The following is a 56279-nucleotide window of genomic DNA, read 5'->3' on the forward strand; positions in this document are numbered from 1 at the left end:
TTCTGGCCTTCAGGACCGGTCTGGTGCGTCTTGAGCTGCATGCCGAGGATTTCGCCGGCGAGCTTCTTGACGTCTTCGATCGACTTGGCGACCTTGACGCCACCGCCCTTGCCGCGGCCACCCGCGTGGATCTGGGCCTTGACAACCCAGACCGGGCCGCCGAGCTTCTGAGCGGCTTCGACCGCCTCCTGCACTGTGTACGCCGGAATGCCGCGCGGCACAGGCACGCCGAACTTGGCAAGAATTTCCTTGCCTTGGTACTCGTGAATCTTCATGACTAAACCCTTGAGAACTTGCGAAAACCAGTCGTGGCAGCTCGAGACTTGGCTCAAGGGCCCATCGATTGAACATTCCGGACGGCCAAAATCGCTCCGGCAGGCGTATTATGCACAATGCATTGTTGCAAGGAACGATACTATGATGTGTCGAAACGTAAGGCTGAGGGCGCACTCTGTAGAGTGTTGCTCCGCGCCGATTCAAAGAGGATGCAGGGTATGCTATGCACGATAGTCGCCCACGAGCCAACCATGGAATATCGAACGAAGGAAGAACAGGTTGCCGACTTCTTGAGAGAGGGCATCATCTCGGGTCAATTCCCACGGGGATCTCGTCTGAAACAGGCCGAGATCGCTGAGCAATTGCGTCTCAGCATCACGCCTGTGCGAGAGGCACTCAAGCTGTTGGCCGCTGAGGGCTATGTGGATGGGGATTCATACAAAGGCTCTCGGGTCGCCGAGTTCGATCCCGCAGCGTCTTCCGAGACACTGAGCCTTCGAATGAACCTCGAGTCCCAACTCGTCCGCGCGGCGGTCGACAAAATGACCGCAGACGACTTGGTGGCGGTCCGCGCACTCGCCGACGAGTTCGAGGCGGCCATCATGGCGGGAGATCGAAAGACAGCGCGCGGGGTCAATTACCGCTTTCACCGCCGGCTGTATGCCATTGCGAAGCTGCCCCAGACGCTGCACTTCGTCCAGATCCTCTGGGCCAAATACCCCTTTGATTTGATCAATGCCGAAGACGGTCGCGGCGAACTCGCGGCCGACGAGCACAAAGAGATCATGACGGCATTGGTCAACGGCGATGCGACAAGCGCCATGCTGGCAATGCGCCGTCACATCGAATCGGGTTGGGCGGTCCTGAAAAGCGAATAGCTCACCATGCTCGACAAGCGTGCAGATGGGTGCTAACTCGATTCCGACCCTGCAGACGGTCCGGTGATCGAGCCCTTTGACGTTGACCGGTCTCGCCTTTCAATGGATGAAGCCGGCAGCAGCACACCGGCTTCGATTTTTGCTCCTGAACCCGACATGAGGCGATCGATGCGCCTGGCGAGCAGGATCACCTTTCCGGTAAGAGCGTCGAGTAAGGCTCGCATTTGAGTTCAGGCGCGCTGGAGAAACGGCCTCTTCCCACAACCACCGGCTTCAGACCGCGTCAACAACGATGCGGCGGGCACGTTCGACCACAGGTCGATCGACCATCTTTCCCGCCAGCGCAAAGACCGCCCCTCCACTGGCTTCGAATCCAGCAAGAACTTCCCGAGCCCACTGCACCTGGTCAGCTGTGGGTCGGAACGCCTCGTTGACTCCCGCCACCTGCTTGGGATGAATGCAAAGCTTCCCGCCGAAGCCCAAGCTTCGCGAACGCCTGGCATCCTCGATAGTCGATTGAACGTCATCGATCGCAACGCTGACCCCATCGATGGGGGCCTCGAGCCCAGCAAAACCGGATGCCAGAACAAGTTGGGATCGCACCGACGTCATGACGTCACCGACATCCTCCATGCCAGAGTCCACGGCAAAGTCGACATTGCCAAACGCAAGCCGCGACACGCCTCGGGTAGCCGCCACGGCTTGGGCCTCCATGACCCCTGCGACCGACTCAATCAGTGCGACCACTTCCCGGCGAGAAGCTCCGTCGCCAGCGGGATGGCTTTGGTCAAGGGACTCCCGAATCGAGCGCGCGTCGGATTTCGGAACCATCAGACCGGCGTTCGGGAATGAAGCCATCACTCGGAGGTCCTCCACAAACCAAGTCGTATCGACGCTGTTGATTCTCACGATCGCCATCCCGCCGGCTTGCAGCCAGTCATGCACTGCATGCCGTGCCGCTTCCTTGCGCTCCGGCGCTACGGCATCCTCAAGGTCGATGATGATGCGGTGAGCACCGCTACTCGCGGCCTTGTCAAAACGCTCCGGCCGATCGCCCGGTACAAACAGCAGGCTGCGGGCGATCCGCGGCACGCCAAGGCCCTCTTCAGCTAACCCCCTAGGAGACGTACGTTCAACCGTCTTGGCGCCTGTCGCAATGTTTGACATCGTTATCTTTCTTCAAGAGCCCGTAGCGAACTCAAACGCCGTCCTGCAAATGCGTCGGCTCTCCGCTGTGAGGGCAGTTGCGGGGACGAGATCAATCAAAGGCTAGTTCATTCGCCGTAGTCACCTTGCAGAATCGCTGTATGGTTGACATCGCCGCGGAATGTTCCGCGGCCGTCAGAGCACAACAGCAGTCTTCCAGCACGACCATCTCGAAATCACGGTCGTGACCATCTCGAACGGCGGCCTGAACCACAGCATTGGTGGAAATGCCTGAACAGTAGATTCGACGGATATCCCCTGCACGCAAGATCGCCTCAAGCTGCGTGCTGTAGAACGGACTGACACGGTGCTTCACGATGTCCAGGTCTCCGGGCAATGGGGCGATGTCGGGGTGCACCTCAGTACCCCACGTGCCCAGCTTGAAGATACCTTTGGCCCTCGCGCCGCTGAAGATCGGCGACTCGGGAGGGCACTCCGCGTAGTCGGCCGAAAAGCCGACACGCACATAGGCCACACGAACACTCGCCGCCCTCGCCTTTCGCAAGGCGATCTGGGTATTGGCAAGGATCCGGCGCTGAGTGACTTGCTCCCCATAGGGCCCCTTACCGTTGGGCCCATCGGCGTGGACAAGGTCGTTCTCCATATCCATCACTAGGTAGATCGAAGCAGGTTTAGCCATTGGTTTACCTTAAGAAGCGTTGACTAGGTTCGCAGAAACGTCGGAGTGTTGGGCCAGCAAATGCGTGTCACTCCAAGGTGATCCCCGCCTTGCTCGTCACATTCTTCCATCTGACGACGTCGTCCTTGAGCATCTCGTTGAAGTGCGTGGGTTCATCCACCACCAGCTCGATTCCGCGGCTCGCCATGGCCTGCTTCGCTTCGGCGCCTGCAAACGACGTACGAAGTGCCTGGTAGAGACTGTTTGAGATTTCCGCAGGCATCTTGGCGGGCCCGAACACACCAAACCACGCCGTCGCCTCGTATCCCGAGACGCCTGACTCCCTAATAGTCGGGATCTGCGGAACTGCGGAAGACCTCTCGGCGCTCGTGATCCCCAAAGCGCGCAGCTGTCCACTGGTGATGAAAGGCATCGAAGACGGAAGCGTGTCGAAGTAGGCTGAAACCTGTCCACCCAGCAAGTCGGTGATCGCTTGGCTGCTGCCCTTGTACGGAATGTGCTGGAGCTTCTGAGCGCCCGTCGATTGGATGAACAATTCACCAGCCATATGGGTGATGTTCCCGTTGCCGGCCGACGCGTAGGTCACAGGACCATCGTGCTGCTTGACGAAACTGACGAACTCAGAGATCGTTTTGACCGGCAGCTTCGGATTGACCACCAGTACCAATGGCGTGAAGCCTACCTCGGTGACTGGCGTGAAGTCGCGCACCGGGTCATAGGGGAGCTTGGGATACAAGGCCGGGTTGATCGACTGAGTCGCCGTAACGCCTAACAGCAGTGTGTAGCCGTCGGCAGCGGCTCGACCGACTTCGGTCGCGGCGATGATCCCGTTGGCACCAGGCTTGTTCTCAACTATCACGCCTTGGGCAAGCTGATCGCTGAGATTCTTGGCCACCTGCCGAGCCACGAAGTCCGCCCCTCCGCCTGCCGGGAAACCGACCACCAACCGGATCGGCTTTTCCGGATAGCCCGCCGCAGCGGCTGGCGCAACCCCGCATATGCACGCCAAGACGGTCCACAACGATCGCAGAATGTAAATCTTCATAGTGTCTCCAAATGGCGGTAGGTGGTTTAAGCAGCACTCGCCGTCGCACGATCCGCCTGCTCGGCCTTTACCGGGGCCCACAGCGGCCCATCGCTCTTGTGCTCAAGGACGGCACCGGAGACCTGCATCTTTCGGTACTGTTCCTGGTCGATGCCCGCCGAAAGCAATACGTCCCGGGTGTGCTCGCCGAGCTGGGGCGGCGGGATCGTCTCAGGCTCGGCCTGCAACGCCTGCGGAAACACAGGCACGTCGAACTGAAGACCTTCAAGTGAAAAGTGATTCAACTTTCCTGGTACGTGGGCTTGGGGGTTTGAAAGGACGGTCTCGATCGGGAGCACCTCGGTGAACCCGAACCCGGCAGCCGCGAACTTGGCTTGCAGGGCGTCGAACGGTTCGGCCACGACGGCAGCCTTGACGATTGCTTCCGATTCGGCAAACCGCTTTTTTCGTTGACGAAGAGTCTTGAGCGACTCGTCTTGGGCCTGCGGCAACCCGAGGACCTGGCAGAACTTGGCCCAGTGGCCGTCGTTGAGCATCAACAGATAGATCCACCGGTCGTCCGAGGTTCGATAGGCACCGTAACCGGGCATGCTGAATTCGCCATTCGGCTCACGTTCGGGGTGACCGAAGAGTTGAGTCTTCAACTGAACGCCGGCGAGGTCTCGCGCAGCCACGTGAAGCCCGGTCTCGTACAGCCCGATTTCCACATACTCGCTAGCGGAAGCTTGGTCGCCTCTCTTCTTTAGAAGCGACGACAGGATTCCGATCACCGCATAGGCTCCGGCGAACTGGTCATGGTACGAAGGACCCAGGCGGCTGGGCCGGCCGTTGATAACGTTCGCCTCCATCACCCCTGTTGATGCTTCCGCCACCGGGTTGGACGCCAGGTCGTTCTGCAGAGGGCCAGGGCCGTAACCGCGAATGTGGCAATAGATCAGTTCGGGCTGCACTTCCTCGCAGTCCTTCTGCGTGACCTTCAGGCGTCGAGCCGAACCCGGCGAGAGGTTGTGGATGAGGACGTCCGCGGTGGCGAGCAGCGCGCGAAATGCGGCATGCCCGTCTTCGCTCGCCAGGTCAATGCACACGCTTTTCTTGCCATGGCTGTAGGCGATGAACGTTCCGCTGGGGCCGCCACGCACAAGGCTGCGCGTGGGATCGCCGACGGGCGGCTCGACCTTGATCACTTCCGCGCCCAATTGGGCCAGGATATGGGATGCGAAAGGGGCAGCCAGCATGGTGCCCAACTCGATAACGCGGCAACCTGCCAGTGAGTTGTTTTGCAAAATGCTCTCCTAGTTGAGCGAATTCATCGAAAACAGAAATGGGTCCGACAACGTACGGGGTGGACCACACGTTCGACGCAATCTGAGAAGGAGTCAGTAGATGACCTCTCTCTCCTCCAGCTCGCGTCGCGCGACGGAGGACAGGCCCAGGAGCTCGCCAAAGACGTAATCCTCGTCTTGGCCCAGCGTTGGCGTGAGCCGCCGAATGCCGACATCGGAACTCGCGGAGAAGCGCGCCGGCGGTCCGACAGCAGCGCGGGCGGGAAGGCCCTCGGCCTCCACTTGCGTTATCGCTCCGCGCTGACGCAGGTGTGCGTCCGCCGTCAAGTCCTCGATGGTCCAGGACACATGCGCACCGACGCCCGCCGCCTGCAAAGCCGAAGCGCATTCGCCTGCATCGACGCGCGACAGCCACGCACTGAGCATCGCCTCGACGTCGTCATTGCGCTCCAGCCGCGCAGCAGTGGTTGCATAGCGAGAGTCGCTCCCGGCATCCTGATGCCCGAGTACCGTCGCAAGCGCCTTCCATTCATCGTCGTTGCGCACTGCGATGGTGAGCCAACGATCGTTTTGCCGAGTGGCAAAGACGCCATGCGGGGACATTCCGGGATGGGCGTTGCCAGGTCTCGTCGGCGATTCGCCGCAGGACGCCTGCAGCAACGCGTCACCCACCATGGCGGACGCAATTTCCCTTGCTGCCAAATCGACATGCTGCGCACGTCCCGTTTGCTTGCGCTGATGCAAGGCGGCAACCACGGCAAGGGCAGCATGCATGCCAGCGGTGTGGTCCATGACATGACGCATCTCGACAGGCGGACCGTCGGTGTAGCCACTCATCCAGCCGAGACCACCCCAAGCCCCAAACAACGGCGCGTAGCCTGCGAAGTGCGAATCCGGCCCCGTCTGGCCGGAGGCCGACAGAGAGAGCATGACGAGATCTGGTTTGATCTCACACAGGGAGGTGAAGTCGAGACCCAACCGCTGCATCACTCCTGGCCGGAAGCTCTCTGCCGTGACGTCGGACAACCCGACCAGACGTTTTGCGAGGGCGACGCCTTCGCCGTTTTTTAAGTTCAGGCGCACGGAAAGCTTGTTGGCTGACACCTGGTCGAAGGTGGCCGCCTCCATCCGTCCATACACCGCATGCGGTTTGCGGAACGCGTCCGGACGCGAACGACTCTCGATCTTGATGCACTCAGCGCCGAGTTGCGACAGCATGTGGGTGCAGAACGGACCGGCCGCATGGATGGTGAAGTCAGCGATGCGGACATTGTCTAGCGGGCCCATGCAGCCTCCTCTGTTTCTAAAGGTGTCTCCGGCAATTCGGGGCTTTGCCCGTACTCCCCCAATTCAGGCACTCCGCGCGTGACGCGAAGTGGGGTTTTTCTGAACTGGAACGGAGCGACCAACACCTCCGCCGTTGCGCCGCCAGGCAACGTGACGGGCGTGAAAAGCTGTCGTGCCAGTTCATGCTCACCACGAAGAATTTCGTCCGGCCCGCGGTACTTCGCCGCGGGGACGCCTAGCGCCTGTGCTCGCTCCACCATGGCATCCACGCATTGCCCACGGGCCCACTGGCGGATCTGCGCGTTGATCTCGTCGCCCCGACGACTGCGTTCCAGAGGGTCATCGAGCCAGGACTCAGTCGCCCAAGCAGGCCGGCTAAGTAGCTCGACGAAGGCCTGCCATTGACGGTCCTCTAGCATCAGGAACTCGATATATCCATCGGCTCCTTCGAACACGCCCCCATACCGGAAACGGCGCATAGTTCGGTGTTCAAGTGAACCATCGCCCAGGCGCTGGATGGCAAAAGCGCCCACAGCCGCGACGGCATCCTGAACGGCGGTGTCCACGACCTGTCCGCCGATCGACGGACGCGCCCACAAGGCAGCCAGAGCTGACAGCGCAGCGGCCACTCCGCCTTGATACTCCGCGAAGTGGCCGTAGATCTTCAGCGGCGGCCGGTCGGGAAACATCTCATTGGTGAGGCCATTTGGCAGGAGATAGCCCTCCCCCCCGGCATGGATCATGTTGATCTCTTCGCCCTTCCAGTCAGCCTTGTCGCCGAAAGCACCGAACGGCAGGACCGAGGCATGAATGAGCTGCGGGTGGCGCGTCGCCAAAGCGGCAGCATCGAGTCCCGCCGCATGGCGCGCGGCAAGCGGTGTGTCGTCGATCAGAATATCGGCGCGGTGCAGTTCGCGCTCCAGCGTGGCCTGTCCCTGCTGGGTCGACAGGTCACACGCCAGGCTGCGCTTGCCGGCGGCCAGGTACGCAAAGAGCGCACTCAAGCCACCCGCACTCTGCAGCAAGGGGGGCTCCCGCCGCAGCGGTGAGCCTTCGAGATCCTCGAACATGATGGTCTCTGCGCCCAACGCAGCCAGTAGCCTCCCGGCGTAGGCCGCGGCAACCCCTCGCGAACGCTCGATGACGCAGATGCCTTCGAGCGGGAGCCTCTCGGCTGCGGTTGGCATGTCTCGGATCCTCTTGTCTTTTTGGGTCAGCGAACGACGGGCAGTTCGAGATCGCAGCCGGAGCCGTCGACGAACGCCGGCAGCTTGACATCGCGCGAGGGAAGCGCAACCGTTGCGATGCCCGGGGTGGTCACTTCACCGCGCTGGTTCTCGGCCGCGATCTCAATGTCCACCAAGGCGAAGCCGTCCTTCACGTACTTGCGAATGACCTTGCCTTTGCACCAGGTGGTGTCGCCAACGATGTTGAACCGACGCATTTCGGTGCGCACGCGCTTGAGGAAACCTGCATCTCCCATCCAGTTGGTGATCAGGGTGGCCATCCACGACGAACGCTGAGGTCCATAGTCATAGGTACCGGGGACGCCCACTTCCTTCGCAACAGATTCGCGATGGTGGCCGATGCCCGTGTACTCAACTCCGCCGCCCGCTTCCGGATTGCGGAAGAAGTGCCCCGGGTGCTTGACCGCAGCCTGCAGCACGACGCCGTGCGTATGACCGCGACCACAGCCGACCAGGAAACCCATCGTGTCCATCAGCGACAGCGGACCGCGTGCGATGGGCGGCAGCTCTTCTCCGACTTGCACTTCCTCCCAGTAGCGAACGTTCGATCCCCGGATATTCTTCGGCTCATCCAGGACCGCCTGATCGATGCGGTCATGCTCCTCGCTGCTGTATTCGTGCTGCGAGATGTCGTTGTACTTTCCAGTATCGCGGGCCGCTTTCCGTTCATGGCGCGTGCATGTTCCCAACCCGCGGGCCAACAGTTCGCCGCGCTGGTTGTAGTAGCACGCCTCCACGTACTGCAGCACCAGCCGCCCTGAAAACTTGCTTTCCTTCACCTCGACGCCAACCACGCGTTCGATCGCGCTGATGCGATCGCCAGGCCGGACGTGCCGGAAGAGTTCCCAGTCATTGCCGGCGTAAAAACCGTGGACGCCGGGCAGGCCCCAGCGCGTGCGGCCGAGCCAGCCGAAGGCCATGGGGAACATGGGATGACCAACCTGCGTGCCGAAACGCGTGGCCATGCCATAGCCTGGATCGCGGTACAAGGGATTGAGGTCGCCAATGCCGTTGCACCAGTTGCGAAGCGTGTCCGCGGTGGCGTCCTGCAAATACGGGCCTTCGGGCCGAAGTTGCAAGCCGATCATGGCCCTTGCGTCTGCGATTGCCGCGTCCGTGATGATTCCCTCTGCCGGGCGATACCCGGCTTCCGCTTGACCTGCTTCACTTGGTGTATCGACCACTGAGCTCATGGAACTTCCTTTGAAAACAAAACGATGAAACGGATGCGTTGACTAGCTTCAACGTCCGACCTGGCTACCTGCGTGCACAATGCATTATCCACCAGTTAGGCGATTTGGCGCAGTTTTGCCCAAAAGAATGCATTAGGGTATTCCCGGTCTTGCAAGTTACTTTGTGGGCCCGCTCAGCCCCCTCCAGGCCAATCCAGCAGATCTAGTTCGTGGAGGCGGAGCACGGATGGCCCGCAAGCGCGCGGCCGTGTCGCGCCAAGCTCTTCGGGTTGACTAGGGTCCAGAGAAAAGCGGCTTTTGATACAACACATTCTTGGCCGCTCAGCGGCCGACGCTCATACTCGACCTAGCCGATCCGCGGATAGAACAACAGGTTCTCCGTCATCGCAGAGTTCGTGCAGAGGTAAATTGCCCTGAAGCCTCGTCGGAGAGCCTCGGCCTCAGCGAAATGCGCATCCGACGCGGTCTTCTGACTCGCCGGCGACACTGCCACGGTGTCGATGTAGAACCCGGCTGTCTCATATTGAACAAGCACACCCACTAGCCGGCCGGCAAGTTCTGCTACCCAAACCTTGCCACTGGCTGTGAGTTCGGCATAGTCGGCCAGCATGCGAGCAGGTAGCCTTAGCGTCACGTCCGAGGACGCCTCGATGGCCCGGACCACCAAGTCTTCATCCACGGTGAGTCTGATCCGGACGTCGTGTAGCGGTCGGCCAGCCGGCACCGGTTGAGAGGATAAAAGTCGACTAAAAGCGAACGGTTTTCGGTCAACTAGATGCGCATCGACGTCATAGAGCCCGTCATCTCTCGCGTGCGCGCGCATCTCTAGTGATGTGAGTTTAGAAGTGCGTTGAACTATTCACGAGGCACCACCGCAGCACCGAGTTCCTGCGGTTCGACATCAACAACACCAGGCCAAAGCCCTTTGTCTGGTCGAAAGCCGCCGATGACATCCTCGCCAGCGTCGAAAGGTTTTTCTACAAAAAAGCAGAGGCCGACGCACAATGCATTCTATATACTTGTGCCGGCTTGAGCGGGCTCAGCGAACCCATCGCCAGAAGGCATCGCCGCGGATGCGCTGGAATCGGCCTTCGCTGTCGGTGGCCTCGACATGGTCGATGTGGCCGCCGGCTTCGCGCAGCGCGGTCACCGTATGGCTCATGAGAAAGCGCACGCCGGCCATCTCGGCCAGCTTGACCAGCTCGCGCGCGAAGCGGTTGGCGTCCCCCGATTCGTCTTCCGCCGTGTAGGTGGCGCCGGCCAGCTGGGGTCGGATGTGGGCCAGCGCGGGTTCGATCTTCACCGCCTCGTCGGCCGAGATCACTTGGCGCTAGCAGCCCAGTGCGCGCATCTGCTCGGCCGGCTTCAGCGCGCCGTCGAACTCCTTTTGCGTCGTGTGGAAGTGCAGGATGCCCTGCGTGCGCTGGTCGTAGGCCAGGCCGGTGTCGCGGCGCAGCTGCTGCAGCGTGTCGCGGCTGTAGGTGCCGAGCCGAACGATCTGCTCGATGTTGTGGCGGGTGCGCGCCGGCGTGCATTCGCGCAGGAACTGCAGGCCCCAGAGCCACCGGCGCATGTCGGCGCGAATGCGAAACAGCAAGGGGGCGTCCTCCTTGCCGAGCCATTGCAGCACCCTCAGCGGTGCGCTCGGGTTGGCCCAGGGCTCGGCATGGCTGACCGAGATGTCTATGTACCTCCGGCCGGCAATCAGCTGTTCGAGTACATCCATCGCGGTCTGGAGACCGGTCTGCTGCGATGGTTCGACGGCGAGCGTGTGTGCTGAGCAGACCCCTCGCATTGGGCAACCCATTTGAATTTCGACAGGGCCATTTTTCTTGTACTCGCTGAGACCCCACTGGTAGACACGCGGCGCTGCGCCGCTACGAGACGGCATCGAACCACTTGGCGTCACCACCGAAGAGGTCGGTCAGCTTCCGCGCCCCGGCGAAAAGCGCCTGAAGCATCGGCCCCTGATCGATGTTCTCGAAGCGATAGCGCGGCCCGGAAATTGTCAGCGCGCCGACCAACTGTCGATTCACGCTCAACACAGGCACCGACAAGGCCGCGATTTCCGCGTCGTACTCGCCGAACGAGGCACAAGACATCTCGGCACGGACGCGGTCATATTTCTTTCCAGTCTTTTTCTCACCGAAAGCCAAAAGCACCTGTGGGGCGGCGCCCTTGTCGATTGGCAAGCGGTCGCCTTCGCGGATGGCATCCCGGATCATGCGGGCCGAGTCAACCCGATGAAGGCAAACCGCATGCTCACCGTCACGGATATAGAACGATGCGCACTCGTACGTGGCCTCGACCACTTCGCGCAGCACCTCCGGCACGTGTTCCGAGGTGCGGCATTGCCGCTGGTAGATCGCACCGAGCCGCAGTGGCGCAGCACCCAACTGAAAAGAGCCGTCGGCCAGGCGCTTGAGATAGCCCATGCGCTGCAGCGACTCGGCCAACCGCAGGATCGTGCTCTTGTAGAGCCCCGTGCGGCGCGCAAGATCGGCGAGCGTCAACGCATAGTCCAATTCGTTGAAGGCGTCGAGCAGGCTCAACGCTCGTTCCACCGCGCTCACCCCGGAATCATCAGCCATCGAATGCCACCCAGAAGAAGATCGACCAAGTTTAGCCCGACCCTCCCGGACACCACGCGCGCCTTGAACACTCTCAATGCGCGTCGACGTCCAGGCCCAGGAACCGTTCGAGCACCGTGGCATCGGCATCGAGATCTCCGGTGCGGCCTTCGTAGACAACAACGCCTTCCTCGAGAATGTAGTGCCGCCGGGCAAGCGCGCGGCAGACTGAAAAGCTCTGCTCCACAAGCACGATCGAGATGCCCGATGCGCCGACGCCGCGAATCAGTTCCGTGAGCTCGTCCACGATCACGGGCGCGAGGCCTTCCGTGGGTTCGTCGAGCAACAGCAGCCTGGGGCCCTGCACCAGCGCCCGCGCGATGGCGAGCATCTGCTGCTCGCCGCCGGACAGCGCACCCCCGAGATTGCGGCGACGCTCGCGCAGACGCGGAAACTCGTCGTAGACGCGCTCCAACGTCCATGCCGCGTGCTTTCTCTGTGCGATCTGCAGGTTCTCCTGCACCGACAGCAAAGTGAAGATTCCGCGGTGTGCGGGCACCAGCGAGATGCCGCGGCGCGCGATGTCGTCGACCGCCACGCCGGCGAGGTCGACGCCTTCGAAGCGCACCGAGCCGGCATGTGCATGCAGCAGCCCGACGATCGTGCGCATCGTCGTCGTCTTGCCCATTCCGTTGCGCCCGAGAACGCTCACGATCTCGCCCGCATCCACGTGCATCGAAACGCCATGCAGCACATGGCTCTTGCCGTAGGAAGCATTCACATTCTCCAGCACCAGAATGGCTTCGCTCATGACTGGCTCCCCAGATAGACCTGCCGCACCTGGGCGTTCTCGCGGATGGCCGCCGGTGCACCTTCTGCGATGACGTTGCCCTGGAACATGACGGTGATGCGATCGCTGATCCCCATGACCACACGCATGTTGTGCTCGACCAGCAGCACCGAGTAGCGGGCCTTGAGCCGCTGCAGCAGTTCGGCGATGCGGGGCACGTCCGCAAGGCCGAGTCCGGCCAGCGGCTCATCTAGCAACAGCAGGCGCGGTCGGGCGACCAGGCACATGCCGATTTCCACCACGCGCTGCACGCCATGCGCGAGTGAAGCGACCGGTGTCGCGGCATGGCGCGTCAGCTCCAGCTCGCGCAAGACGTCCATGGCAACGTCGAGCCTTTGCGTCTCACGCGTCCAGTTGCTCCAGAACCTGTAGGACCGCGACGGAGCGACGCCCATCGCCGCCATCTGCAGGTTGTGCAGCACGCTGCTTTCGCCGAACAGACTCGTCACTTGGAAGCTGCGCGCCATGCCGAGTCGGGCTCGCCGATGCGCTCCAGAGCGCGTGATGTCCTGCCCCTCGAACACGAGGCTGCCGCGGCTGGCCGGCAGGCGGCCGCTCACGATGTTGAAGAAAGAGGTCTTGCCCGCACCGTTCGGGCCGATCAGCGAGTGCAGGCCGGTCGTGCCCAGCTCAAGATCGATCTTTCCGACTGCCGTGAAGCGGCCGTAATCGAGCCCAAGCCCGCGAGCAGCGAGGAATGGGTTGCCTGCTGTGGTCATGCGTGATCTCCTGCGTGCGCGCTGCGGCGATCCCGCCAATGCGCCCAGGCACCGCCGAGCCCGCGAGGCGCGAACAGCACCACGGCAATCAGCACCAGGCCGACGATCATCTGCCACCTCGGCCACAGCTGCGAGAGCTGCTCGGCCATCAAGGTCATGGCGAGCGCGCCGAAGGCCGCGCCAAGAAGCGACCGGCGTCCGCCGAGGATCGCCATGATGAGGATGGTCTCGGACGTCATGAGGTCGATGTTGGACAGCGGCGCCGAGCGCAGCTGCAACGCGTAGAGCGCGCCGGCCAGCGCGGTGATGCCCCCGGAAAGGCAGAAAGCCAGCAGCTTGAGCCTTTGGACGTCGTAACCGGCGGTCTGCGCGCGCACCTCGTTTTCGCGCACCGCGTCGAGTGCGCGGCCGAAGGGCGAACGCACCACGAGGCGCAAGAACGCGATCGCAAGCACGAAAACCACGGCGATCAACCCATACTGGCCAGCGCCTTCGCCGACGATGCCCTCGAGGCCCGTGACGGGGCGCGGAATGTCGAGCAATCCGTTCTCGCCGCCGGTGAGCTGGGGGAACGACAGTGCGGCAAAGTAAGCGAGCTGCGCCATCGCAAGCGTGATCATCACGAAATAGATGCCGCGCTGGCGAATGCTCAGCACGCCAATCGCCAGGGCCACGATCATGCCGACCCCCATGCACACCGGCAGTGCCGCCATGCCCGTGCCCGGTGCCGCCTTTAGCACCATGCCGACGGCATAGGAGCCCACGCCGAAGAAGCTGCCCTGCGCGAAGCTCAGCAGTCCGGCGTAGCCCAGCAACAGGTTGCAGGCGGCCGCCGCAATCGCGAACACCAGCACCACGCCGGCCGTGGCCGTCGATCCCATCACCAGCGGCATGGTCAGCGCAAAGGCAGCCAGCGCCAGGCAAAACAGCCCGGAAGAATGTTTGATCTTTTCAAGCACGGCCGAACAACCCCTTGGGCATGACGAGGAGGATGCCCGCCATGACGATGAAGATGGCGAGACGCGCGCCCTCGGGCCAGATCGCGCTCATCATGCTTTGCGTGACGCCGATGATCAGTCCGCCCACCAAGGGCCCGCTGAAGCTGCCGATGCCGCCGAGGACCACCACGACGAAAGCGATCACGATCGCCTCCGCACCCATCGAGGGATCGGCGCCGCGCAGCGGTGCGGCGAGGCCTCCCGCCAGTCCGGCCAGCCCTGTTCCCAATGCGAAGGTCAAGGCATAGACCCTGCTGACCCTGATTCCGAGCAGGTTGAGCATCTCGGACGATTCGTTGCCCGCACGCACCCGAGCGCCGAATAGTGTGCGCTCGAAGAGAAACCACAGCCCCAGCCCAACCACTGCGCAGACCCCGAATATGACGATACGGTAGACCGGGACCGGATAGGCACCGAGCATGAACACGCCGGCGAGCATGTCGGGCATGGGCACGTGCTGCGACTCGGGCCCGAAGATCATCACCACGCCTTCGGTCAGGATGAATGTCAGGCCGACTGTGATGAGGATCTGCGACTCGTGCGGCATGCGATAGGTGCGCCGCAGCAGCCAGCGCTCCGCCACCACCCCGATGACGGCCACAGCCGCGAACGACGCGGCAAGGCCGAGCAGGAAGCTGCCGGTCTGCGCAGTGACGAACATCGCGGTGTACGCCCCGATCAGGAACAGTGCACCATGCGCGAAGTTCACGAAGCCGAGCAGCCCGAAGATGATGCTCAGGCCCACGGACAGCAGGAAGTAAACCATGCCGACTCCGAGCCCATTGAGCGCCTGGAACAGGTAGATGTTCATGGCCCGCTCACACCAGCTTGCAATCGGACTCGGCCTGGGGAACCAGCGCGCGCGACGAGGCAAGGATGTCGGCGTAGTCGTCCGCGTCTTTCATCGCCGCCTTCTTCTTGCCGCGCACCAGTAGGTAGTTCTTGGACACCTGGTGATCGAATGGGCGGATCTGCTCGTCGCCCGTCAGGCCCTGGTAGCTGTGGCCTTCCAGCGCCTTCACGATCGCGGCGGGCTCGTCGCTGCCGGCGCGCTTGGCGGCGTCGAACATCAGCGTGGCGACCTGGTAGTCGGCGGCCGAGTAGAAACGCGGATTCTCCTTGAACTCGCCCTTGTAGACCCGCACGAAATCCTTGTTCGCGGGGGTGTCCAGCGTATGCCAGTACTGCAACCCGAAGTACATGCCGTCGGTCACATCGGCGCCGAGCGCCTGGAAGGTGTCGAGTCCCGAGAACCACACGACCACCACAGCCATGCGCTGCTTGAGGCCGAAGGTCGCGGCCTGGCGCAGCAGGTCGAGCGTGTTGGCGCCGAAGTTCAGTACCACCAGCACGTCGGCGCCGGACCCCATGGCGTTGCCGAGGTAGCCCGAGAACTCCTTCTCGGCCAGCGAGTGGTAGCTGTTGCCCACGTGTTCCAGCTTCGTTTCCTGCATCACCGCCTTCGCATTGCGCAGCAGCGCTTCGCCGAACACGTATTGGCCGGTGATGGTGTAGACCTTCTTCCACTTGGGGTTCTGCTGGATCAGAGGCCGCATCACCGTGTTGACCGCGCCGTAGGTCGGCAGGCCCCAGCGGAACGTGGAGCGATTGCAGTCCTTGCCGGTGACTTCGTCTGCACCGACATAGGTGATGTAGACGCCCTTGTTCTTGTCGATTTCCTTCATGATGGCCAGGGCTTCGTTCGACAGCGCGGCGCTGCCGAAGTGGCGCGCCTTGTCCTGGTCGATGGCCTGCTGCACCTTGCGCACTGCAATAGCGGGATTGCCTTCGCTGTCTATCTTGCGGTAGTCGATGGGCCGGCCCAGCCCGTTGCCGAAGGCGGTGACAGCCGCGCGCACGCCAAGATCGCTGTACTTGCCGCTGGTCGCGAAGTTGCCTGAAAAGGCGTTGACGCTGTAGTAGCTGAAAGGCCTGGCCTGTGCGATGGCAAAGCGCGGCAGCATCAAGGAGCCGGTCGCGGCGGTGCCAGCGACGGTGAGGAAGGAACGACGGTCCATGGTTTGTCTCCGTTGGGGTTTTTTGTAAGGGATGTGCGTGCAGCTTTCGCGGCTCAGGCCGGCTGCGTGGCCGCGGCATGCTGGCCCGCGCGGCGGCCGAAGACCAGGCCTCGTAGCACTGAGGTCGAGCCTGTGTAGACCTGGTGATAGATGCCCATGGTTTCGCCTGCGGCATACAGCCCCGCGATCACCCGGCCGTCCTGGTCGAGCACCTGCGCGTCGCTGTTGACCTTGAGGCCACCGAAGGTGAAGCAATTGGTGGAAATGATCGGGTAGGCCTGGAACGGACCCTTGTCGATCGGCCGCGACCAGTGGCTCTTGCGCACCGCCAGACCGGTGGTGACGCGGTGGTCGACGTGCAGCGGATCGAAATCTCCCAGGTCTTTCGGACAGGCCGCATTGAACTCGTGCACGGTGCGCGCGAGGCTGTCCGCGGGCACGCCGATCTGGGCGGCCAGTGCCTCCAACGTGGGCGCGGTGATGGAGGGCTGATCGGAGCGAATGCTGGTTCGCCAGCGCGGGATCTCCTCGACCTTCGCGTCGAAGATCACGTAGCTGATGCCGTCGGGTTGATCGGCAATGCAGCGTGAGATGTTGTCGTAGTGGGCGTCCACCGTGCCAGGGGCCTCGTCGGTGAAACGATGTCCGTGCTTGTCGACCAGGATGCCGTAGGGATAGATGAAGACCACCGCTTCGGCCAGCTTCGAGCGTGGGTCCACTGGCTCCGCGTGGTACGAACCGTACTCGCCGGCGGGTGCCGCGCCGGCATCCAGCGCCATGCGAATGCCTTCGCCCTTGTTGTAGTAGCCGCCGATGGCCACAGGGCGGATGTGCTTGCTGCGAAGTCCTACGTAGCGAGTCATCATCTCGGGGTTGCCCTGGAAGCCACCGCTGGCGAGCAGCACCCTCTTGGCGCGCAGCACCTCGCGCACGCCGTCGGGACGGATCGCGACGACGCCATTCACAGCGCCCTCCTCCCCGCGCACCAAGTCGATCGCAGTGGTCCGATAGCGAATCTCGCCGCCCAGTGCGAGTGCCTTCGCGCGCAGGGTTTCTATCAGCGCCAAGCCACCGCCCATTGCGGCGATGCGCAGCGTTATGGGCGAAATGCTCTTCGAAGTCGTCCGAGACTTCCGAGTCGTTTTTCATTCGCATGTAGGCTTCGGTCCAGCGCGAGTTGCCGCCGAAGTGCTCTTCTTCCGAGCGCTCGAGGTTGACGACCTTGAGGCCCGCTTCCAGCGCAGTGACCGCGGCAGAGAGGCCCGCGACGCCGCAGCCGACGATCAGCAGGTCGGTTTCGATCTTTGAATTCATGTTGTCTCCGAGGACGGCGCACGGGCGCCGGGTTGTGGGTCAGCCGAGCACGAACGCGTTGGTGCGTGACGGTTGTGTGGTGATCCAGACGCTCTTGCTTTGCAGGTATTCCTTGATCGCGTCGACACCGCCCTCGCGCCCGATGCCGCTGCGCTTGTAGCCCCCGAAGGGCGTGGTGAAACTGGTGGCGCGGTAGTTGTTGACCCACACCGTGCCGGCCTTCAGCCGGTCCGACATGTGGAACGCGCGATGCAGGCTCTGCGTCCATACGCCGGCCGCGAGACCGAACTGGGTGTCGTTGGCGATGCGCAGCGCGTCGACTTCGTCTTCGAAAGGAATCACCGAGAGCACGGGTCCAAAGACTTCTTCCTGCGCAATGCGCATGTCGTTGGTGACGCCCGTAAAGATGGTGGGCGCCACGAACTGGCCTTGTCCGTAGCCTTCGCCGGTGAGCGCATGGCCGCCGAGCACGCACTTGGCGCCGCCGTCCTTGGCGATCTCGATGTAGTCCAGGATTTTCTGGAACTGGGCTTTTGTAGCGATGGGCCCGACCTGGGTTTCCATCTTTGCCGGATCGCCCACGATGGCTTTGCTTGCCACATCGATGAGCATCGCAACGAAGCGGTCGTGAATGCCGCGCTGTACCAGAAGCCGCGAGCCGGCCATGCAGGTCTGCCCGGCCGCACCGAAGATGCCGGCCACCGCGCCCATCACAGCCTGGTCCAGGTCCGCGTCGTCGAACACGATGTTGGCGGACTTGCCTCCGAGTTCGAGCGTGACCTTCTTGAAGTCCCTGGCGGCAATCTCGTTGATCTTCTGGCCGGCGGCGTCGCCGCCAGTGAAGGCCACCTTGGCCACCAGGGGGTGGCTCACAAGCGGCTCCCCGACTTCAGCGCCGAAACCGGTGATGACGTTGAAGACGCCCGGCGGGAAGCCCGCTAACTTCACCAAGGCAGCCAGTTCCAACAACGAGCTCGACGTGTACTCCGAAGGCTTGATCACCATGGTGTTGCCTGCTGCAAGCGCCGGGGCGATCTTCCATACCGTCAGGGCGAGCGGAGAGTTCCAAGGTGTGATCGCCGCGACCACACCCAGGGGTTCGTGCTTGACGTAGTTGAAGACGCCGGCCTTGTTGATTGGCACCACCGCGCCCTGGACCTTGTCTGCCAGGCCCGCGTAGTAGTGGAACCACTGCGCAACGTTCTGGACTTGCCCGCTGACCTCGGCGATGAGCTTGCCGTTGTCGCGCTGCTCGGTCGCTGCAAGGACGTTGATGTTCTGGCTCACCAGGTCGGCAAGCTTGCGCAGCAAGGCGCCGCGCTGCGTTGCTGTCAGATCGCGCCAAGCAGGTGCTTCAAGCGCGTCATTCGCGGCGCGGACCGCGAGGTCGACATCTGCCACCCCGCCCCTCGGAACCTCGGCCCATGGTTTGCCAGAGTAGGGCTCGGTCGACTCGAACCAGGCACCGGCGGCCGGATCGATCCATTCGTTGTCGATGAACAGCTGGTATCGCTTCATGCGCATGTCTCTCGTGTGTCGATGCCTGAAAGTCTAGGGCAATTCTAAAATAACAACAAGCGTTCTGTTCAGTAGAACGACGGAATTGTGACAACCGTGGCTGCGCTCAACCTAGGCGTTGTCATTGATGATCGTGTTCTCGAAGAAAAGCGCTGGGTTCACGCTGGCGCAACTTGCCGGGCAAGAGGATTGCCCAGACGCTGCAACCGAACCCGTCGGCGGGGATCTGCATTGGCGCCCCCGCAGCGTTTGCTGAAGACACCCTTGTCAGCAGGCCTCTATCTCACCACGCCGCGCGGCTCCGCGTCCGCAGAGCCGTTGAGCCATCCCTCCTCGTAGCCGTCGTATGAAGTGTCCGAAACAACATGCCAACCGTTTGCCTTGGCGAGACGAGCAGCTTCCTCGACAGAAGCGTCGTAGTTTCCCTGGACGCGCATCACCCTGGCGCCAAACTTGCACGCCAAGTAGCGTGAGGCTCAGCCAGAGCACCTGATCAAGTACCGCATCCAGTCCAGCGGAAGCCTCCGTAGCCGATTCCTGCTCCAGCCGTCTGATGCGCCAGCTCTCCATCGACTGCAGCACGATCGACGGTAGACACGGATCACTCGCGCCCGACCGACCAAGCCCAGACAATCAGCATCCCCAACACCAACGCAAGGCCGCTGAGTGAGAACGCGTCCTCGCCAAGTTCGAACGCCGGCACCAGCGCCTTGGCGATGTTGTACGCCGCCACAATGTATGAAATGCTGACGATGAGCCAGCCCAGCACCCGGCGGTAGCGGCGGGCGGCAGCCTGGCCGTCGGTTCGGCGGTCGATGCTGCAGATCAGCCGGCCGTCCAACGTGTCGGTGATCATCATGCCAGCGGTAAAGACTAACCCGGCAGCGAGCGCAGCGGCCAGGCCGCCGCCCCGGTGGCTGGCCACGTAACCCCAGGCCGCCGCCTGGGTCGCGGTGTCGAATACCGTGGCGAACAATACGCCCGTCAATACCACCGCCCACGGACTGGCGTGAAGGCGCAGGCGCTGCGGCACCAGGTTCAGTTTCCACCCAGCAGGCTCGAAAGCAACATCGCGGCGCCGCAGCAGGCGCCGGTTCATTGTCCCGACCAGCACAAGCAATGCCGTGGGAATCCAGTCGAACACCGCCACCAGCGCTTCAGGCACATGCACGTCATGAGGGAGCTGGCTTACGCCCGCTGCGATTGCGGTGACGAGCAGCCCGTGGCCGAGCGCGAACAGCGTGCCGATCCAGGGCGCATGGCCGTGATGGGCACTGCGGTCCAGGGCCCGCCAGGTCAGACCGTCGATGCAGGCAATGTGGTCCGGATCCAAGCCGTGCCGCAGCCCCAAAGCGAACATCAGGACCAAGCCCGAAACGGACAACCACTCGGCGCTCATTCACTGCTCCGCAACGGCCGCCGATCGGATAGGACCCGCGCCAGTTCGCCTTCAGTTACCACCTGCTGCCGCTCCAGGACCTGCAGCAGCGCCCCAAAGAACCGCTCGTAGTAGTCCCAGGGCGGCTGCGCGGCGCAGTCGAGCCGTTCCCAGTCGCCGATCGATTCAATCAAGTGCTGGCGGAAGTCCTCCCAGTCGAAGTGCCCCTGCTTGGCCACGGCCAGCGTCAACCCGAAGAGCTGCCGTTGCCAAGCCTCTGCGAAGAACAGCTTGCCCTGGCTGCGCGGCGGCGAGTCGGCATGGCCCAGCATCTGAGAAGCTGCATATTCCTCGAAGCGAGTGAACATGGCACTCCGCCTCAGGCCGCGGTAGGCGGCGGTACCAGCGCTACGCCCATCATCGCCTCCGGTGTGACCAGCGCAGCCAGTTGCTCTTCACTGAAGCCGTCGGTATTGGCCGGCCGCTCAGGCACAACGAACCAGCGGATCTGCGCGCTGCTGTCCCAAACCTTCACTTCGATGTGCTCGCCTATCGGCACGCCGAACTCGCGCAAGACTGCACGCGGCTCGCGCACGCCTCGGGCGCGGAACACCGGATCCTTGTACCAGTATGGCGGCAGCCCGAGTACCGGCCACGGATAGCAGGAACAGAGCGTGCAGATGATCAGGTTGTGCACACCCGGACCGTTGGCCACCGCGGCCATGTGCTCACCCTCGGCGCCTTCCATGCCCAGTGGCAGCTGAAGTTCGGCAATGGCCTGGGGCGTGTCGTCGAGCAGGCGCTGCTTGTAGGCGGGATCGACCCATGCCCGCGCAACGATGCGCGCGCCGTTGAACGGTCCCGCGATCTTCTCGAAATGATCGAGCACCGCATCGACCGAGTCGCTGCCGATCACGCCTTTCTCGATAAGCAAGGCCTCCAGTGCGCGCACCTTCGCGGCACTCGCCGCTTCGCGCTCGTCGTTGTACTTGAACAGATCGGTGCTCATGGCGTTTTATCTTCTTCGGCGGGCGTTCGGGATTGCAGGTAGACCTCGAAGAGGTCGGCGTAGATCGTCGTGTTCGCCTCGCAGAGATCCGGACCCCAGATGTCGGACGCCGCGAACGCGATGCGATAGACCGGCATTGGCCCCTCCAGCCCGTCCGGGCCGGTCGAACAGAAATATTCGAAGGCACCCGGGTACACCTCGCGGACAATGCCCTTCTTGTTGCGCAGGTAGCCGGGTAGCCGCGTGTGGTCAGCCGCCGCAGGGTCGGCCACCTGCACCGTCTGACCGACCGTGAACCGCGGTGCATGCGGCAGCGGCCGCAGGCTGGAGTCGCCGTGCAGCAGGTAGTTGACGATCTGGCGCTTGATCGCCTCGCTGAACCGCTCGGGCAGCGGCGCGTCGGGCTGAACGCGATAGTGCGCGGTCAACCGGGCCAGCTCTTCGACTGTGATGTAGCCCTCGTCGATAAAGAACTGGCTGATTCCCATCAGCCATTTCTCGTAGTAGCGGAACTTGAAGTACTCGAAGGGCTGCATGCCTTCGGCACCTGTGCGCAGCGAGGCCCAGGTCCAGGTGTGCTTGAACGTGGTGGGCAAGCTGGCCATCGGATATCCGGGCAATGCCTCTGCGAGGTGGGAGCTCTCGGCCATCATCACCGTGTGGATGCCAAAGATGCGCTGCTCCCAATCCTGCACGAAGACCCGGGTTTCGAGGCTCACAGGTCCGAGGTTCTCGAGACCGCCCAGCGCATGCTGGAGTTTCATGGGTGCTCCATTTCAGATTCTGCGGCAAGAGCCGGCGTCCGTTCAGCCTGAGCCGCCAGGCATCCGAGAAAGCCCTCGCGCAAGGCGTCGCCCGCAAGTTCCCGCCCGATGAAGACCAGCTTGCTGCGGCGCGGCTCGTCGGGTCCCCACCGCCGTCCAGGGCGCGCATCGAGCAGCATGTGCACACTGTGACAGTGGAACTGGCGCGCCTCGCCGATGAAGTGAAGCACGCCCTTCGTACGCATCAGCCGTGCGCCTTCGCGTTGGACCAGCTGGTTCATCCAGCGGCTGAACCGCTCCGGATCGATCGCACCGTCGGCTTCCATGCACCACGAGCCGATCGAGGTGTCGTGCTCGTGGTCATGCGCTTCGCCGTCCAGCAGATCGGGCTCGATCTGAAGCACGTACGGCAAGGAGAAGCGCTTCGTGCCCAGCAGCTCGGCAGCCGAAACCTGTGCTCGCTCGGTCCGGACCAGGTGCGCAGCCGGATTCAGCCGGCGCAGCTCTCTCTCGAGTTGCTCCAGCTCCGGTGCGCCAGGGATCTCGATCTTGTTGAGCAAGATCACGTCGGCGAAGGCGATCTGCTCGCGCACAATGTTGTCGCCGATGTGGATCAGGATATGACGCGCATCCGCGACGGTGACCACCGACTCAAGTTCCACGAGTTGCAACAGGGCGGGATCGGCGAGAAAGCTCTGCAGCACGGGGGCGGGATCGGCCAGTCCGGAGGTCTCGATGATCAGCCGCTCGACCGGACGTTCGGCGCGTTGCAGGAGCTCGCTCACCGCGGCCGTCAGGTCCTTGCGCACCGTGCAGCAAACGCAGCCGTTGGTGATCTCGATCAGCGGCTGGTCATCGGCGACGATCAGCTGCCCGTCGATGCCGACCTCGCCGAACTCGTTGACGATGATGCCGACGTAGGTGCCGCTGCACTGCGCCAACAGGTGGTTCACGAGCGTGGTCTTGCCGGCCCCGAGGAAGCCGGTGACGATCGTGACGGGGATCTTGGATAGAGCCATGACGGTCCGATCTACTGTTCCGACGCMGCGMGCCGCGAAGCGGCGCGCTGCGTTTCCGTTGCGGCTATCGGCTCTCGCATGTTGAGCCCCCGGCGGTCACGTATGCAGATCGCTCCTACCACCAGCGTAAGCAGCGATACGGCAATCGTGTAAACGAGGCCTCGGAAGATATCGCCGCTGCTCACGACCATGGCAGTGGCGATGAACGGCGCGAAGCCGCCAATCCAGCCATTGCCAAACTGCAGAGCCACGGAGACGCCGCTGTAACGCACCTGCGTCGGAAACTGCTCGACGAGGAACGCGCCCATCGGGCCGTACACCATGGTCGCGAGCAGCACCAGCACGAACAGCATTAGCACGACCATGGGCGCATTCACGCGTGCCGGGTCGGCCGTGAGCGGCATGCCGCGCTCGACCAGAACGCGGCGCAGTGCTGCTTCATCAAAACCGGTCAGCGTCTTCTCCGCGACCACGAACTGCAGCTCGCCCGCCTGCGGCCGCAACGTGTACGGCACGCCCTGCGCGGCCAGGAACGAGCGGGCGCGCGTGCACGGCTTGGTCGCCTTCGGCTGGAACAGCTGGCCAATGAAGGACTGGTCCTCGCTGCAATCGCCGCCTTGGATGACGACCTGGGTACGGGCACGGAACTCCTCCAGCGCCGGGTTGCCGTACTTGGCCATGCCCTGGAAAAGCGGCATGAACAGGATTGCAGAAAGCAGGCAGCCCGTCAGCATGATCCACTTGCGCCCGACCAAGTCGGACAGCCAGCCGAAGAGCACGAAGAACGGCGTGGCCAGTACCAGGGCGATCGTGAGGTAGGCGTAGGCAGACTGCGGCGGCAGCTTGAGCGTCGCGGTGAGGAACTGCAGACTGTAGAAGTGCGCGGTGTACCAGATGACCGCCTGCCCGGCGACGGCGCCGAAGATCGTCACCAGCACGATGCGCAGGGTGCGCGGATCGCCGAAGGTGTCCTTGACCGGGTTTCGCGACCCCTTGCCGTGCGCTTTCATCTCGAGGAACACGGGCGACTCTTCCAGCCGCATGCGAACGTAGAGCGAATACGCGAGCAGCCCGATCGAAAGCATGAATGGCACGCGCCATCCCCACAAGGCGAAGGACTCGGCCGACATCGACGAGCGCAGCACCATGATCACGCCCAGGGAGACGAGCAGTCCGATGGTGCCAGTGATCTGCAGCCAGCTGGTCATGAAGCCCCGACGGCGCGGATCGGAGTGCTCGGCGATGTAGGTGACCGCGCCGCCGAACTCGCCGCCGATCGCCAGCCCTTGCAGAAGACGCAGCAGCACCAGGAGCGCGGGCGCGGCCCAGCCGATGGTCTCGAACGTGGGGATGAATCCGATCGCAGCAGTGGCGGTCCCCATGATCATCATCGTCACCAGGAAAGTCTTCTTGCGCCCGACCAGATCGCCCAGACGCCCGAAGACGATCGCACCGAAAGGCCTCAACACGAAGCCTGCGCCGAAGGTCGCGAGCGACGCGAGGATGGCCGCCGACTCGTTGCCCTTGGGAAAGAACAAGCCGCCAAAGAACACGGCGAGGCTGCCGTAGATGAAGAAGTCATACCACTCCAGCACCGTGCCAAGCGCCGCGGCGAAGACCACCCGGCGCGTTTCACGCGATCGCTCGGACGTTGCGGGGGATGTCTCGACTGTAGTTGTCATGTCCATACTCCTTGATGTGTGGGGGGCGGGCGTCAAGCGCCGCTCCCGATGTCGATGCGAGCGATGAAGTCGCGCAGGATCGCATTGAAGCGCTCGGGCTGCTCGAGCATCGGGAAGTGCGCGGCGCTGGGCACCAGCTGCAGGGTCGCGCCGGGAATGCCGGCGGCAAGCGCATTCGACTCGGCCGGCGGCGTGATGGCGTCCTCCTCGCCGCAGACGACAAGCGTCGGCAATGCCAGGCGTGCGAGCTGCGCCCGGCTGTCGGCCTCGTTCAGCGAGGCGATGGCTTCGCGGGCGACGAATTCCGGCGTCTGCGCCACCTGTTCGCGCGCAAAGGCCACCAGTTCGGCCGAGGCAACGGAGGCGAACGAGCGGTCGATCACCGCCTGGCTCGCCGCAGAGACGCCGAGGGTGTCGATGGCGCGCAGCACATTCTTCACGTTCACGTCGGGGCCGAGTCCGTGCGGCGTGGCGCCCACCAGCACCAACGCGCGCAAGCGGCTCCGGTGCGCGAGCGCGAAACGCTGGGCGATCGTCCCACCCATCGACAGCCCCACGAGGATGGCATCGTCAAGACGCAGCTTGTCGAACAGCAGCACGAGGTCGTTCACGAACGCGTCGATCGTGTAGCGCCGGGAGCGCGGCGATGCCGAGCGGCCATGGCCAGGCAGATCGGGCACCACCAATCGGTGGTCGCGCGAGAACGCGCCCATCTGCTGGCGCCAGAACTCGCCGGTCGTGGTGAAGCCGTGGCAAAAGACGAGCGCCGGGCCTTGGCCCGCCACGCGCACGCGCATGTCTCCGATTGAAATAATGTCGTTCATATGCATTTCCAAATGAAAGGGTGGAAGCCGCCTCGCCTCGCCGCGTCGAATGCGAGGCGGAGAGCACAGAGCAAATCCGGGGCCCGTTCGGCGGACGTCTTCGCGATTACGCCAAGTGCTTGATTTGCTTAAATAAATTGCTCGCGCCGGCTTCGATTGACGGCTTGGTGCAGATACCTTAGTCTCGGTATTGAGTCCTAAAGTCGCAAGAACGAGACAAAGAATGCCTTTTCCTGAATGGTTCGGCTCCGGTCAGAACGAAGCCGAGTTCCTGCGCCGCGTGCTTGACCACGTGTCCGACTGCCTCGTGGCGGTCGACACTGAAGGCCGCGTCGTGCTCATCAATGCGCCCTACTGCCGGTTGCTGGGCGGCCCGCCCGAGGACTTCATCGGCCGGCACATCACTGACGTCGTGTCGCCAAAGTCGCGTCTGCACCGCGTGGCGCGCGGCGACACCACCGTGACCGTGATGCCGCTGGAAGTGCGTGGCCATCAGTTGCTCGCACGGCAGGTGCCCGTCTATCAGGACGAGCGAATCATCGGCGCGGTCGGCCTGGCGCTGTTCTCCAACATGGCGGCGCTGAAGAAGGCGGTCGCTGTCGCCGGTGACCAGGGGCGCGCCATCCACAGCCCGCACACGCCATGGACAGCGCGCTACGGGCTCGACGACATCCTGGGTCAGGGCGCCCGCATCGATGCGGTGCGTGCGGCCATCGAGCAGGCCGCGCCGCTGTCGCTTCCGGTGCTCATCCAGGGTGAGACCGGTAGCGGAAAGGAACTGGCGGCGAACGCGATCCACGCACTGTCGCCGCGCGCCCGGCGGCCGTTCGTGTGGGTCAACTGCGCGTCCATTCCAGAATCGCTGATCGATGCCGAACTCTTCGGCTACGAAGGCGGCGCCTTCACCGGCGCCCGGACGCGCGGCAAACCGGGCAAGTTCGAGCTCGCGAGCGGCGGCACGCTATTCCTCGACGAGATCGGCGACATGCCCCTCAGCCTGCAGGCCAGCCTCCTGCGCGCCGTGCAGAACCAGGAGATCGTGCGCGTGGGCGGCGTATCGCCGATCCCGATCGACACCCGTGTCGTCTGCGCCACCCACCGCGACCTTAAGGAGCGTGTGGACGGGGGCCAGTTCCGAGCCGACCTGTACTACCGGCTCAATGTGCTCGGCGTGCAGATGCCCGCGCTGCGCGAGCGCGACGACCTGGAGTGGTTGGCCGAACAGTTGCTCGAGCGCATGGCGCTGCGCGAAGGCCTGCCGGGGCGCCGCGTGCCGCCATCGGTGCGCGCTCGATGGCTGGCCTTCGACTGGCCCGGCAATGTGCGGCAGCTGGAAGCCGCGCTACTGCGCTTCCTGCTTTCGGGCGAAGCCGGGCTGCCAGATCAGCCCGCCGCAAAGCGTCCGCAGGCCATTGCCGGCCGGGACGGAACGACACCAACGACCACGCTGCAGGCACACCTCGACCGCGAGCGCGATGCCTGCATCCGCAAGACGCTCGCAGAGACTGCGGGCGACAAGGACGAGGCCGCGCGCCGGCTGGGCATCAGCCGCGCGACGCTATACCGGGAGCTTCGACGCTCGCCCGCTTTGTCTTAGCGACCGTCACGCTCGGCTTCGCACCCCGCTCGGCGAGCGCTGCCGCCAACAAACGTATCCCCTGGTCGATCTCCTCGACCGACAGGCTGGCATATCCCAGGATCAGTCCAGCCGGCCGTGGTTGCGCGTGCGATGGCGGTCTGGCGAACAGCGGCGACACCATGTAGATGCCGACACCCTTGCTTCGCACGGCCGCCACCAGCGCCGGCTCGTCGTGCGGCCCCAGGAACGGTAGCCAGAGCACTATATGCAGTCCGGCCGCCGTTCCGGCGACCGTGGCGCTGGCAGGCAGGTGGCGCGCAATGGCATCGAGCAAGGCCGCACGCCGGCGCTCGTTTTCGCGGCGCGTGCGCCGCACATGGCGCTCGTAGGCGTCGCTATCGATTAACGACGCCAACACTCGCTGCTCCAGCACGGGGGCATGGCGGTCGGCCAGCCGCTTTGCCTGCCGAAACACCGGTACCAGTTCAGCAGGAAGCACCAGATAGCCCAGTCGAAGCTGCGGCGACAACGCCTTGGAGAAGGTGCCGATGTAGATCACGCGGCCGTCGGAATCGATCGACTGCAGTGCGTCGATCGGGCGCTGGCCGTAGCGAAACTCGCCGTCGTAGTCATCCTCGATTACCCAGGCGCGGTGCGTTCGCGCCCAACGAAGGAGTTCCAGGCGTCGGCCGATGGGCAGCACACCTCCCAGCGGAAACTGGTGCGATGGCGTCACGTAGGCCAAGCGAACATGTTCGTCCTTTGGCAGCCTCACCGTGTCCAGGCCTTGGGCGTCCACTGGTATCGCCAGGGCCTCCGCGCCCGTGGCCTCGAAACACCGGCGCGCCATCAGGTAGCCGGGCTCCTCGAAAGCGAATGTGTCGCCGGGATTGAGCAGAAGCCGCGCGCACAAGTCGATGGCCTGCTGTGAGCCATGCACCACGAGGATCTGTTCGGCATCGCAGGCCAGGCCCCGTGCGCGCCTCAAGTATCCCTGCAGCGAGCGTCTCAGCAACGCGTCGCCTTCGGGCGCGGCGTAGTAGAGCCTGCGTTGATGGCGCAGCAGTTCGGCCTGGTAGGCCCGCCGCCAGGCCAGCGCCGGAAAATCGCGAGAAGCTACAGCGCCGTACAGGAAGTCGATGCGGCAAGGTTCCGCAGGAGCAAGCCCCGGCATGTCGATTGCCGCCACGCGACGGCCAAAAGCCGAGAGCGTCGGCGCAGTCCCAGTTCGCCGCTTCAGCTTGGTGTCGGACCGTGCGCGTGCAGCCATCGGACTCGCGACGCGGGCAACGCGCCCGGGCGACGTGACAAGAAAGCCCTCGGCCGCGAGCTGCTCATAGGCGGCGGTGACGGTGGTGCGCGACACTCCCAGATCGGCGGCCAAGGCACGCGTGGACGGCACCTGCGCGCCCGCGGCAAGCGTCCCGTCGGCAATCTGGAAACGCAGCAGGTCGTAGACGTGGCGTCCGGGGCTGCTGGCACCGGAACTCAGGCTCGGCGGCTTACGAAACTGGTCCATGCAAAAGGATTAAAACTGGTCCTTCCCATTGTGCCGGTTCCGCACGACAGTACCAGTTGCCACAGCATTCCCCCTCCCCCGATGTACATCCCCACGCACTTCGCCGAAGCGAGACCCGAGGAATTGACCCACATGATCCGCGAGCATCCGCTGGGTGCACTCGTCACGCATGGGACCACGGGCTTGGAGGCCGATCACCTCCCGTTCGAGTTCGATCCTGACGTGGGAGCGCACGGATTGCTCTCGGCGCATCTCGCTCGCGCCAATCCGCTGTGGCAGCGCTGCCCCACCGCAACTCCAGTGATGGTCATCTTCGGCGGCGCCCAAGCCTACATCTCGCCCAGCTGGTACCCATCCAAGCACGAGGCGCACCGCCAAGTTCCCACCTGGAACTACGAGGTGGTGCACGCGCACGGCGTGCTCACCGTGCACGACGACGAGCGCTTTGCGCGCGGCATCATCGCGCGCCTGACGCGGCGCCACGAGGCGGCCGAACCAAAGCCCTGGAAGATGGGTGACTCCGCGCCCGAGTACATCGACAGCATGGTGCGCAACATCGTGGGCATTGAGATCGCCATCACCTCGCTCGTGGGCAAGGCCAAGCTCAGCCAAAACAGGGATGCGCGCGACCGTCTCAACGCTGCGGAGACGCTGGAGGCGCGTGGAAGCAAGGAACTGGCCGAATCGATGCGCAGGGCCGGCGGAACGAACTGACGAGGCCCGCACAAGCTCATGTACACGTCCACCTTCACATTCGCAAAGCGCCAGCTCGACGACGAGTTCCAAGCCTTGGACGAAGTCATTGCCCAGATTGCAAGATCCATCACCGGCTATCTCGGCGAAGAGAATTGGGAGAACCCCGCGACGGGGCTCATCTCAACCGTGTACTACTGGGAAACGATGGATGCGCTTCAGCAACTCATAGGGCACCCAGCGCACATCGCCGCAAAGCAGCGGCAAGCGCTCTGGCTCAACGGCTATCAGGTGGTCATCGCACGGGTTCTCCGCTCCTATGGCGATGGCGGCGTTCAGCACCCGCTCGCTGGCGAAACGCGATCAGTACCTTGTGTCCGCTGAATTCTGGCGGCCTTATGAACAGCGACGGAGTCGATCGGATGCGGCGTCTGGATCGCGGAGTGGAGAATCATATGGCCTGGATGCTTCTGCTTATCGCCGGTCTTCTTGAAGTGGGCTGGGCCATCGGCCTGAAGTACACAGATGGATTCACCAAATTGTGGCCAAGCATCTTCACGATTACGTCCATGGTCATCAGCGTCGTGTTGCTGGGGATCGCGATGAAGTCGCTACCCGTTGGCACCTCGTACGCCGTCTGGGTAGGAGTCGGGGCAGTCGGCACAGCAATCCTAGGCATTGTCCTGTTCGGGGAATCCGGAGCACCCGGTCGGTTGGTCAGTCTGGGGCTCATCGTTGCCGGTATCGTCGGCCTCAAACTGACAAGCTCGGCGTAGTCTGCTCGGCTGCAAGTGCGAGCTTCCGAGTACACCGCGTGCCTGCGGCATCAACGCCGTGCACCGCACGCACCACAGTCTTTTTGGAGGTACCGAGAACGGAAATGCACACTTCTGCATCAAGCCGGAATCGTGGCTCGTCACGGCAGGCCGTGCCTCTGAGCCGGACGCTCCGTTGAACGTGCCGCTGATCCCAGCATCGAACTTCATCATCGGCAGGGTGCGCGAGTACTCGCGTGATGACGGTACGCCAACCTGGGAATCACTCGAACAAGTCGTCGGAGGACTTGAGTCAGGCAAGGCCGTAGCGTTCGCCTCCGGCATGGCCGCCATTGCCTCGGTGTTCGATCAACTTGCGGCTGGTGCCAATATCGTGCTGCCAGATGATTGCTATCAAGGTGTTGCAGGCCTCGCCGAAGCCGGCGTCGAAAGAGGGCGATGGTCCATGCAGCGGGTGGCGGTAGACGATACAGCAGGGTGGATTCGTGCTTGCGCCGCCGCTGACCTGATCTGGCTTGAATCGCCCTCGAACCCCCTGCTGACCGTGGCGGATTTGGAGGCTATTTTCACTGCACCACGCAAGCCAGGAGCCATCGTGGCAGTGGACAACACCTTCGCCACGCCCTTGAATCAGAAGCCGCTCGACTTCGGTGCCACGGTGTCTCTGCAATCGGCAACCAAGTTCATTGGCGGCCATTCCGACCTGCTGGCGGGTCTCGCCACGACAAGGGACGATGCACTGTGGCGCGCCCTCAGGAAGTCCCGCGAACTGACTGGCGCGACACCGGGAGCGCTCGAAGCCTTTCTTGCCGTCCGCGGCGCGAGAACCCTCGTGCTTCGACTTCAGCGGGCCCAGCAAACTGCCATGCTGCTTTCGGAACGGCTCGAGGCGCACCCGTTGATCGCTCGTGTCCGGTATCCAGGCTTGCCCTCGCATTCGACGCATGCCATTGCCAAACGTGTGCTCAGGGGGTTCGGAACGATCATCTCGTTCGAGATGTGTGGAGGGGCTGGTTTTGCTGACGGTGTCTGCCAAAATGTCAGGCTGATCCGCCATGCGACAAGTCTCGGTGCCGTGGAATCAACGATGGAAAGAAGAGCTGCGACCCCCGGACAGGGCCATCTTCCACCTTCGCTTCTGCGACTCAGTGTCGGCATCGAGGATGCGGACGATCTCTGGAGCGACCTCGACTCGGCAATACGTTCCGCTGCACCATAACAGCCAATTTCGCACGTACTTCGACCACGTACACAGCGACCAACCAAGAAATACCATGGCGATCGAAACACTTGACCGCCCGCTGCGGTATTTCCTATGCATCGCGGAACTGGGCTCGCTCTCCAAGGCTGCGGACAAGCTCGACCAGACACAGTCCGGCTTGAGCAAGCAATTGAGCGCACTCGAATCGAACCTGGGCCAGCCACTGTTTGTCCGGACGGGTCGCGGCGTCGAGTTGACCGAAGCCGGCACGAAACTCCACAGCGCCTTGGCGCCGGCCTTCAGAGAGATCGATCGCGCTGTCGACGGCGCGCGCCGGCAAGGGGTTACGCACGGCACGGTCCGCCTGGCGACGGTCCATACGCTCAGCTATTACTTCGTCGCCGACGTGTTCTCCCTATTCGTCAGCACGCACCCAGATGTGAATCTTTCGCTGCTGAGCCGCAGTTCCCCCGAAGTCGTCGCTCTGGTCGAAAACGGCAAGGCAGATCTGGGTTTCGTCTACGACTCCGCGGTGGATTGCGGAACCTTGGCATCGAAGCCGCTGTTCGAGGACGAAATGGCATTGGTCGTCCTCGACAACAGTCCCCTGGAATCGCCCCAGGACCTGTCAACTCTCAGCCTGCGCCTGGTCGGCTTTCCCGCGCACTATGCTCTGAGGCGGATGATCCATAGCGCTGGGTTGCAGGCCACCTATGTTGCCGAAGCAGAAACCATAGACGCCATGCTGGAGCTCGTCTCCTCCGGGGTCGGAAGTTGCATCTTGCCGTCGCGCATTCCCGACAGGCTGCTTGCCGACTACGGTCTTCGCAAAGTGTCCATCGAGCGCCCCGCACTGCGCCGCCGGGTGGTGGTCATCTCCAGCACGGGCAAAGCGATGGCACCGTTGACCTCCGACCTTCTCGCTTGCGTCTTGCAGGTCGCCGAACAACTGCAACGCTCGACCTGATCTTTTCAGTTCCGGGAACGGGTGTGAGCGGATCCAGAATCAGAAGTCCCGGTCCCTCTCGCTACTGCGATGAATCCAGTGCCTGCCGAAGGTCGGCGAGGATATCATCCACATCTTCCAGTCCCACAGACAGTCTGATGAGGTCCATCGTCACGCCGGCGCTGAGACGCGCGGCAGGCTCGACCTTCTGGCGCGCCAGGATCAGGGTGCCGGGATGGGTGATCAGGGTTTCCGTGTCGCCCAAGCTGATGGCCCGCGATATGAGCTTCAACCGGTCGATCATCGCAATTGCACCATCGACCCCGGCGTGCAGCTCAAAGGACAACATCCCACCACCGGAACTCATCTGCGAGTGGCCGAGTCGATGATCGGGGCTGCCCTCGAGGTAGGCATAGCGCACGAGCTTCACCGCCGGATGGGATTCCAGCATGCGGGCGACCTTCAGCGCACTCTCACTGTGCTGCCGCATCCGCAGCGTCAACGTCTTCAGCCCTCGCATGACCAGGAAGCACAGCATGGGCGAGAGCGTCGCGCCGGTCATGTACTTGAGTCCTTCCGACCTGATGCGCTTGATCGTGGGCAGATCTCCGAGCACGACCCCCGCGAGCAGATCGCCGTGTCCATTGATGTACTTCGTCATGGAGTGCACCACGAGATCGGCCCCGTGCTCGATCGGCCGCTGCAGCGCGGGCGAGCCGAACGTCGAATCGACAAGCACCCGAACGCCCGGACGGCTGTGCGCCACTTTTGCCAGCTCGCTGATGTTCAACAGCTGAGCCGTCGGGTTCACGGGCGTTTCGAAGTACACGAGCCGCGCGCGCTCAGACAATGCTTCTTTCAGCTTCTCGGGCCTGGTGAGGTCGACCTTCGTGACCTTCACCCCGAAGCGCGGCAAGCCCTCGTCGACCAACGAAGTCGCCGTCGAGTACATCGTGTGGTGCACGATCAACTCGTCTCCGGCCGACAGGAGCGTGAGCAAGGTGGAGCAGATGGCTCCCATGCCCGATCCGGTGACCAGCGCGGCCTCGGCCCCTTCGAGCTCTGCGAGCCTCGTCTCCAGGAGATGCTGCGTCGGGTTGTGCTGCCGGCCGTAGACGTACCGGTCGCTTTCTCCAGAGAACACTGCTGCCGCCTCCGCCGTTTTGTCAAAGGCGAAGGTGGAGGTCATGTAGATCGGCGGAGAAACGGCCCCGTAGGGATCGGATCTGTCGTGGCCATGATGCAGCGCGCGCGTCTGAAATCCCAGGCCTTGCGAATTCTCTTTCATGCTTGACTCTTTCATTTTCAAATCTGTCGATAAAAACAAGCCCGCGTCCCGGCGGCAGCGGCAGCGCCTAGTGGACGATCTGGTTCAGGAATTGGCGGGCACGGTCAGTCTGCGGGTTGCCAAAGAACAGCTCTGGAGCGTTCTCTTCGACGATCTCCCCTCGGTCCATGAAGATCACCCGGTCCGCCACTTTGCGGGCGAAGCCCATCTCGTGCGTCACGCAGAGCATGGTCATCTTCGTCTCCTCGGCCAGGCTCACCATCACATCGAGCACTTCCTTGACCATTTCGGGGTCGAGCGCCGAAGTGGGTTCGTCGAACAGCATGACCTTGGGCGCCATGCACAGCGACCTCGCGATCGCAACGCGCTGCTGCTGTCCCCCGGACAATTGGCCTGGGTATTTGTGCGCCTGGTCGGGGATGCGAACCCGCTCCAGGTACTTCATTGCGATCGCCTGCGCTTCGGCCAGCGGCTTTTTCAGAACCCACGTCGGTCCCAGCGTGAGGTTCTCCAGAACGGTGAGGTGAGGAAACAGGTTGAAGTGCTGGAACACCATGCCGACTTCCTTCCTGATGGCCTCGATGCGCTTCAGGTCGTGGATCAGTTCAACGCCATCCACCATGATGAGCCCCGACTGATGCTCCTCGAGCCGGTTGATGCAGCGGATCATCGTGGACTTGCCCGACCCGGATGGCCCGCAAATCACGATGCGCTCTCCTTTGTGCACGTTCAGGTTGATATCCTGCAGGACATGGAAGTCCCCATACCATTTGTTGACCTTCTGCAGACTGACGATGACTTCGCTCATTTGATGCTCCCAGTGCACGCTAACGCTTCAGATTCCGTTCGAGCGATCGGCTGTACCTCGATATGGAATAGCAGAAGACGAAATAGATCAGGCCGATGAAAAGGTAGGCCTCTACGCCGAAGCCTGTCCATGCGGGATCCGCGAGAGCCGCCTTCGCTGCTTGCGTTAGGTCGAAGATTCCGATGATGACGACAAGCGATGTGTCCTTGAACAGTGCGATGAAGGTGCTCACCAGCGGCGGAATCACTACCTTGAGGGCCTGGGGCAGGACGATTTTTCGCGTCAGCTGCCAGTAACTCAGTCCGATGGACTTGGCGCCCTCGTATTGGCCCTTGGGAATGGCCTGGAGTCCGCCGCGGACAATTTCCGCAATGTAGGCCGCCGCAAAGAAGATGATCGCCAGCTGTGCCCTCAACAGCTTGTCGATGCCGAATCCCTCCGGCAAGAACAGGGGCAGCATCACCGACGACATGAACAGAAGGCTGATCAAAGGCACGCCGCGTATCAGCTCGATGTATGCGACGCACATTGCCTTGATAGCCGGCATCCGGGAGCGGCGTCCCAGGGCGAGCAGAATGCCGATGGGAAAGGCAAACGCGATTCCGAATGTTGACAGTATCAGTGTCAGGGGCAAGCCGCCCCAGCGCGTGTTCTCGACGAACTCTAGGCCGAGGAAGCCGCCCCACATCAACGTTGCCACCGCCAGGATCGTGAACACCCACAGCCCGACAATCTGGCGTCCGGCCAGCCGGCGTGTGGCCGTCCAGACGATCGACGCGACTAGCAGCGCCGTCGCGAGCAATGGCCGCCATTGCTCGGCGTGCGGGTAGGTACCGAAGAGAATCAACCGATACTTCTCCCGAATGAAAGCCCAGCAAGCCCCACCCGCCTCCCTGCAGGCCTGTGCGTCAGGGGCCCGGAAGCTCGCCTTGATCAACAGCCACTGCACCAAGGGGGGTGCCAGCATCAGGACGAGCCAGATCGTCAGGATGGTCAAGACCGCACTCGCCGAGGACTGGAAGAGGCTTTGGCGCAGCCTGATCACGAGCTTGGCCCGGACTCTGGACGGCGCTACCTGGACGGGCCGGTCCGTGTGGGTGGTGGTGCTCATGCTTATCTTTCCACCAGCGCGATGCGCTTGTTGTACCAGTTCATCAACAACGAGACCGTCAGACTCACGGTCATGAAGGCCGCCATGATGATCAGGACGCCCTCGATCGCCTGGCCGGTCTGGTTGAGGACGGTGTTGACGACGGAAACCAGGTCGGGGTAGCCGATCGCGACGGCGAGCGAGCTGTTCTTGACCAGATTCAGGTATTGGCTCGTCGTGGGGGGAACGATCACGCGGAGCGCCTGAGGCAGGATGACGAGCCGAAGCACGCGAGACCGTGGAAGCCCGAGCGTCTGTGCCGCCTCCCATTGACCATGGCTCACCGATTGGACGCCGGCACGGACGATCTCTGCAATGAATCCGGCTGTGTAGGTGACGAGACCGACCAGCAAGGCGAACAGTTCGGGAGAGAGCGCCCAGCCCCCTTCGAAGTTGAATCCGCTCCGATGGGGTATGCTGAGCTCGAATTCGCGCCCTCCAACCAGCCAGCCGACCATTGGCATGAGCAGCAAGAGCATCAGGGCGAAAGGCCAGAGTCTCGTCGGGGCGCCGGTCCGGCGCCGGCTGGCTCGCTGCCAGCGGGCTACCGCCACGATGGCGACTGCGGCGAGCACCAATCCCCAAAGCATTCCCGCGACGGCCGGTCCATCCACCGATGGCATCAGCATGCCGCGGTTCGACAGGTAGATACCCGGAAGCGGATGAAAAGCCGCCCTTGGACCCGGCAGCAGTTCACCGATGATGGCATACCAGATCAGGAGCTGCAGCAGAAGCGGCACGTTGCGGATCAGTTCGACATAGGCACCTGCCAGCCGCATGATGAGCCAGTTGCTCGACAGCCGGGCGATTCCGACAACGACGCCGAGCATCGTGGCCAACACCAAAGCGACGGCGGAAACCCGCAGCGTGTTGGCGAGCCCCACGAGAATGGCGCGGGCGTAGGTGTCCGAAGGCGAATACTCGATCAGGGACTCGCCGATGGCGAATCCCGCTTCTCTTTCCAGAAATGCAAAACCGGTCGCGATGTTGCGCGTCGCGAGGTTGTGCAAGGTGTTGGAGACAAGGTAGTACGCCACGAGGGCAGCCAGGCCCACGACGACCAACTGATAGGCAAGTGCCCTGAACTCCGGATTGTTCCAGCTGAACTTGAGCGGAGCGCGGTGAGGTGAGCTCATGGGAATGTCGGTGCGGGTTTGGCGCGAACGCGGCGGTGCGCGCGCCACACGCGCGTCGCATCAGCCGCACGGGCTTTGAACTAACGAATGGGCCACCCGTACATCAAGCCGCCTTTCGTGTACAAGGCATTCAGACCGCGATCGAGCTTCATCGGACTCCCTGCGCCGAGGCTCCGGTCGAACAATTCACCGTAATTGCCGACCTGCTTGATGATGTTGTATGCCCACTTGTCGTCAAGCCCGAGTCCCTTGCCCATTCCGGGAGCGGTACCGAGGATCCGCTGGATGTTGGGAGGGTTGCTGCCTTTCGCGATCTCGTCGACGTTCTTGGAGGTCAGGTTGTACTCCTCCGCCTCCAGCAGCGCATTGAGGGACCAGCGCACGACGTTGAACCAGGCTTCGTCGCCTTGGCGGACCATCGGTCCTAAAGGCTCCTTGGACAGCGGCTCCGGCAGGATCACATACTTGTCCGTGTTTCCGAAAGCGATACGCGCAAGCGCCAGCTGCGACTTGTCCATCGTGATGCCATCGCAGCGGCCCGCCGCGAACGCGCGCTTGATCTCGTCGACGGTGTCCAGCAACACCGGCTTGAAGCTTTGCTTGAGACCGCGAAACCAGTCGGTGAGGTTCAGTTCGGTCGTGGTTCCGGGAAGGACGCAGATGGTTGCGCCGGCGAGATTCTTCGCGCTGCTGACGTTGGCATCCTTTGTCACCATGATGCCCTGGCTGTCATAGAAGTTCACGCCAACGCCGATGAGGCCCAGGGTGGTGTCGCGCGACATCGTCTGGGTGGTGTTGCGTGTCAGCACGTCGACTTCGCCGGACTGCAGCGCAGTGAAGCGTGCTTGTGTGGTGAGCGGGATCACCTTGAACTTGGTCGCATTGCCGAACATCGCGGCTGCAATGGCGCGGCAGGTGTCCACGTCGATGCCCTGCCACTCTCCCTTGCTGTCGGTGAATGCGAATCCGGGGAGATTCGTCGAGACACCGCACTGCACGAAGCCGCGCTTCTTCACCGTGTCGAATGTTTGGCCGGCATGGCTCATGCCTGAGAGACAAAGGCCCATCAGGGCGGCGGCCGCGAGGCGGACAAGTTTCATGGCGATCTTCCTTGTGGACTGGGTGTTTTCAGCGAAGACGCTGAGCGTGGAGAAGCGGGCGGGCGATCGAGTCCGGGACGAACATGCCAGATGCACGTCCATCGGATTCATCGCCGGAAGGCGGAAGGGTTGAGCAAGTGCTCTATGGTCGTGGCCGGCCGGCGAGCGGCTGCGCCGAGGCTGCTTCGGTCTGCCGGCACCAATAGTCGAAGGTGCTGTTCACGATCGACGGCTTCAGCAGATAGTCATGCGCCTCGCGAGCCAAGGCGTCGTCCACCGGCGTCAACGGGCCGAATGCGGCTTGGGCCCGGATCTGCATGCGCGCGGCACGCTCGAGATATACCGACAGGTAGGTGGCTTCCTGGGTCGTCTTTCCCGCCGTCAGGTAGCCGTGGTGTGCCAGGACGATGGCTCGTTTCGATCCCAGGGCCCGCGAGATGATGACCCCTTCATCATCCGCAATGGGCACCCCCGGCCACTCCGCGAGGAACGCGCAATCGTCATGCAGGGGGGTCATGTCCATCTGAGCGATGACCAGTGGCTGCCTGGCTGCAGCGAGCGCGGAGGCCCAGGGCGAATGCGTATGGACGATGGACTGAACGTCGGGCCGCGCCTCGTACACCCACAGGTGGAACCGCGTCGCGGGGTTCGGCATACCGCTGCCCGTCAGCGTGTTCAGGTCGCCATCGACTTCGATGAAGTCCTCCGGCGTGGCTTCGTCGAAGCCGAGGCCGAACCGGAGCGTCCAGTACGCGCCTGCCCTCTCGGACCGCGCGCTGATCTGGCCTGCAAGACCCGCCTCCTGCCCCGTCATGGCAAGGATCCGGCAAGCGCAGGCCAGGGTCTCCTTCATGGTCCGGGGAGGTGACACCAGATGCCTGGCCATGTCCCTGGTCGCACGATCGTCAAAGTAGTCCTTGGACCGCAAATCTTCAGCCATGTGGTGTGTCTCCGTGACTTTGTAATGACACAAAGTATCCTGGCCTGCCTCACAAGAAACCATGCACCACAGCTCATAGCAGCTATGAGCCTCGCACGCCGACGCCTCGAATGAATGGACCTGCGCTCAATTCCACTTGAGGGAACGTTCCACTGACATGTCCGGGTCGCTGCAGACTTCGATCAACGCCGGTCCCTCGACGCTCATGGCTTGCTCGACGATGCCTGCGGCATCCCTGGAGTGCTCGATCCTGAATCCACGGGCGCCGAATGCCTCGGCAAGTCTTGCGAAGCCGGGATTCGCCAGGTCCGTGCCGCTGATGCGATGGGGAAAGTGCCGCTGCTGGTGGGTGCGGATCGTGCCGTAAGACCCGTTGTTGGACACCACCACGCGCAGGTTCAGCCCTCTGTCGACCGCGGTGATCAATTCGTTGCCGTTCATGAGAAATCCTCCATCGCCGACGAAGGCGAGAACTTCTCGCTTCGGGTGGCGCAAGGCAGCCGCTATGCCGGCCGGGACCCCCGTTCCCATGGCTCCGCAAGCCGAGCCGAGCAGCCGGTTCGCCGGCGTCATCCTGAAGATGCGGTGAACCCAGGCTGCAAAGTTGCCCGAATCGGTCGTCAAGACCGCATCGTTCCGGGCCAGACGTGCAAGCGCCATGATCGAGTGGCCCAGAACGTCGTTCGCCACCACATTTTGTGGCTGCCAGCCGTGCGCACGGTCGGCCGCCGCGCGCACCCGCTCGAGCCACTGGCTCGACACTGACCCAGAGCCGCCATGGCGCAATGCGGCGCGCACGAAGCCATGCGCCGTCGAGACAATCGGCAGTTCCGCCGAAAAATGGCGCCCGATCATGGACGGATCGGGATACACGTGAACGAACTTTTGCGGATTGGCGCCTTGCCGCGGAAAGGCGAACCCCAGGGACGACACATCGCCCATGCGGCTGCCAATCGCCACAAGCAGGTCGGCTTCGCTGAAGAGCGCCGTGTGTGCGGGCGAGGTGAAGAAACTCAGCTGGCCAACCCAGCGGGGGTCTGTGTTGGAGAACTGATCCTGGTTCTTGTTGGTGACGGCAACGGGAATGCCCCACCGGCCGACGAGTTCCTGGAGATCGTTGCGGAAATCATCGCTCCGGCACTCCCCGCCCACAATCAGGATCGGCCGGTCGGCCCTGGAAATCAGTTCGTGCACGCGCGCAACTTCCTCCAGGGTTGCCTCTGCGACTGCCACGCAGTGAACCCGCGCGGGCTGTCGCTCGACCAGTTCGGTCAGGACGTCTTCGGGCAACTCGACGGCGACCGGACCCGGCGTTCCCGAGGCGGCCGCAGCAAAGGCGCGGGCCATCACTTCGGCGGCGCTTGCCGCCTTGTCGATGCGCCCGGACCATTTCAGCAAGCCGGAGAAAGCTTTGGCGGAATCGATTTCCTGAACGGCGCCCCGGCCCAGGTTCGGCGTTTCGACCTGGCCAATCAAAAGGATCAGTGGAACTGCTTCTTCGGCCGCCACGTGGACTCCGATCGCGGCATTGAATGCCCCCGGCCCCCTGCTCGCCATGACGATGCCGGCGCGCCCCGTCAGCTTGGCGTCCGCAATCGCGGCCAGGGCTGCGGATCCTTCGTGGCGACATGTCACCAGATCGAAGTCGCGCCGCGCGTAAAGCGCGTCCAGGAGCGCCAAGAAGCTTTCACCGGGAACGCTGAATGCGCGGTCCGCACCATGCGCGACCATGCTGTCGACAATGGCCTCGGCAACTCGATACGTCATGACCGCCCCTTTTTCATGCCGCGTTCACGTCGACGACCAAGCGGCCCCGGATCTCCCCCCGCATGAGTCGGGCGGCTGCGTCGATCGCTTGCGGCAGCGCAATCTCGGCCGCAATGTCTTCCAGGATCAGGCCATGCAGATCGCGCGCCAGCCGCTCCCAGGCCGCGATGCGGTCTGCCTTTGGCCGCATCACGCTATCAACGCCGATAAGGCTTACACCGCGGAGGATGAACGGCGCGACCGACCCAGGCAGGTCGAGCCCCTGGGCCATGCCGCACGCAGCGACCACGCCGTTGTATCGAAGCTGCGCGCATATGTTGGCCAACGTGTGGCCGCCAACGGAGTCCACGGCGGCGACCCAGCGCTCCTTCTGCAGCGGCTTGCCCGGTTCGCTCAACTCCCTGCGATCGATCACGTCGGTGGCGCCGAGCCGTCGAAGATACTCGGACTCGTCGAGCCGCCCAGTGGACGCCGTGACCGTGTACCCGAGCTTGGCCAACAGGGCGATCGCAACGCTTCCGACGCCGCCGTTCGCACCCGTCACGAGCACCGGCCCATCGCCCGCCTTCAGCCCGTGCCGCTCCAGGGCCATCACGCACAGCATGGCGGTGTACCCTGCGGTACCGATTGCCATGGCATCCCTGGCGCTGAAACGCTTCGGAAGCGGAATCAACCAGTCGCTCTTCACGCGCGCACGCTGTGCAAGCCCGCCCCAGTGGGTCTCGCCAACGCCCCAGCCGTTAAGCACCACCGCATCGCCTGGCTTGAATCCGGGATGGTCGCTCTGCTCCACCACGCCCGCAAAGTCGATGCCCGGCACCATGGGAAAGCTCCGGACCACAGGGCCCTTTCCGGTGATGGCCAGGCCATCCTTGTAGTTCAGCGTGCTGTATTCGACACGGACCATGACGTCGCCTGCGGGCAGGCGGTTTTCATCGATCTCGGTCAGCGACGCGCGGTAGCCTTCCGCGTCTTTTTCCACGACGATGCCTTTGAACATGTTTTCGCTCCAGTAATAAATCAGTGATCCGCCGCGTGGCGGGGCGAAGCCTGGACGTGCACACCCAGGCTGGACAGGAATGCCCCGATGAAGGTCACCAGGGGCCGGTCCGACTGCACCAGCCTGGCTCGGAGCACGGCCCCCTCCCAGGCGATCCAGAAGAACTCGGCGAGCTGCTCGACGTCCAGCGTTGCCGAGATGGTTCCTGCGGCCTGAGCCTCTCGGAGGCAGCGAGCCACCCGCTCCTGCCAGCCGACAAGAATGGCGTCGAGGCGTGCGCGAAAATCCACAGGCAGGGCACCCAGTTCCTGACTCAGGTTGCCGACTAGGCATCCCCGCGTGAAGCGGTGCTTGCGCATGCCCCTGGATGCATCGGTAATGAAGTCGGCAAGCCGATCGAGCGGCGCGCGTTCCTGGTTCAACAACCACCGGTCGAGCTTGCGCTTGAAGTAGTCGTCATAGGCGTCCATCACGGCCGCTCCGAACGCATCCTTGTTCGCGAAGTAGTGATAGAACGAGCCCTTGGGCACGGTCGCCCGCTTCAGCACGGCATCCAGGCCTGTCGAACTGAAGCCCTGCTCGGTGAGCAGTTCCATCCCGCATCGGATCAGTACATCGCGCGTTGCAGCATACGCTGGCGCAGGCCGCCTGCCGCGACGCACGGCCGCTTTGGTTTTTTCTGTCATGCGGCAATTCTAGACTGATCGTCTAGAGAACACTCACTGCTTTCTCCCAGGCGCGCACGTATCCGCTAAGCCCGCACCAACATGCGGACACGCATGCACTTTCATTGGGCAATCTGCACTTGATTGCAGGGTCGACGGATTGAATTTTCAGATTTCTCCCGACTTGATCGCAGGCCCAAGTCTTGCTCGTAAACCCCGATACGAGTCCTAATTGACACAATGTGTCCTGTAGCCAATACTTCTACCACCTCCTCACTTCTGCAGAAGGAAGCCCCATGAAGCCCCACCCCATCAAGAAATGGCTTGTCGCCGCCGGCCTCGCCTGTCTGGCCATCACCACCGCGCTGGCCGAAGAGCCGTATCCGTCAAAGCCGATCAAGCTCGTGGCGGGTTTCCCGCCAGGGGGTCCCACGGACATCATTGCGCGCGTGATTGCGCAGGGCCTCGGCAAGGAGCTCAACGGCACGGTCATCGTTGACAACCGCGCCGGTGCCGGCGGCGTCATCGGCGCCGATGCCGTCGCCAAGTCGAAGCCGGACGGCTACACCCTGCTCGTCGCGGTGGAGTCCTCGCAGACGCGCGGGCAAGCCCTGAATCCAACGCTTTCCTATGACCAGCTCAAGGACTTTGCCTACGTCAGGAACGTCGCCAAGCAGCGCAATCTCGTTGTCGTGAATCCCGACGTGCCGGTCAACAGCATCAAGGAACTCATCGCCTACGCGAAGGCAAACCCCGGCAAGCTGAATTTCGGCGGCACCTTCGGCGCGACATCGCACATCGGCGGAACGCTGTTCGATGCACGCAACGGCACGCAGCTCACGTTCGTGAACTACAAGGGCGGCGCGCAACCCATCACCGATCTCATGGCCGGCGTGGTGCAGGTCGGCTTCTTCACCGAGGCGACAGTCGCCCAGCACATCCGGGCCGGAAAGATCAAGGCCCTTGCGGTCGCCGCGCCCGAGCGCTCGCCCGCGTTCCCGGATCTGCCCACGCTTCAGGAAGCCGGCAGCAAGCCGATCGATCTTTCGCCTTGGTTCGGCGTTGCGGCGCCTGCGGGTACGCCGGGTCCCGTCGTGCAGAAGATTGCGGCGGCGCTCGACAAGGTGGTGACGAGCCCCGAGTTCCTGGCGCAACTGGAGACGCTCGGCGCCGTTCCGGTGAAGGTGTCGACACCCGATCTGTATACCAAGCAGGTGGCCAAGGAGATCGTGTTCTGGAACGATTGGGCGAAAACGATGACGACTCCCTTGGCCCGCTAAGCGAGTGCCGAGTATCGATCCCGATGAACTTCTACGACCTCTACGACGAGAGACTGTCCGCGGCGGAGCGAGCGCTCGTCCAGGCCGCCAGCGACTTCTGCCGCGGCGAATTCAGCGCCCACCTGCTGGAGTCGCATACGCAGGGCCGCGCCTACGATGCCTCCTGGATCGACAGATGGGCAAAGGAAGGCTTCCTGGGGCTTCAAGTGCCAAGGGAATTCGGCGGCCACGATGCCTCGTTCCTCTGCAAGATCCGCGTGGCGCAGACGATGGCGGAACATGGCTTTGCCGCCGCCTTTGCCATCAACAATCTGCAAGGCTCTGTGACTCGCGTGGCGCGCTCCGGCTCCGAGAAGCAACGTGCCGAGTTCCTCGGCGCCATGCTGGGCGGGCGTACGCTGTGCGCCCCCGCCATGTCGGAGCCCGACGGCGGAAGCGACCTGGCCACGCTGAAGACGAGGGCACGGCGCGTGGATGGCGGATGGCTGGTAAGCGGCACGAAGTCCTGGATCACCAACGGTTCGATCATCCAGTGCGCAAACCTGCTTGCAAGAGTTGACCCAGTCGGCGCGGAAGCCGGCGATATCGCGTCTTTGCTGGTGCCGCTGGTTGACGGGCCGACGCTGCGAAGGGAAGAACTCGTCATGCCGGGCGCCCGGTCCTTCAGGCTGGCATCCCTGGTTTTCCAGGATCATTTCGTCCCCGACTGGTGTCTCTTCGACTCGCCAGGGCAGGCCTTCAAGTCTTCCATGGCATCGGTCAACGCCGCACGCGTTCATGTGGCGGCGATGTGCGTCGCCTCTGCCAGAGCGGCCTTGGCAGAGACGGTGGGCTACGCGGAATCGAGGCAAGCCTTCGGCAAGCCGCTGCTCAGGCACCAGGGATTCGGGTGGGAGCTCGCGGAGGTCTCCTTGCGCCTGGAGGCAGCCAATGCACTCGTGCTGCGCGCAGCGATCGCAGTGCAAACAGGAAAGGCGGCACTGACGCTGGCCGCCCAAGCGAAAAAATTCGCCGTCGACGTGGCCGTCTGGGGGCTCGACCAGTGCCAGCGTGCAATGGGCGCCACCGGCGCGAGCGCCGATCACCGCCTTGCCATGCTGTCAAGCGAAACACGGCTGGCGGCATTCGGCGACGGCACCAGCCAGATGCTGCTCGACCGCATCGCCAAGGGCTTGGTCAAGGACTACGGACCTTCGCCCGCACAGAAAGGACCCGATCAATGAGAAACGTGGTCGTCAAGGATGCGCACGCCGCTGTCGAGGACTTGCGCGATGGAGACACGGTGATGGTCGGCGGCTTCGGCGGCGCGGGGGTTCCGCGCGGGATGATCGAGGCGGTACTGGACCTGCGGGTGCGCGAGCTGACCGTCATCTCCAACAACGCAGGCTCCGGCGGCCAGGACCTTTCGCTGTGGTTCGGCGCGCGCATCGTCCGGAAGATCGTCTGCTCCTACCCGCGAAGCGCGGACGTGTTCGCCAACCAATACCGGGCGGGCGATGTCGAACTCGAACTGGTCCCGCAGGGCACGCTGGTCGAGCGCATCCGGGCCGGAGGTGCGGGCCTTGGCGGATTCCTCACTCCCACGGGTGTAGGTACTGTGTTCGAGAAGGGCAAGCAGAAGGTCGTGGTCGATGGCCGCGAGTTCCTTCTTGAGAGGCCCTTGCGTGCGCAGTTCTCGCTGCTCAAGGGCCGGCAGGCCGATGTCCTCGGAAACCTGAACTACAACAAAACGGCACGAAATCATTCTGTGGTGATGGCTACTGCGGGCGAGGTCGTCGCGGTGGAGGTCGACGAACTCCTGGAGCCCGGCGAACTCGACCCCGAAGGCATCATCACCCCCTGCATTTTTGTCGACCGCGTCTTTCTCTCGAGGCACGCATGAACTCGCTATCCAGACTGGAACTCGCGCGCCTGGTCGCACACCAGCTTCCCAAGCAAGGTTTCGTCAACCTCGGCATCGGAGCCCCGACGAGCGTGGCGGACTATCTTCCCTCCGATACCTCGGTCATGCTCCACAGCGAGAACGGCATTCTCAACGTCGGGCCCAAACCAGCCGAGGGAGAGGAAGACCTGGACCTGATCAATGCCGGGAAGATGCCCGTCACGCTCGCCCGCGGTGGCTCATTCTTCGACTCGAGCCTGTCGTTCTCGATGATGCGCGGAGGGCACCTCGACATTGCCATCCTCGGTGCGTTTCAGGTCTCCCAGCACGGCGACCTGGCCAACTGGACCACGGGCGATCTGAACGGTGCGCCTCCGGCCATCGGCGGAGCCATCGATCTTGCCGTGGGAGCCAAGCAGATATGGGTGATGATGGAGCACACCACGCGCGACGCCCAGCCGCGCCTGGTCGAGCGTTGCACCTTGCCGCTCACGGCAGTGGGCGTTGTGGCCAAGGTGTTCACGAATCTGGCGATCATCGAAATTACCGGCGATGGATTTGTCGTGCAGGCGCTCTTTGAGGGTGCATCGCTTGATTCCGTGCAGCGACTCACCGGGGCGCCGCTGAAGCCGGCGCCCGCACTATGGCGATTCTCTTCGGATGGGGTGCTCGCGCCGTCCCGCTGAGCCCGAGATTCAGGCTAGGGGCGAGCCGCGCCTCAGGACCTATGCGGTGGCGGCAATCACGACAAGAGCCGAAGCCGGTTCGTCGGTGAGCGCCGTGAGCTTGTGCGGAATGGTGGAGTCGAACTGCACACAGTCGCCTGGTTCCAGGCGCTCCTTGCGTGCCCCGATCTGCATCTCGATGTGGCCGGTGAGAACGAAGAGGATTTCTTCGCCCTCATGGTGGCTCATGATCCGGCCGCGCTTCTGGGTTTTTCCCGGGCGCACGATGAATGCCCGCATCACGCGATCGTCGCGAAGGCCCGCGACCAAGGAGAGATGCGTCGTGGGATCTCCCGCGATGGATCCGTTGCCCCGGACGATGGAAACAACGTCTTCCTCCGGCTGTTGCCCGAAGAGCCGGTCCACCGTCACACCCAGGGCCTTGGCGATATTGAGCGCCGATTCGATCGACGGGGTAGACACGCCCCGCTCGATCTTCGACAAATAGCTGCGCGTCAGCCCTGAATCCAGAGCCAGATTCTCTAGCGTCAGTCCGCTTTGGACGCGCAGGTACTTGAGGTGTAGTGCCAAGGCTTTGAACGGGTCTACGGCGGGCCGATCGGCTGCTCGCAACCCACTGGAAATTGCTGCGGGGCCCGATTCTGGCACGAGTGTGTCGCCCGCAGCCTAGATGTCGAGCACCAGGCGCGGCCCTGCGCACTCCGCAACGCACACGATCACTTCATGTGCGCGCTCCTGAGCGCTCAACACCCGGTCGTGATGGATGGGCGGTCCCTCGGTCCAGCGCGTGCGGCATGCGCCGCAGATGCCGCCTGCGCATGAGACGGAAATGTCCGCGTCCATCGCCTCCAAGGTGGCAAGAAGGCCCACCTCGGGCTGCACCTCCATCTCGCGTCTGCTCTTGGCCAGCACCACACTGTACGGCTGCGCGTTCAGGGTTGGAACGAGTTTCGGCGCGGTGAACCGCTCCACGTGCTTGCGGCTTTCGGGCCACTCGGCGACAGCGGATTCGAATGCAGCGAGCATTCCGCCGGGTCCGCAGCAAAATGCCTTCGCGTCCGGGCCAGCGCCCTCCACGATGGATTGGATGTCGGGCGGATTGACCTCGAGCGTGTTGTACAAGTGGACCCGTCCGCCCCTTACCGCCGGTTCCAGCATGTCGATCAGGCTCGGCTCGCCCGTGCTGGCCCAGTGCAGCTGGTAGTTCGACTTGCCTTCACGCTCCAGCGCCAGGATGGCAGAGACGAACGGTGTGACGCCTATGCCGCCCGCAAGAAAGATGTTCATTCCGGTGGACGAGAACTCCAGCCCGCTACGAGGTACCGAAACACCAATGATTTCGCCGGCACGAAGCTCGTCGTGTATGTGGCGAGACCCGCCGCGTCCCTCCTCTTCACGCTTGATTGCAACAACGTATCTCCTGCAGTCGGCGGGATCGTTGCACAGCGAATAGGTGCGCACGAGCCCGTTGCCCAAATAGAGGTCGATGTGCGCTCCGGGCCTGAACACTGGCAAGCGCCAGTCGTCCTGGTCAGCCAGTACCAGCCGCTTGACTCCCGGCAGGGGCTCGTCGATCTCCCGAACGACAGCTTGAAGATGCTTGATCGCCTTCGGCATGTCACACGCCGCGGACGGCGTCGCCCACGCGGATGACGCCGCCTTTCAGGATCCGGCAATTGAGTCCTGACCTGTTGACCAATGGATCGAACAAAGCTTTGCCGAGGATCTCCTCGATGTGGCGGCACGGCGTGGACAACCGGGTTGCTTCGAGAAGCGTTTCCCCCACCCAGAACTGGCGCCCGACAAGATGATTGAGCGGCACACCTTGCACGGTAACGTTTCTACGATGCTCCTCGGGCAGCATCTGGATTTTTGCATCGCGCGCCAAGGCTTCGAGTGTTTCAATCTCGAACAGCGTGATCTGTCGTCCCTCCTCCGGCTTGTGGGAGTAGAAGCCGGACTCCCGGCCGATCATGTACCGGTCTCCCTCGATGCCCTTGCTCGCCACGAGCGTCAGTTGGTCAAACGCCTCCATAGGAAGGAAGGCGCGAGGCGTGATGTGCAGATGTCGAACGACCCCCTTCCAGGCAGGAACGACTTGGCGTTCCTCGAGCTGCGGTGGGTGGTCCGTGGCAGTAGGCATGTAGACGCTCCTTGATAACGGCGATCCAGCCGGTCTAATGAAGGAACATCATTGTAAAACACTTTGTGTCCTTTGAGACTCACATGAGCGTTTCACGACTGATCATGAGGCTTGGCAGTTGCAATTCGATAACCACTGGCTCTGGCCTGACGCGACCGCAGCTCACCGGCTGGACGAGCGGACCGCCATCGAATTGCTTTTTTCTTGGGCATGACAACTCAGATGCCTGCGCACTCGCCCTCTGGACGATCGGCCGGGTTGCGGTAGTTGATTCTGAGGATCGTCGTGCGGCGCTGCGTCTACACGCCGACGCGCTTGAAGCTGACGGGCTTGCCGCGCCGCCAAGCATTGAATCTCTATTTGTTCGCCTTGCCAACGCTCAGTATCCTTCGAATCTCGTCCGCCACAAGGTCCACGAGCGCATGCGTTGCAGCGCTCAGAGGCTTGCGCCGGTCACTGACGCGGACCACATGGCGGACGATGCGCGGCGAGAGGATCGGGCATACAGCCAGTGTGCCCTCGTTGACCGCGCGCTGCACTACGATGCGCGGCAGGATGGTCGCGAAGCGCGTTTCCTCCACGAGGCGCACGATGGTGCTCAGCACGTCGACCTCGAACTTGGGTGCAAGCAGAATGCCCTCCTGGCGAGCCGCCGCTTCCAACACGCCGCGCAGCCCGTGACGGCGCGTGGGCAGGATCAGGTCCAAGCCGAGTTCGGCCAGGCGCGCAAGGCGCACGTTGGCAGGTAGGCGCGGGCCGTGTTGCACGCTCGTTACGAGCAGCATGTCTTCCTCGGCGAGCGATTCCGTGGCCAGCGACAGCTTGGCCCGCGGCTCGTTGATGACCGCGACGTCGAGTTGTCCGCTCGTTACCCAATCGATCAGCATGGCACTGTAGCCGACGGATACCGTGACCTCCACATGCGGGTAGGCTTCGTTGAACCGCGACAGCGCGTCGGCCAGCACGCTTTCGGCCACCGAGGAAATGAGCCCCAGCGAGACGTGGCCGGTCACAGCCTCGCTGCGCTGCGCAAGTTGCTCGCGCGCATTGTCGATGTTGCGCACGATCGGCAGAAACAGCCGGTACATCAGGCGTCCGTGCGCGGTGGGCGACATGCCTCGGCGTTTGCGCTCGAACAAGGGCTGCCCCAGCTCTTCCTCCAGCTTCGCGATCTGCATGCTCAGCGTCGGCTGCACGACGTCCAGCCGCTTGGCGGCCTGCGTCATCGAGCCGTCTTCGAACAGCGCAAGGAAGTACTGGATTTGCCTCAGGTCCACGATGGCCTTCTTGGAAACTGCCCCGCTGACCGGGCTCGCAAGGGAGGGCAATTGTAGAAGGCGGGTGGCACGCTGCGATATGGGCTCAGGCCGTGCCGACCTGCTGATAGATGTGCTTGATTTCCTGGAAGTCGATCAGCGCATCGTACCCATGCAGCCGGCCAAGCCCGCTGCGCCGATAGCCGCCCGTCTCGGCTTCTGCGAAGAGCTTGTTGTGGTCGTTGATCCAGACCGTCCCGTTGCGCAATGCGCGGGCCACCCGCATGGCGCGCGCGCCGTCGCGCGTCCAGACGCTGGCTGACAACCCGTACTCCGAGTGGTTGGCGCGGGCGATGGCCTCGCGCTCGTCCTCGAAGCGTTCCAGTACCAGTAGCGGGCCGAAGATTTCCTCTTGCACGAAGAAGGCATGCGTATCACGATGCGCGACGAGGGAAGGATGGACGAAGTTTACGTCGCGCCGCCCGCGCAGCAGCACCGCATCGGCCGCCTCCAGCGCGTCGTCGATGCGCTGGCTAACTTGTTGGGCGGCGTGCGTGTCGATCAGCGGGCCGATCTGCGCACCCGGCGTCAGCCCCGGTGCCACGCGCTGCGCAGCCAGTGCTTCGGTCAGCGCCTTTTGCATGGCGCTGTAGTGGTGTGCATGGACGAGCACGCGCCGCGCTGCTGTGCACTGCTGGCCGCTGATGATGGTCGCAGCCACGGCAATCGCACCGGCCGTCTTCTCGACGTCGGCATCCTCGAACACCAGGCAGGCCGACTTGCCGCCCAACTCCAGGGACAGTTTCTTCATGGTGGGCGCCGCCGCAGCCATGATGCGCTGACCGGTGGCGTTCGAGCCTGTGAAGCTCAGCACATCCACCTGCGCGCTCTCGGTCAGATACTGCGCCACCGCGTGACCGTCTTCGCTCACCAGATTGACCACGCCGGGCGGCAGGCCCTCGCAGGTATGCAGCGTCTCTATCACCCGCGCGGTGATCAACGCCGTCTGCGGCGCCGGCTTGATCACCGCAGTACAGCCTGCTGCCAGCGCGGGGGTCAGTGAGCGAATCAGCAGCACCACCGGCGCATTCCACGGCACGATGATGCCGGCCACGCCGGCGGGCTCTTTCAGCAACGTGGAATACGCGCCAGGCTCCACCTCGAGCACATGGCCTGGCATGTAGCGCGTCAAGCCTGCGTAGTAGCGGATCTCCGACACGGCACCGGCGATCTCGCCGCGCGACTGCGCCAGCACTTTGCCGTTCTCGCGCGTGAGCAGTACGGCCAGGACTTCGGCTTGAGCTTCCAGGCGATCGGCCCAGCGCAACATCACCATTTGGCGCAGCCGCGGGTCGTGCGCCCACTGCGGCTGTTCGAACGCGCGCCGCGCGGCGGCCACGGCGGTTTCGGCGTCACAGCGCTGCGATGCGGCGTGGCGCCCGAGCGGGGTGCCATCGGACGGGTCGTTGCGCTCCCCCCATGCACCGCAAGCCGCTGGCTGCCAGTGACCGTCGATGAGGTTGAGAGCGTCTTGTTGGATGGTCATGCTGCGGTGATGTGGTTTTGTTGAATAACGCGCTTCCACAGCGACTTCTGGCTTTCAATGAAGCTGTGGAATTGGGCGGGCGTGCCGCCGTCGGTCGCCACGCCCTGCTGGGCGAAGATTTTCCCGACGTCGGCCATTGCGAGGATGCTGTTCATTTCGCGATTGAGCTTGTCGACCACTGGCTTCGGCGTTCCCGCGGGCACCACGATGCCGTGCCAGGATGACACCTCGTAGCCCGCGACGCCGGCCTCCGCCGCAGTGGGAATCTCCGGCATCAGCGGCGAACGCTGCGCGCCGGCAATGGCCAGCGGGCGCACCTTGCCCGACTGGATGAACGGCAGCGCATTGGGCAGCAGGTCCATCGCCACCGCCACCTGGCCACCGGCCAGGTCAGTCAACATCGGCGTGCTGCCCTTGTAGGGAATCTGGTTCATGCGGATGCCAGCCAGGTTTTCGAACAGCACCATGGCCAAGTGGTTCGATGAACCCGGGCCCGAGGTGCCGTAGTTGATGGCGCCGGGCTTCGCCTTGGCGGCCGCCAGCACGTCGGCCGCGCTGCGATAGGGACTTCCCGCGTGAGCGACCAGCACCATCGGCGATCGCCCCGCCAGGATCACCGGGTCGAAGGCCGTGTCGCTGTCGTAGGGGAGCTTGTAGAGCCACGGGTTGGCCGCGAACGGAAATTGCACTACCAGCAGCGTGTAGCCGTCCGGCAGCGACGTGGCCACGGCCTGCGTGCCGATGGCCGTGCCGGCACCGGGCTTGTTGTCGACCACGGCGGACTGCTTCCACGCCGCGGTGAGGTGCATGCCGACAATGCGCCCCAGCGTGTCGTTGAAGCCGCCCGCGGGGTACGGCACCACGATGCGCAGCGGCTTGGCCGGGTAGCCGCCGGCCGTATCGGGCTGCGCCCAGAGCACGGGCGCGAACGCGCTGCCGAGCAAAGCGGCGGTGGCGTCGCGGCGTGATACCGGCATGGTGTGTCTCCTTCATCGGGGAACGCGCGGGCGCTCGTCGAACGCCCGGCTCTCTCATCGGGCAGCGGCACATCGGCTAAGCCCGCAGCGCATTGGCCGCTCAGTCGGCCAGCGCGAGCGCTTCCTGCGCCAAGTCTTTCTCGACATATTCGCGAAAGAGCTCCGCTGTGTACAGCAGCCGCATCTGCGCACCAACTTCGCAAGCCTTCAGGCAGGCAGCCTGGAGTTCAGGCGTGTCGGCATGCTCGACCACAATCTGGTAGCCGCGCTCGCCGTGGATCTCGTCGGACACGATGTGCAGATCGAAGAACTCGACTTCCTCGTCCGTGAACTTGTACTGCTCGCGCAGCGTGGGCGCCTGCTTGCGGTAGATGGACGGGACCTGCGATTCGAGTCCCACGACGATGCCGGCCACCGCGATGATCGGGTTCTCGCGCATCGACATCGAATAGCACCAGCTTTGCAGGCCGCGTGTGGAGGGCAGCATGTTGTCGGGGTCGGTCACGCGGGCACGCGACGAACCGCAGGCTTCGGCAAAGCGGATCAGCAGGTCAGTGTGGCGGTCGCCGCCGATTTCCTCCTCGTACATGTTCGCCAGCATGAAGTCCTTCACTTCGATCAGGTGCGCTGGCGTGCGCGAGTAGATGAAGCCCAGATAGTCTGCGAACGGACCCACGTAGTGGTAGTGGTTCTCGGCCCAGCGCGCTAGATGCTTGCGCGAGAGCCGGCCTGCGGCCCACGCCATGCTGAAGGGCGATTTGTTAGCGCTCTTTCCGCGCACCGTTTCCTCCAGCGCGTGACGGAAGTCTTCTTTGCTCATCAATGCCGTCATGGGTTGTTCCTTCGTTGGTATGAACACGGTCCGCGGCAGCTGCGAGGTGCGCGGCACAAGGCCCCTGGAGGGGATGGCGTGATCCTACGTATGCGCGATGCAAAACCGCAATTCATATCAATTTTATTGATCCCTTGCATTGGCGGTCGTGATGTTGTTTGACGCGGCAGCGGCTTCGCTTGGACATTAGCCACCAAGCATCCGGCCTGGGAGAACCACAGCCGATTCGCCCCTCCACCGGGAACCATGGAACAAGTGCTCATGCCCAAAGTTGTGATCAGGAAAGACGGCCAGTGCTTCGAGGGCGAGGTGCGGCCGAACACCAACCTTGTCGTACGCGCCGGCATCAAGCAGTTTCCTTTTCCGCACCTCACCTACGGCTGCGGCATGGGGAAGTGCTCCAAGTGCATGTGCAAGGTGCTGCATGGCGGCGAACAGCTGGCCGCGCCCAACTGGAAAGAGAAGAAGCAGCTGGGCGACCAACTCGATGCGGGCTTCCGGCTTGCCTGCCAGCTCTGGATCCACTACGACATCGAACTGAGCCAGGACGAGACGGCGCTCGCCTGACACCGCCCGCTTTACACGCCATGCCAAACGCATACGTCATCCTCACGAACAAGGACGGCCAGTTCCGCAGCGAGCTGTGCGACGGCCTTCGCCCCGTCGAGAGCCACGACTACTTCTTCTACGGCCAGCGGCGCGCGCGCTTCGTCATTGCCGAGCTTGAACGGCCGGTGAAAGTCGCGATCGTGGACGAGGGCGCCCCGCCCACGCGCAACCTCGTTCCCTCCAAGTTTCTTCCGCAGTTCGACACGCTCGAAGCCGCGCGCGAAGAGCTCGCGCAGTTGGTCAACTTCGGCCACCTGGACGTGCGCCCAAGTGTGGCGGCGGCTTGTGCGGCACCTGCAGATGCCGCATCGAGAGCGGCCTGGAACACACCGACGCGGTCAAGCAGAAGGAGCGCAAGCACCTTTCGGAAGCGGATTTCGAACAAGGCTTTCGCATGGCGTGCCAGACCTTCGTGAACGGGGACGTCAGCGTCTCCTGGTAATTCCCATTCAGGCGCGGGCGCACCTTCGCCGCGCCGACAACATCGAGCACCTACCCCATGACGGACCCCGACAATTTCCCTGTGCGCGTGCTGGCGCGCACCCCCATCGCTACGGACACGATGGCGTTCTTCCTGGAGCGCCCTGCCGGCTTCGACTTCGGGGCGGGCCAGTTCGTCAGCCTGCAGCTGCCGGATTTCGATGCGCCGGAAGACGGCTCGGACGACGGCGAGCGCATGCTGTCGATCGCCAGCGCCCCCCATGATCCGCACCTCATGGTTGCGATGCGCATGCGCGATACGGCATTCAAGCGCCACCTCTCGCAATGCGCCCTCGGTGCCGACGGCGCCCTCGTGAGCCTGAGTCCGGCCATGGGCGATTTCGTGTTGCCCGAAGACCCGCGCCAGCCGCTCGTGATGCTCGCCGGTGGCATCGGCATCACGCCGTTCTACAGCATGCTGCGCCACCTGCAGTACCAGGCCGCCAGCGGCAAGGCGGTGCCGCCGGTCACGCTGCTCTACGGCAACCGCACGCACGCGCTCGCAGCCTGGCGCAGCGAGCTCGCGCTGCTGTGCGCCGACCTGCCGCACTTGCGCGTCTTGCATGTGATTGCCGAGGACAAGGACGCCCCGCCCCCAACGCGTGGTCAAGGCGCGCACGCCTGGCGCGCCGGACTGATTGACGCCGCGCTCATCCAGCAGGAAGTGTCCGATTGGCAGGCCTGCCGCTACTACATCGTCGGTCCCACCGCCATGGTCGCGGCCATGCAGGACTGCCTCGATGCCTGCGGCGTTCCGCCCGAGCAGGTGGCGATCGAGTTCTTCGCCGGCTACTGAGCCCATCGCCTTCAAGCGCCAAAGGAGTTCTTCCATGCAGATCACGACACAGACCATCGCCCTGCCCTCCGAGGCCGGCAGCATCCAAGTGCATTGCTATGGCGACGCCAGCGCACCCACTGTGTACATGGCGCACTCCATCCTCTCCAGTAGCGCCATGTGGTCCACACAGGCACACCTGCTGGTCTCGCGCGGCTGGCGCGTGGTGTGCGCGGACACACGCGGCCATGGCGGCTCGGTGGCCCACGAGGCGCCCTCCTCCATGCAGCATCTGGTGGCCGACACCGTCGCGGTGCTCGATGCACTCGGCATCGCGAAGGCGCACTACGTCGGGCTTTCGTTGGGCGGCATGAGCGGCTTCGGCCTGGCGCTTGCGCATTCCGACAGGCTGGCGAGCCTGTGCCTGTGCGATGCGCGTGCCGACACACCACCAGAGGCGTCTGCGCCTTGGAACGAGCGCATCGCCATCGCCGAGCGCAAAGGCTGCGCGGCACTCGCACGACCCACCCTCGAACGCTGGTTCGGCCGCGTCTTTCTCGATGCACACCCTGACATCGCGCAGCGCTTGCTGCAGGTCGCAGCTTCGACATCGGTGCTCGGATTTGTCGGATGCGCGCGCGCCATCCAGGGACTCGACTACCTGGCACGGGTGTCGGAGATCGCGTTGCCGACCACCCTGATCGTTGGTGCGAACGACGGGGTGCTGCCGCAAGCGATGACCGAGATCCAGCGGCGCATCTCGGGCTCCGCCCTCGAGGTCATTGCGCAGGCGGGGCACCTGCCCAATATCGACCAGCATGCGGCATTCGACGCTGCGCTGCTGCGGCACCTGGGCGCGCACGAGTAAAAGCGGCGACTTCAGGCACCGTACCGACAGCACCTTGCGCCGATGCAGGGCATCGGATCGAGGGACCGCGACGCGTTCGCACGCCCGCACCTGTGAAAGATTGTCATCCTCGTGATTCCACAAGATGGCTCGAACAAGATGCTTCGTCTCGGTACGATTTGTACGGTCGCCGCCGCATTGCCATCCACCGGCCTGCGCATGGCGGCGATCCACAAGAAAACGGAGACAAGTTCGCATGACCATTCTTCTCGCCCGCGTCCGATCCTGGCGCCTCGCCTTCTCGGCCTTTGTACTGGCCATCGCAGCCACCAGCGCCTACGCGGAATGGCCCGAGCACGACATCAGCTTCATGGTGCAGTTCGGCCCTGGCGGCACCACCGACCTGGTGGCTCGCGCGCTGACCACCGAGATTTCCCAAAGCTTGGGCCAGCCGATGGTCGTGCTCAACCGCCCTGGCGGGCAGGGCACGGTGATGGGCATGCTGCTCGCGCGCGCCCAGCCCGACGGCTACACGCTGGGCATGCTCTCCAGCGGCTTGGCGCTGTGGCAGCTGGTCTCCGACAAGCCGCACACGTCGAAGGATTTCACCAGCATCGCGAGCGTGGGCCGCTACGTGTTCGCCGTGGTGGTCAACGCTGATTCCCCGTACAAGACCATCG

At 63.4% G+C, this 56279-nt stretch carries 55 protein-coding genes and 3 pseudogenes (1 of these 58 running past the window's edge); 16 read left to right on the top strand and 42 right to left on the bottom strand.

What is annotated here, in order from left to right:
* The coding region (locus AC1D3B_RS32060; protein ID WP_478191192.1) for an ATP-grasp domain-containing protein at positions 1-275 on the bottom strand (275 nt) is incomplete at its 3' end.
* Positions 276-527: 252 nt separating this feature from the next.
* On the opposite strand from AC1D3B_RS32060, the gene AC1D3B_RS32065 reads away from it, so the two are divergent.
* Positions 528-1154, top strand: a complete 627-nt coding sequence (locus AC1D3B_RS32065) for a GntR family transcriptional regulator (protein WP_478194714.1) — start codon at positions 528-530, stop codon at positions 1152-1154.
* 273 nt (positions 1155-1427) lie between these two features.
* On the opposite strand, the gene AC1D3B_RS32070 is transcribed toward AC1D3B_RS32065, so the two are convergent.
* The 24 genes and pseudogenes from AC1D3B_RS32070 to AC1D3B_RS32185 form a co-directional block, all read right to left on the bottom strand.
* Positions 1428-2321 carry an HpcH/HpaI aldolase/citrate lyase family protein gene (locus tag AC1D3B_RS32070; RefSeq protein WP_478194715.1) on the bottom strand — a complete coding sequence of 298 codons (894 nt, stop codon included), beginning with the start codon at positions 2319-2321 and terminating at the stop codon, positions 1428-1430.
* A 91-nt stretch (positions 2322-2412) separates the two neighbouring features.
* The gene (locus AC1D3B_RS32075; RefSeq protein ID WP_478194716.1) at positions 2413-3000 is read right to left on the bottom strand and encodes a cysteine hydrolase family protein; all 588 of its coding nucleotides are present in this window, start codon (positions 2998-3000) and stop codon (positions 2413-2415) included.
* Between the two features lie 67 nt (positions 3001-3067).
* The gene (locus AC1D3B_RS32080; RefSeq protein WP_478194717.1) at positions 3068-4045 is read right to left on the bottom strand and encodes a Bug family tripartite tricarboxylate transporter substrate binding protein; all 978 of its coding nucleotides are present in this window, start codon (positions 4043-4045) and stop codon (positions 3068-3070) included.
* A gap of 26 nt (positions 4046-4071) precedes the next feature.
* Positions 4072-5328 carry a CaiB/BaiF CoA transferase family protein gene (locus AC1D3B_RS32085; RefSeq protein ID WP_478194718.1) on the bottom strand — a complete coding sequence of 419 codons (1257 nt, stop codon included), beginning with the start codon at positions 5326-5328 and terminating at the stop codon, positions 4072-4074.
* 93 nt (positions 5329-5421) lie between these two features.
* Entirely contained in the window at positions 5422-6615 is a 1194-nt protein-coding gene (locus tag AC1D3B_RS32090; protein ID WP_478194719.1) for a CaiB/BaiF CoA transferase family protein, read from the bottom strand.
* Positions 6603-7802, bottom strand: a complete 1200-nt coding sequence (locus AC1D3B_RS32095) for a CoA transferase (protein WP_478194720.1) — start codon at positions 7800-7802, stop codon at positions 6603-6605. Before AC1D3B_RS32095 ends, AC1D3B_RS32090 begins: the two co-directional genes overlap by 13 nt.
* Before the next feature lie 26 nt (positions 7803-7828).
* Positions 7829-8950 (bottom strand): FAS1-like dehydratase domain-containing protein, encoded by a 1122-nt coding sequence (locus tag AC1D3B_RS32100; protein ID WP_478194721.1) that lies wholly within the window; start codon positions 8948-8950, stop codon positions 7829-7831.
* Positions 8951-9401: 451 nt separating this feature from the next.
* On the bottom strand, positions 9402-9878 hold the full coding sequence (locus AC1D3B_RS32105) for a DUF2889 domain-containing protein (protein ID WP_478194722.1): 477 nt from the start codon (positions 9876-9878) through the stop codon (positions 9402-9404).
* Positions 9879-10086: 208 nt separating this feature from the next.
* Positions 10087-10736, bottom strand: a pseudogene (locus AC1D3B_RS32110) (FAD-dependent oxidoreductase); the annotation flags it as partial.
* Between the two features lie 196 nt (positions 10737-10932).
* Positions 10933-11775, bottom strand: a complete 843-nt coding sequence (locus tag AC1D3B_RS32115) for an IclR family transcriptional regulator (protein WP_478194723.1) — start codon at positions 11773-11775, stop codon at positions 10933-10935.
* The gene (locus AC1D3B_RS32120) at positions 11720-12436 is read right to left on the bottom strand and encodes an ABC transporter ATP-binding protein (protein WP_478194724.1); all 717 of its coding nucleotides are present in this window, start codon (positions 12434-12436) and stop codon (positions 11720-11722) included. Before AC1D3B_RS32120 ends, AC1D3B_RS32115 begins: the two co-directional genes overlap by 56 nt.
* Positions 12433-13194 carry an ABC transporter ATP-binding protein gene (locus AC1D3B_RS32125; protein ID WP_478194725.1) on the bottom strand — a complete coding sequence of 254 codons (762 nt, stop codon included), beginning with the start codon at positions 13192-13194 and terminating at the stop codon, positions 12433-12435. The genes AC1D3B_RS32120 and AC1D3B_RS32125 overlap by 4 nt, the downstream gene beginning before the upstream one ends.
* Positions 13191-14153, bottom strand: a complete 963-nt coding sequence (locus tag AC1D3B_RS32130; RefSeq protein ID WP_478194726.1) for a branched-chain amino acid ABC transporter permease — start codon at positions 14151-14153, stop codon at positions 13191-13193. The genes AC1D3B_RS32125 and AC1D3B_RS32130 overlap by 4 nt, the downstream gene beginning before the upstream one ends.
* On the bottom strand, positions 14146-15003 hold the full coding sequence (locus tag AC1D3B_RS32135; protein ID WP_478194727.1) for a branched-chain amino acid ABC transporter permease: 858 nt from the start codon (positions 15001-15003) through the stop codon (positions 14146-14148). The genes AC1D3B_RS32130 and AC1D3B_RS32135 overlap by 8 nt, the downstream gene beginning before the upstream one ends.
* 7 nt (positions 15004-15010) lie before the next feature.
* On the bottom strand, positions 15011-16210 hold the full coding sequence (locus tag AC1D3B_RS32140) for an ABC transporter substrate-binding protein (protein ID WP_478194728.1): 1200 nt from the start codon (positions 16208-16210) through the stop codon (positions 15011-15013).
* A gap of 53 nt (positions 16211-16263) precedes the next feature.
* Positions 16264-17524: pseudogene (locus tag AC1D3B_RS32145) on the bottom strand (FAD-binding protein).
* Between the two features lie 39 nt (positions 17525-17563).
* The gene (locus AC1D3B_RS32150) at positions 17564-19042 is read right to left on the bottom strand and encodes an aldehyde dehydrogenase (protein WP_478194729.1); all 1479 of its coding nucleotides are present in this window, start codon (positions 19040-19042) and stop codon (positions 17564-17566) included.
* A gap of 601 nt (positions 19043-19643) precedes the next feature.
* Positions 19644-20441 (bottom strand): HoxN/HupN/NixA family nickel/cobalt transporter, encoded by a 798-nt coding sequence (locus tag AC1D3B_RS32155; protein ID WP_478194730.1) that lies wholly within the window; start codon positions 20439-20441, stop codon positions 19644-19646.
* Positions 20438-20788, bottom strand: a complete 351-nt coding sequence (locus tag AC1D3B_RS32160) for a nitrile hydratase accessory protein (protein ID WP_478194731.1) — start codon at positions 20786-20788, stop codon at positions 20438-20440. Before AC1D3B_RS32160 ends, AC1D3B_RS32155 begins: the two co-directional genes overlap by 4 nt.
* A gap of 11 nt (positions 20789-20799) precedes the next feature.
* Positions 20800-21429 (bottom strand): nitrile hydratase subunit alpha, encoded by a 630-nt coding sequence (nthA, locus tag AC1D3B_RS32165; protein ID WP_478194732.1) that lies wholly within the window; start codon positions 21427-21429, stop codon positions 20800-20802.
* A complete protein-coding gene (gene nthB, locus AC1D3B_RS32170) occupies positions 21426-22193 on the bottom strand; it encodes a nitrile hydratase subunit beta (protein ID WP_478194733.1) in 768 nt (255 codons plus the stop codon). The genes nthA and nthB overlap by 4 nt, the downstream gene beginning before the upstream one ends.
* Positions 22190-23212, bottom strand: coding sequence for a CobW family GTP-binding protein (locus tag AC1D3B_RS32175; protein ID WP_478194734.1), 1023 nt, complete (start codon positions 23210-23212; stop codon positions 22190-22192). The genes nthB and AC1D3B_RS32175 overlap by 4 nt, the downstream gene beginning before the upstream one ends.
* 11 nt (positions 23213-23223) lie before the next feature.
* On the bottom strand, positions 23224-24894 hold the full coding sequence (locus tag AC1D3B_RS32180; RefSeq protein WP_478194735.1) for an MFS transporter: 1671 nt from the start codon (positions 24892-24894) through the stop codon (positions 23224-23226).
* Positions 24895-24926: 32 nt separating this feature from the next.
* Positions 24927-25718, bottom strand: a complete 792-nt coding sequence (locus AC1D3B_RS32185; RefSeq protein ID WP_478194736.1) for an alpha/beta fold hydrolase — start codon at positions 25716-25718, stop codon at positions 24927-24929.
* Between the two features lie 223 nt (positions 25719-25941).
* Between AC1D3B_RS32185 and AC1D3B_RS32190 the strand changes: the two genes are divergently transcribed.
* Entirely contained in the window at positions 25942-27315 is a 1374-nt protein-coding gene (locus tag AC1D3B_RS32190; protein WP_478194737.1) for a sigma-54 interaction domain-containing protein, read from the top strand.
* Here the strand turns inward: AC1D3B_RS32190 and pdxR are convergent.
* Positions 27263-28816, bottom strand: coding sequence for a MocR-like pyridoxine biosynthesis transcription factor PdxR (pdxR, locus tag AC1D3B_RS32195; RefSeq protein ID WP_478194738.1), 1554 nt, complete (start codon positions 28814-28816; stop codon positions 27263-27265). The genes AC1D3B_RS32190 and pdxR overlap by 53 nt on opposite strands.
* 81 nt (positions 28817-28897) lie before the next feature.
* Here pdxR and AC1D3B_RS32200 point away from each other — a divergent pair, with 81 nt between their 5' ends.
* The 5 genes from AC1D3B_RS32200 (at position 28898) to AC1D3B_RS32220 (ending at position 32453) form a co-directional block, all read left to right on the top strand.
* Entirely contained in the window at positions 28898-29530 is a 633-nt protein-coding gene (locus AC1D3B_RS32200) for an FMN-binding negative transcriptional regulator (protein WP_478194739.1), read from the top strand.
* Positions 29531-29548: 18 nt separating this feature from the next.
* On the top strand, positions 29549-29893 hold the full coding sequence (locus AC1D3B_RS32205) for an antibiotic biosynthesis monooxygenase family protein (protein ID WP_478194740.1): 345 nt from the start codon (positions 29549-29551) through the stop codon (positions 29891-29893).
* A 71-nt stretch (positions 29894-29964) separates the two neighbouring features.
* Positions 29965-30285: a quaternary ammonium compound efflux SMR transporter SugE gene (gene sugE, locus AC1D3B_RS32210; RefSeq protein ID WP_478194741.1), complete on the top strand. Its 321-nt coding sequence runs from the start codon at positions 29965-29967 to the stop codon at positions 30283-30285.
* Between the two features lie 58 nt (positions 30286-30343).
* On the top strand, positions 30344-31504 hold the full coding sequence (locus AC1D3B_RS32215; RefSeq protein ID WP_478194742.1) for a trans-sulfuration enzyme family protein: 1161 nt from the start codon (positions 30344-30346) through the stop codon (positions 31502-31504).
* A 61-nt stretch (positions 31505-31565) separates the two neighbouring features.
* Complete coding sequence (locus AC1D3B_RS32220; protein WP_478194789.1) at positions 31566-32453, top strand: LysR family transcriptional regulator; 888 nt, start codon at positions 31566-31568, stop codon at positions 32451-32453.
* Between the two features lie 61 nt (positions 32454-32514).
* On the opposite strand, the gene AC1D3B_RS32225 is transcribed toward AC1D3B_RS32220, so the two are convergent.
* The 9 genes from AC1D3B_RS32225 to acuR form a co-directional block, all read right to left on the bottom strand.
* A complete protein-coding gene (locus tag AC1D3B_RS32225; RefSeq protein ID WP_478194743.1) occupies positions 32515-33720 on the bottom strand; it encodes a trans-sulfuration enzyme family protein in 1206 nt (401 codons plus the stop codon).
* 67 nt (positions 33721-33787) lie between these two features.
* On the bottom strand, positions 33788-34528 hold the full coding sequence (locus AC1D3B_RS32230) for an amino acid ABC transporter ATP-binding protein (RefSeq protein ID WP_478194744.1): 741 nt from the start codon (positions 34526-34528) through the stop codon (positions 33788-33790).
* Between the two features lie 19 nt (positions 34529-34547).
* Positions 34548-35639, bottom strand: a complete 1092-nt coding sequence (locus AC1D3B_RS32235; RefSeq protein ID WP_478194745.1) for an amino acid ABC transporter permease — start codon at positions 35637-35639, stop codon at positions 34548-34550.
* A 2-nt stretch (positions 35640-35641) separates the two neighbouring features.
* Complete coding sequence (locus AC1D3B_RS32240) at positions 35642-36814, bottom strand: amino acid ABC transporter permease (protein ID WP_478194746.1); 1173 nt, start codon at positions 36812-36814, stop codon at positions 35642-35644.
* A gap of 80 nt (positions 36815-36894) precedes the next feature.
* Positions 36895-37914 (bottom strand): amino acid ABC transporter substrate-binding protein, encoded by a 1020-nt coding sequence (locus AC1D3B_RS32245; protein ID WP_478194747.1) that lies wholly within the window; start codon positions 37912-37914, stop codon positions 36895-36897.
* A 142-nt stretch (positions 37915-38056) separates the two neighbouring features.
* The gene (locus AC1D3B_RS32250) at positions 38057-38854 is read right to left on the bottom strand and encodes an aldolase (RefSeq protein WP_478194748.1); all 798 of its coding nucleotides are present in this window, start codon (positions 38852-38854) and stop codon (positions 38057-38059) included.
* A 126-nt stretch (positions 38855-38980) separates the two neighbouring features.
* Positions 38981-40621, bottom strand: a complete 1641-nt coding sequence (locus AC1D3B_RS32255; RefSeq protein ID WP_478194749.1) for a thiamine pyrophosphate-dependent enzyme — start codon at positions 40619-40621, stop codon at positions 38981-38983.
* A gap of 13 nt (positions 40622-40634) precedes the next feature.
* Positions 40635-41621 (bottom strand): acrylyl-CoA reductase (NADPH), encoded by a 987-nt coding sequence (acuI, locus tag AC1D3B_RS32260; RefSeq protein ID WP_478194750.1) that lies wholly within the window; start codon positions 41619-41621, stop codon positions 40635-40637.
* Between the two features lie 20 nt (positions 41622-41641).
* Positions 41642-42307: an acrylate utilization transcriptional regulator AcuR gene (gene acuR / locus AC1D3B_RS32265; protein WP_478194751.1), complete on the bottom strand. Its 666-nt coding sequence runs from the start codon at positions 42305-42307 to the stop codon at positions 41642-41644.
* A 275-nt stretch (positions 42308-42582) separates the two neighbouring features.
* Here acuR and AC1D3B_RS32270 point away from each other — a divergent pair, with 275 nt between their 5' ends.
* Genes AC1D3B_RS32270 through AC1D3B_RS32285 form a run of 4 tightly spaced genes read left to right on the top strand, consistent with a single transcriptional unit; the run spans position 42583 to position 46134 of the window.
* Positions 42583-43566: a Bug family tripartite tricarboxylate transporter substrate binding protein gene (locus tag AC1D3B_RS32270; protein WP_478194752.1), complete on the top strand. Its 984-nt coding sequence runs from the start codon at positions 42583-42585 to the stop codon at positions 43564-43566.
* A gap of 23 nt (positions 43567-43589) precedes the next feature.
* Entirely contained in the window at positions 43590-44789 is a 1200-nt protein-coding gene (locus AC1D3B_RS32275; RefSeq protein ID WP_478194753.1) for an acyl-CoA dehydrogenase family protein, read from the top strand.
* Positions 44786-45448, top strand: a complete 663-nt coding sequence (locus AC1D3B_RS32280; RefSeq protein ID WP_478194754.1) for a CoA transferase subunit A — start codon at positions 44786-44788, stop codon at positions 45446-45448. The genes AC1D3B_RS32275 and AC1D3B_RS32280 overlap by 4 nt, the downstream gene beginning before the upstream one ends.
* Entirely contained in the window at positions 45445-46134 is a 690-nt protein-coding gene (locus tag AC1D3B_RS32285) for a 3-oxoacid CoA-transferase subunit B (RefSeq protein WP_478194755.1), read from the top strand. The genes AC1D3B_RS32280 and AC1D3B_RS32285 overlap by 4 nt, the downstream gene beginning before the upstream one ends.
* A 39-nt stretch (positions 46135-46173) precedes the next feature.
* On the opposite strand, the gene AC1D3B_RS32290 is transcribed toward AC1D3B_RS32285, so the two are convergent.
* The 7 genes from AC1D3B_RS32290 to AC1D3B_RS32320 form a co-directional block, all read right to left on the bottom strand.
* Positions 46174-46704, bottom strand: coding sequence for a helix-turn-helix domain-containing protein (locus AC1D3B_RS32290; RefSeq protein WP_478194756.1), 531 nt, complete (start codon positions 46702-46704; stop codon positions 46174-46176).
* A 96-nt stretch (positions 46705-46800) separates the two neighbouring features.
* Positions 46801-47751: a PDR/VanB family oxidoreductase gene (locus AC1D3B_RS32295; protein WP_478194757.1), complete on the bottom strand. Its 951-nt coding sequence runs from the start codon at positions 47749-47751 to the stop codon at positions 46801-46803.
* Between the two features lies 1 nt (position 47752).
* Complete coding sequence (locus AC1D3B_RS32300; protein ID WP_478194758.1) at positions 47753-48277, bottom strand: MOSC domain-containing protein; 525 nt, start codon at positions 48275-48277, stop codon at positions 47753-47755.
* Positions 48278-48633: 356 nt separating this feature from the next.
* Positions 48634-49554, bottom strand: coding sequence for a LysR family transcriptional regulator (locus AC1D3B_RS32305; protein ID WP_478194759.1), 921 nt, complete (start codon positions 49552-49554; stop codon positions 48634-48636).
* Between the two features lie 85 nt (positions 49555-49639).
* A complete protein-coding gene (locus AC1D3B_RS32310) occupies positions 49640-51079 on the bottom strand; it encodes an aldehyde dehydrogenase family protein (protein ID WP_478194790.1) in 1440 nt (479 codons plus the stop codon).
* Positions 51076-52056: a tripartite tricarboxylate transporter substrate binding protein gene (locus AC1D3B_RS32315; RefSeq protein ID WP_478194760.1), complete on the bottom strand. Its 981-nt coding sequence runs from the start codon at positions 52054-52056 to the stop codon at positions 51076-51078. The genes AC1D3B_RS32310 and AC1D3B_RS32315 overlap by 4 nt, the downstream gene beginning before the upstream one ends.
* Before the next feature lie 100 nt (positions 52057-52156).
* The gene (locus AC1D3B_RS32320) at positions 52157-52888 is read right to left on the bottom strand and encodes an iron-containing redox enzyme family protein (protein ID WP_093012495.1); all 732 of its coding nucleotides are present in this window, start codon (positions 52886-52888) and stop codon (positions 52157-52159) included.
* A 261-nt stretch (positions 52889-53149) separates the two neighbouring features.
* Here AC1D3B_RS32320 and AC1D3B_RS32325 point away from each other — a divergent pair, with 261 nt between their 5' ends.
* The 5 genes and pseudogenes from AC1D3B_RS32325 to AC1D3B_RS32345 form a co-directional block, all read left to right on the top strand.
* Positions 53150-53455 (top strand): 2Fe-2S iron-sulfur cluster-binding protein, encoded by a 306-nt coding sequence (locus AC1D3B_RS32325; RefSeq protein WP_478194761.1) that lies wholly within the window; start codon positions 53150-53152, stop codon positions 53453-53455.
* 304 nt (positions 53456-53759) lie between these two features.
* Positions 53760-53939 (top strand): annotated as a pseudogene (locus AC1D3B_RS32330) (2Fe-2S iron-sulfur cluster-binding protein); the annotation flags it as partial.
* 57 nt (positions 53940-53996) lie between these two features.
* Positions 53997-54773, top strand: coding sequence for a ferredoxin--NADP reductase (locus tag AC1D3B_RS32335; protein ID WP_478194762.1), 777 nt, complete (start codon positions 53997-53999; stop codon positions 54771-54773).
* Between the two features lie 34 nt (positions 54774-54807).
* Entirely contained in the window at positions 54808-55620 is an 813-nt protein-coding gene (locus AC1D3B_RS32340) for an alpha/beta fold hydrolase (RefSeq protein ID WP_478194763.1), read from the top strand.
* Between the two features lie 235 nt (positions 55621-55855).
* Positions 55856-56279, top strand: partial view of a tripartite tricarboxylate transporter substrate binding protein gene (locus tag AC1D3B_RS32345; RefSeq protein WP_478194764.1) — the beginning only. The gene runs 545 nt beyond the window's last position; 424 of the gene's 969 nt are visible here — the first part of the coding sequence; its start codon is at positions 55856-55858; its stop codon lies off the right edge, out of view.

This window comes from Variovorax sp. P5_A3 (assembly GCF_056400665.1).

Coding starts and splice junctions, on each gene's coding strand:
- AC1D3B_RS32065 (WP_478194714.1), top strand. CDS start 528: ATGGAATATCGAACGAAGGAAGAACAGGTTGCCGACTTCTTGAGAGAG.
- AC1D3B_RS32070 (WP_478194715.1), bottom strand. CDS start 2,321: ATGTCAAACATTGCGACAGGCGCCAAGACGGTTGAACGTACGTCTCCT.
- AC1D3B_RS32075 (WP_478194716.1), bottom strand. CDS start 3,000: ATGGCTAAACCTGCTTCGATCTACCTAGTGATGGATATGGAGAACGAC.
- AC1D3B_RS32080 (WP_478194717.1), bottom strand. CDS start 4,045: ATGAAGATTTACATTCTGCGATCGTTGTGGACCGTCTTGGCGTGCATA.
- AC1D3B_RS32090 (WP_478194719.1), bottom strand. CDS start 6,615: ATGGGCCCGCTAGACAATGTCCGCATCGCTGACTTCACCATCCATGCG.
- AC1D3B_RS32095 (WP_478194720.1), bottom strand. CDS start 7,802: ATGCCAACCGCAGCCGAGAGGCTCCCGCTCGAAGGCATCTGCGTCATC.
- AC1D3B_RS32100 (WP_478194721.1), bottom strand. CDS start 8,950: ATGATCGGCTTGCAACTTCGGCCCGAAGGCCCGTATTTGCAGGACGCC.
- AC1D3B_RS32105 (WP_478194722.1), bottom strand. CDS start 9,878: ATGCGCGCGCACGCGAGAGATGACGGGCTCTATGACGTCGATGCGCAT.
- AC1D3B_RS32115 (WP_478194723.1), bottom strand. CDS start 11,775: ATGCCGATGCCACGGTGCTCGAACGGTTCCTGGGCCTGGACGTCGACG.
- AC1D3B_RS32120 (WP_478194724.1), bottom strand. CDS start 12,436: ATGAGCGAAGCCATTCTGGTGCTGGAGAATGTGAATGCTTCCTACGGC.
- AC1D3B_RS32125 (WP_478194725.1), bottom strand. CDS start 13,194: ATGACCACAGCAGGCAACCCATTCCTCGCTGCTCGCGGGCTTGGGCTC.
- AC1D3B_RS32135 (WP_478194727.1), bottom strand. CDS start 15,003: ATGAACATCTACCTGTTCCAGGCGCTCAATGGGCTCGGAGTCGGCATG.
- AC1D3B_RS32140 (WP_478194728.1), bottom strand. CDS start 16,210: ATGGACCGTCGTTCCTTCCTCACCGTCGCTGGCACCGCCGCGACCGGC.
- AC1D3B_RS32150 (WP_478194729.1), bottom strand. CDS start 19,042: ATGAAGCGATACCAGCTGTTCATCGACAACGAATGGATCGATCCGGCC.
- AC1D3B_RS32155 (WP_478194730.1), bottom strand. CDS start 20,441: ATGAGCGCCGAGTGGTTGTCCGTTTCGGGCTTGGTCCTGATGTTCGCT.
- AC1D3B_RS32160 (WP_478194731.1), bottom strand. CDS start 20,788: ATGTTCACTCGCTTCGAGGAATATGCAGCTTCTCAGATGCTGGGCCAT.
- nthA (WP_478194732.1), bottom strand. CDS start 21,429: ATGAGCACCGATCTGTTCAAGTACAACGACGAGCGCGAAGCGGCGAGT.
- nthB (WP_478194733.1), bottom strand. CDS start 22,193: ATGAAACTCCAGCATGCGCTGGGCGGTCTCGAGAACCTCGGACCTGTG.
- AC1D3B_RS32175 (WP_478194734.1), bottom strand. CDS start 23,212: ATGGCTCTATCCAAGATCCCCGTCACGATCGTCACCGGCTTCCTCGGG.
- AC1D3B_RS32185 (WP_478194736.1), bottom strand. CDS start 25,718: ATGAACGACATTATTTCAATCGGAGACATGCGCGTGCGCGTGGCGGGC.
- AC1D3B_RS32190 (WP_478194737.1), top strand. CDS start 25,942: ATGCCTTTTCCTGAATGGTTCGGCTCCGGTCAGAACGAAGCCGAGTTC.
- pdxR (WP_478194738.1), bottom strand. CDS start 28,816: ATGGACCAGTTTCGTAAGCCGCCGAGCCTGAGTTCCGGTGCCAGCAGC.
- AC1D3B_RS32200 (WP_478194739.1), top strand. CDS start 28,898: ATGTACATCCCCACGCACTTCGCCGAAGCGAGACCCGAGGAATTGACC.
- AC1D3B_RS32205 (WP_478194740.1), top strand. CDS start 29,549: ATGTACACGTCCACCTTCACATTCGCAAAGCGCCAGCTCGACGACGAG.
- sugE (WP_478194741.1), top strand. CDS start 29,965: ATGGCCTGGATGCTTCTGCTTATCGCCGGTCTTCTTGAAGTGGGCTGG.
- AC1D3B_RS32225 (WP_478194743.1), bottom strand. CDS start 33,720: ATGAAAGAGAATTCGCAAGGCCTGGGATTTCAGACGCGCGCGCTGCAT.
- AC1D3B_RS32230 (WP_478194744.1), bottom strand. CDS start 34,528: ATGAGCGAAGTCATCGTCAGTCTGCAGAAGGTCAACAAATGGTATGGG.
- AC1D3B_RS32235 (WP_478194745.1), bottom strand. CDS start 35,639: ATGAGCACCACCACCCACACGGACCGGCCCGTCCAGGTAGCGCCGTCC.
- AC1D3B_RS32240 (WP_478194746.1), bottom strand. CDS start 36,814: ATGAGCTCACCTCACCGCGCTCCGCTCAAGTTCAGCTGGAACAATCCG.
- AC1D3B_RS32245 (WP_478194747.1), bottom strand. CDS start 37,914: ATGAAACTTGTCCGCCTCGCGGCCGCCGCCCTGATGGGCCTTTGTCTC.
- AC1D3B_RS32250 (WP_478194748.1), bottom strand. CDS start 38,854: ATGGCTGAAGATTTGCGGTCCAAGGACTACTTTGACGATCGTGCGACC.
- AC1D3B_RS32255 (WP_478194749.1), bottom strand. CDS start 40,621: ATGACGTATCGAGTTGCCGAGGCCATTGTCGACAGCATGGTCGCGCAT.
- acuI (WP_478194750.1), bottom strand. CDS start 41,621: ATGTTCAAAGGCATCGTCGTGGAAAAAGACGCGGAAGGCTACCGCGCG.
- acuR (WP_478194751.1), bottom strand. CDS start 42,307: ATGACAGAAAAAACCAAAGCGGCCGTGCGTCGCGGCAGGCGGCCTGCG.
- AC1D3B_RS32270 (WP_478194752.1), top strand. CDS start 42,583: ATGAAGCCCCACCCCATCAAGAAATGGCTTGTCGCCGCCGGCCTCGCC.
- AC1D3B_RS32275 (WP_478194753.1), top strand. CDS start 43,590: ATGAACTTCTACGACCTCTACGACGAGAGACTGTCCGCGGCGGAGCGA.
- AC1D3B_RS32280 (WP_478194754.1), top strand. CDS start 44,786: ATGAGAAACGTGGTCGTCAAGGATGCGCACGCCGCTGTCGAGGACTTG.
- AC1D3B_RS32285 (WP_478194755.1), top strand. CDS start 45,445: ATGAACTCGCTATCCAGACTGGAACTCGCGCGCCTGGTCGCACACCAG.
- AC1D3B_RS32295 (WP_478194757.1), bottom strand. CDS start 47,751: ATGCCGAAGGCGATCAAGCATCTTCAAGCTGTCGTTCGGGAGATCGAC.
- AC1D3B_RS32300 (WP_478194758.1), bottom strand. CDS start 48,277: ATGCCTACTGCCACGGACCACCCACCGCAGCTCGAGGAACGCCAAGTC.
- AC1D3B_RS32310 (WP_478194790.1), bottom strand. CDS start 51,079: ATGACCATCCAACAAGACGCTCTCAACCTCATCGACGGTCACTGGCAG.
- AC1D3B_RS32315 (WP_478194760.1), bottom strand. CDS start 52,056: ATGCCGGTATCACGCCGCGACGCCACCGCCGCTTTGCTCGGCAGCGCG.
- AC1D3B_RS32320 (WP_093012495.1), bottom strand. CDS start 52,888: ATGACGGCATTGATGAGCAAAGAAGACTTCCGTCACGCGCTGGAGGAA.
- AC1D3B_RS32325 (WP_478194761.1), top strand. CDS start 53,150: ATGCCCAAAGTTGTGATCAGGAAAGACGGCCAGTGCTTCGAGGGCGAG.
- AC1D3B_RS32335 (WP_478194762.1), top strand. CDS start 53,997: ATGACGGACCCCGACAATTTCCCTGTGCGCGTGCTGGCGCGCACCCCC.
- AC1D3B_RS32340 (WP_478194763.1), top strand. CDS start 54,808: ATGCAGATCACGACACAGACCATCGCCCTGCCCTCCGAGGCCGGCAGC.